The following is a 57,671-nucleotide window of genomic DNA, read 5'->3' as shown; positions in this document are numbered from 1 at the left end:
GAGGCACCTGCGCCGCTTTCGCGTGCTGAATAGCTTCAATGGTCTGTGGCATCACGCCGTCATCTGCAGCAACAACCAGTACAACGATATCCGTTGCCTGAGCACCACGAGCACGCATAGAGGTAAACGCTGCGTGGCCCGGGGTATCCAGGAAGGTGATCATGCCGTTGTCGGTTTCTACGTGGTACGCACCGATGTGCTGGGTAATACCACCCGCTTCACCGGAGGCCACTTTCGTCGAACGAATGTAGTCGAGCAGAGAGGTTTTACCGTGGTCAACGTGACCCATGATGGTCACTACAGGCGCGCGCGGTTCTGCCGCTGCACCGGTGTCACGGTCGCTCATTACTGCTTCTTCCAGCTCGTTTTCACGACGCAGGATAACTTTGTGGCCCATCTCTTCGGCTACCAGTTGCGCAGTTTCCTGGTCGATAACCTGGTTGATGGTGGCCATTGCGCCCAGTTTCATCATCGCTTTGATGACCTGAGAACCTTTAACCGCCATTTTGTTGGCCAGATCGCCAACGGTGATGGTTTCACCAATCACTACGTCACGGTTAACAGCCTGAGCTGGCTTCTGGAAGCCCTGCTGCAGTGCGGAACCTTTACGCTTGCCGCCTTTACCACCGCGGATCGCTGCACGTGCTTCTTCACGGTCAGCTTTAGATTCAGCGTGCTTGTTGCCTTTTTTGGCTGGGCGAGCAGCTTTGGTGCTGCGAGTACGGCCACGACCACCTTCAACTTCACGGTCGTTATCGTCTTCTGCCTGGCGCGCATGCTGAGAAGTGGTGACGTGATAATCGCTGGTGTCTTCAGACGCTTCAGCAGGGTTCACACCGTTCTTCTCGTTTTCTTCAGCCATACGGCGCGCTTCTTCAGCTACACGGCGAGCTTCTTCTTCAAGCTTGCGGCGGGCTTCTTCTTCCGCTTTACGCTTCAGCTCGGCAGCTTCATTTTCACGGCGGGCTTTTTCAGCCTGGGCGGTTTTTGTCATTTCGTCGGTCTGTTGATTGCTCACTTTGTCTTTTTCCGCAGCTTCACGCTTCACTTTATCACTTGCGTCGCGTTTCGCTTTTTCTGCGGCCTCACGTTCAGCTTTTAATTCTGCTTCACGCTTGGCAGTCGCTTCTGCCTCACGCTGAGCTTGTTCTTCCGCTTCACGCTGTGCCTGCTCTTCCGCAGCAAGGCGTTCTGCCTCTTGCGGATCACGTTTTACAAAGGTGCGTGTCTTGCGGACTTCAATTTGTACCGATTTGCTTTTACCACCGGTACCAGGGATATTCAACGTGCTACGCGTTTTGCGCTGCAGCGTCAGCTTGTCAGGCGTCGAACCGTGTTCACGGTTCAGGTGCGCTAACAAGGTTTGTTTTTCTTGCGCGTTCACCGAGTCATCAGCGGACTTCGGGATCCCTGCATCAGCAAATTGCTGTACCAGGCGGTCCACGGAGGTCTGAATCTCAGCAGCCAGCGATTTTACAGTTACATCAGTCATGCTGTTCCTTCCTGCTACAGTTTATTACGCTTCGTCGCCGAACCAGCAAATATTACGTGCGGCCATGATGAGTTCGCCGGCTTTCTCGTCGGTTAAACCTTCGATATCGGCCAGGTCATCAACGCCTTGCTCAGCGAGATCTTCCAGCGTACAAACACCACGGGCAGCCAGCTTGAACGCAATCGCACGATCAAGACCTTCCAGATTCAGCAGGTCATCAGCCGGCTTCTTATCGCCAAGGCTTTCTTCCTGAGCCAGTGCCAGGGTGGTCAGTGCGTTTTTAGCGCGTTCACGCAGGGCTTCAACGGTGGCTTCATCAAGACCGTCGATTTCCAGCAGCTCTTTCATTGGCACATAGGCCAGTTCTTCAAGGGTAGAGAAACCTTCTTCAACCAGAACAGTGGCGAAATCTTCGTCAATATCCAGGTATTTCGTGAAGGTATCGATCGCCGCATGGGCTTCAGCCTGATGCTTAGCCTGCAGGTCATCAACGGTCATTACGTTGAGTTCCCAGCCGCTCAGCTGTGACGCCAGGCGTACGTTCTGACCGTTACGGCCGATTGCCTGCGCCAGGTTGCCCGCTTCAACAGCGATATCCATGGTGTGTTTGTCTTCGTCAACAACGATAGACGCCACATCCGCCGGAGCCATTGCGTTAATCACGAATTGCGCCGGGTTGTCGTCCCACAGGACGATATCGATACGCTCGCCGCCCAGTTCGGTAGAAACCGCCTGAACACGCGCACCGCGCATACCTACGCAAGCACCGACCGGGTCGATACGCTTGTCGTTGGTTTTCACCGCGATTTTCGCGCGTGAACCCGGATCGCGGGCAGCCGCTTTAATCTCGATAACTTCTTCGCCGATTTCCGGTACTTCGATACGGAACAGTTCAATCAGCATCTCTGGCTTGGAACGGGTCACAAACAGCTGTGCACCACGCGCTTCAGGGCGTACGGCATACAGAACGCCACGAATACGGTCACCCGGGCGGAAGTTTTCACGCGGCAGCATGTCTTCACGCAGGATAACGGCTTCAGCGTTACCTGGCAGCCCTTCAGATTTGATTTCCAGAGAGATGTTGTCGCGGTTTACTTTCTTCACCACGCCGGTAATGATCTCACCTTCCTGATCGCGGAACTGATCAACAACCAGCGCACGCTCAGCTTCACGGACTTTCTGGACGATAACCTGTTTTGCGGTTTGCGTGGTGATACGGTCGAAGGTGACAGATTCAATCTGATCTTCAACATAGTCACCCACGTTCAGGCTTTCGTCTTCAAAACGCGCCGCTTCCAGGGTGATCTCTTTCGTCGGCTGGGTCACCTCTTCAACGATTACCCAACGACGGAATGTATCGAAGTCACCGCTTTTACGATCGATTTCTACGCGAACATCGATCTCTTGTTCGTATTTTTTCTTGGTTGCTGTAGCCAGTGCACTTTCCAGCGCTTCGAAAATCTTCTCACGCGGCAGTGATTTCTCGTTGGAGACGGCTTCAACAACAGCCAAAATTTCTTTGTTCATCGCGGGCTTTTCACCTCAATCCAGACTGTTAAAAGTGGGGAACCAGGTTCGCCTTCTGGATATTACTCAGCGCGAACACTTCATCTTTGCCTTCGACTGTAACCGTGATCATTTCACCATCAACGGCTTTGATAATTCCCTGCCATTTACGGCGGTTCTGTACGGCCATACGCAGAACGAGAGCCACTTCTTCACCGGTAAAGCGCACATAGTGCTCGGCCGTGAACATCGGGCGATCGAGGCCGGGTGAGGAAACTTCCAGGTTGTACGCAACGGTAATCGGGTCTTCAACATCAAGAACCGCACTCACCTGGTGGCTAACATCAGCACAATCATCAACATTGATGCCATCTTCACTATCAATATAGATGCGCAGCGTCGATGTACGGCCGCGAACGAATTCGATGCCGACCAGTTCGTAGCCCAGTGCTTCGACCGGTGCAGTAATCATCTCTGTTAATTTTTGCTCTAATGTGGACAAGCCCACCCCCAAGACATAAAAAAAGGGCGTAAAGCCCAGTTATTCTGTAGTCAGATAACAAAAAACCCCGATAAATCGGGGCTTTAGATAACTGAACCCTATAGCCGCAACTGCGGCCTGGAGCACTCTCCGAAAGAATTTTTTCAAATCCAGCTACGAAGGCTCTAAGTCTTCACAGTATATTTGAAAAAGAACTTTATGGGAAAGTGGTTGCGGGGGCCGGATTTGAACCGACGACCTTCGGGTTATGAGCCCGACGAGCTACCAGGCTGCTCCACCCCGCGCCTGAAACGTGGCAAATTCTACGCGTTTTGGAGAGAATTTGCAAATAATGCTGGGATTTGGTACCGAAGACGGGACGTAAAATCGGCGTTTAGTATATTGATAGTGAACCCCACCTGTCAAGCCAGTTTCCGCCAGGTCAAACAAAGGGAAAATTTTACAAAAAACGCACGAGTCTCTTCCGGTCATCGACAAAAGATGATTAAATGAATACTCACTTATTTTGCATAAACATGCATCGAGAGCGAAAGCGGTCTCTTAATCAGTCAATCAAGCAGGGTTTTATTTTATGACGACGATTCTCAAGCATCTTCCGGTAGGACAACGTATTGGCATCGCTTTTTCAGGCGGCCTGGATACCAGCGCTGCACTGCTGTGGATGCGCCAGAAGGGAGCGGTTCCGTATGCATATACTGCGAACCTGGGTCAGCCGGATGAGGACGATTATGATGCAATCCCTCGTCGCGCTAAAGAGTATGGCGCAGAGAACGCGCGCCTGATTGACTGCCGTAAGCAACTGGTCGCTGAAGGTATTGCTGCTATTCAGTGTGGTGCTTTCCATAATACCACCGGCGGCCTGACCTATTTCAATACCACCCCGCTGGGCCGTGCAGTGACCGGTACCATGCTGGTTGCCGCCATGAAAGAAGATGGCGTAAACATCTGGGGTGATGGCAGTACGTATAAAGGAAACGATATCGAACGTTTCTATCGTTATGGCCTGCTGACCAACGCCGAGCTGCAGATTTATAAACCGTGGCTCGATACCGACTTTATCGACGAGCTGGGCGGCCGTCATGAAATGTCCGAGTTTATGATCGCCTGTGGCTTCGACTATAAGATGTCCGTTGAGAAAGCCTACTCTACCGATTCCAATATGCTGGGTGCGACGCACGAAGCGAAGGACCTGGAATTCCTGAACTCCAGCGTGAAGATCGTTAACCCGATCATGGGTGTGAAGTTCTGGGACGAAAACGTCAAAATCCAGGCGGAAGAAGTTACCGTGCGTTTCGAGCGCGGCCATCCGGTTGCCCTGAACGGCAAGACCTTCTCTGACGATGTGGAACTGATGCTGGAGGCTAACCGTATCGGTGGCCGTCACGGTCTGGGCATGAGCGATCAAATTGAAAACCGTATCATCGAAGCAAAAAGCCGTGGCATCTATGAAGCCCCTGGGATGGCGCTGCTGCACATCGCTTATGAACGTCTCCTGACCGGTATTCACAACGAAGACACCATCGAGCAGTATCACTCTCATGGTCGTCAGCTCGGTAAACTGCTGTACCAGGGCCGTTGGTTCGACCCACAGGCCCTGATGCTGCGTGATGCACTGCAACGTTGGGTGGCAAGCGCGATCACCGGCGAAGTGACGCTGGAGCTGCGTCGCGGGAATGACTACTCGATTCTGAACACCGTGTCCGACAACCTGACTTATAAAGCAGAGCGTCTGACCATGGAGAAAGGTGAATCCGTGTTCTCTCCGGACGATCGTATTGGCCAGCTGACCATGCGTAACCTGGACATCACCGATACCCGTGAGAAGCTGTTCAACTACGTTGAGAATGGCCTGCTCTCCGCAAGCGCCGGTAATGGCCTGCCGCAGGTTGAAAACCTGGAGCACAGCGTTAAGAAGTAATGCTTACGCAGAAATGCAAAAGGCGCCCACTGGGCGCCTTTTTTACGACCGCTACAGAACCGGTCCCGCTGGCACGAACGTACCCGCCGACGAAAACGCCCCTTCTACAGACGAAATCTACAGACGAAAAAAAAGACGTCTTTCGACGTCTTTCTTCTGGAATATTGGTACCGAGGATGGGACTCGAACCCACAAGCCCGTTAGGGCACTACCACCTCAAGGTAGCGTGTCTACCAATTCCACCACCTCGGTACTGAATACTTAGTGCGGGATATCGCTGGTCGGCTTAGCCGGTGCAGCTGGCTGAGTCTGCTCAGTTTTCGCTGGCGCGCTCAGATTTTCCCACTCGCTTCCTTTGCTGGTCTTGTTGCTGTTGATATTGCCAAGCGCCAGACTGATGATGAAGAACAGCGTAGCCAGAATCGCCGTTGTGCGGGTCATGAAGTTCGCAGAACCACTTGAACCGAACAGCGTACCGGAAGCGCCTGCTCCGAAGGAGGCTCCCATATCAGCGCCTTTACCTTGCTGCAGCATGATCAGCGCTACGAGAGCGATGGCTACAATAAGGAAAATAACTAAAAGAGCTTCGTACATAATCAACCTGTTCCTTGCGGATTTGCCGCATACCAATGCTTCGACCAATTAGCAGGATTTTTGTTTCCCACTGAAGCGGGTGTGAATACTAACCAAAGCGAATGTGCTTCGCAAGGGCAATTTTGACGCATTGTATCAACTGCGGAAAAAAACAGCAAAAAGCCATCAATTGCTCAAAACAAAGGCGGCAAGCGCCGCCTTTTTAATCACTTAACGTGAAAAACTATGCAGCTTTTACGGCATCCGCAATACGGTGTGCAAATTCATTCACCTGCGCCTCGTCTTCGCCTTCCACCATTACGCGGATCAGCGGTTCGGTTCCAGACTTACGCAGCAGCACACGCCCACGGTTGCCCAGGGCTGCTTCAACGTCAGCCATCACCGCTTTCACATTTTCATTTTCCAGCGGATCGCCTTTACCGGCGGTGAAACGCACATTCACCAGGATCTGCGGGAACATTTTCATGCCGCTGCAGAGATCGTGCAGGCTCATATGGTTGCGCGCCATGGCGGCAACAACCTGCAGCGCAGCGACGATACCGTCTCCGGTGGTGGTTTTATCCAGCAGGATCACGTGGCCTGAGTTTTCAGCCCCGATGCGCCAGCCTTTTTCCTGCAGTTTTTCCAGCACATAGCGGTCGCCCACTTTTGCACGGACAAACGGAATACCCAGCTGTTTCAGCGCCAGCTCCAGACCCATGTTGCTCATCAGCGTGCCTACTGCACCACCGCGCAGCTGGCCCTGACGCAGACCTTCACGCGCAATGATATAGAGGATCTGGTCGCCGTCGACCTTATTACCTTCGTGATCGACCATGATCACGCGATCGCCGTCGCCATCCAGTGCGATGCCCAGATCGGCTTTTTCCGCCAGAACGCGCGCCTGCAGAGCACGAACGTCAGTCGCCCCCACCTGTTCGTTAATATTCAGGCCATCAGGCTCACAGCCGATGGTAATCACGTTCGCACCCAGTTCGCGGAAAACATTCGGCGCAATGTGATAGGTCGCACCGTTGGCGCAGTCCACCACAATTTTAAGATGGGCCAGGCTCAGTTCGTTCGGGAAAGTACCTTTGCAGAATTCGATGTAACGACCCGCGGCATCGACAATGCGGTTCGCTTTGCCCAGCTCGGCGGAGTCGACACAGGTGATCTCTTTTTCCATCTCCGCTTCGATCGCCTCTTCCACTTCATCCGGCAGCTTAGTGCCGTCGATGGAGAAGAATTTAATGCCGTTGTCATAAAACGGGTTATGCGAGGCCGAAATCACAATCCCTGCTTCAGCACGGAAAGTACGCGTCAGATATGCCACAGCAGGCGTTGGCATTGGGCCAGTGAAGGAAGCGGAAAGCCCCGCGGCAGCCAGACCGGCCTCCAGCGCTGACTCCAGCATATACCCGGAGATACGGGTATCTTTACCAATGATGATTTTACGAGAGCCATGACGTGCAAGGACTTTACCCGCCGCCCAGCCCAGTTTCAGTACAAAATCAGGGGTGATTGGCGCATCACCCACGCGCCCACGAATACCATCGGTACCAAAATATTTACGATTACTCATAGCGTTTGTTTTCCTTCGCTGCCAGTGTAGCTTCCACTACACGCATGGCTTCTACTGTTTCTTTAACGTCATGGACACGAATAATGTGCGCGCCCTGCATCGCCGCAATTACAGCGCAGGCCAGGCTTCCGCTCAGACGTTCGCTCGGCCCTACATTCAGTAACTGACCAATCATCGACTTTCTCGACATACCAACCAGCAATGGCAGGTCGAAATGATGGAATTCCGATAAGCGCGCAAGCAGCTCATAATTGTGAGAGAGATTTTTACCGAAACCGAACCCCGGGTCGAGCAGCAATTTCTCTTTTGCGATACCCGCACGTTCACAACGTGCAATATGCTCAATAAAGAAGCGATTTACGTCGGCATAAACATCGTCATACTTTGGCGCTTCCTGCATGGTTTTCGGCTGTCCTTGCATGTGCATCAGGCAAACCGGTAGCCCGGTCTCCGCGGCCGCCTCCAGTGCGCCAGGCTCCGTCAGTGAGCGAATATCATTGATGATGTGAGCACCCACTCTCGCGACTTCACGGATCACTTCAGGTTTAGACGTATCGACGGAGATCCACACCTCGAACCGCTGTGCGATAGCTTCAACCACAGGCACCACGCGCGCCAGTTCTTCTTCAACCGAAACGTCTGCCGCCCCAGGGCGCGTCGATTCCCCGCCTACGTCAATGATGGTGGCGCCCGCGTTAATCATCAAATTTGCGTGTTTCACAGCCTCGATAAGCGTGTTATGCGTGCCGCCGTCAGAGAAGGAGTCAGGCGTGACATTCAGGATACCCATCACATGCGGATGTGAGAGATCGAGATGCGAGTCCTGGGCGAATAGTTTCATGGTCAAATCCCTGGTATCAATATGGTTTTACAGAAAAGAAAAACCCCGGAGCAAGCTCCAGGGTTTGAGGTGCAAACATAGACTTCAATAGCAGTGACTTACTTGTCGCCCAACTGTTCTGACATGGTGTTGCCCGGGTTCGGCGTACGCGGTTCATCGACCGGACGCGGCGCACGCGGTGTGCCATTGTTGTCAGAATTGTTGGAAGCGCCTGGGTCTTCCCAACCCGCTGGCGGACGCACTTCGCGGCGAGCCATCAAGTCGTCAATCTGCGGAGCATCGATGGTCTCATATTTCATGAGCGCATCTTTCATCGAATGCAGAATGTCCAGGTTATCGTTCAGGATCTGACGGGCGCGATTGTAGTTACGCTCGATCAGCAGCTTCACTTCCTGGTCAATGATACGTGCGGTTTCATCGGACATGTGTTTCGCTTTCGCCACGGAGCGGCCCAGGAACACTTCGCCTTCTTCTTCCGCATACAGCAGGGGACCCAGCTTCTCGGAGAAGCCCCATTGGGTCACCATGTTACGCGCCAGGTTGGTCGCGACTTTAATGTCGTTGGACGCACCGGTCGAAACATGTTCCGCACCGTAAATAATCTCTTCTGCCAGACGACCGCCGTAAAGGGTTGAAATCTGACTTTCCAGCTTCTGACGACTGGCGCTGATGGCATCGCCTTCCGGCAGGAAGAACGTCACACCCAGCGCACGACCGCGCGGAATAATCGTCACTTTATGCACCGGATCGTGTTCCGGCACCAGGCGACCGATAATCGCGTGACCGGCTTCGTGGTAAGCCGTGGACTCTTTCTGCGCTTCCGTCATCACCATGGAGCGACGTTCCGCACCCATCATGATTTTGTCTTTCGCTTTCTCGAACTCCACCATCGACACAACGCGTTTGTTACCGCGAGCAGCAAACAGTGCAGCTTCGTTGACCAGGTTTGCCAGGTCAGCACCGGAGAAGCCCGGCGTACCACGCGCGATGATTGCCGCGTCGACATCAGGTGCCAGCGGTACGCGGCGCATGTGAACTTTCAGAATCTGTTCACGACCACGTACATCCGGCAGACCAACCACAACCTGACGGTCGAAACGGCCTGGACGCAGCAGCGCAGGGTCAAGAACGTCCGGACGGTTAGTCGCCGCGATAACGATAATACCTTCGTTACCTTCGAAGCCATCCATCTCAACCAGCATCTGGTTCAGCGTCTGTTCACGTTCATCGTGACCACCGCCCAGGCCTGCGCCACGCTGGCGGCCTACGGCGTCGATTTCATCGATGAAGATAATGCACGGTGCTGCCTTCTTGGCCTGCTCGAACATGTCACGCACACGAGATGCACCAACACCCACGAACATTTCAACGAAGTCAGAACCTGAAATAGTAAAGAACGGCACCTTCGCTTCACCCGCGATGGCTTTCGCCAGCAGGGTTTTACCGGTACCCGGAGGCCCCACCATCAGAACGCCTTTCGGGATCTTACCGCCCAGTTTCTGGAAACGGCTCGGCTCGCGCAGGTATTCAACCAGTTCGCCCACTTCTTCTTTTGCTTCGTCGCAACCTGCAACGTCGGCAAATGTGGTCTTGATCTGATCTTCCGTTAGCATACGCGCCTTGCTCTTACCGAACGACATGGCACCTTTGCCACCGCCGCCCTGCATCTGACGCATAAAGAAGATCCAGACGCCAATAAGAAGCAGCATCGGGAACCAGGAGATGAAGATAGAAGCCAGCAGGCTTGGTTCTTCTGGCGGCTCGCCTACCACCTTGACGTTTTTGGTCAGAAGGTTATCAAGCAGCTTAGGATCGTTCACCGGGATGTAAGTCGTGTAACGGTTACTATCTTTCTTGGTAACGTTGATCTCACGTCCGTTGATACGCGCTTCGCGAACCTGGTCCTGATTGACCTCCTGCAGGAAGGTAGAATAATCCACCTTGCGGCCATTCGACTCGCTGGGCCCAAAGCTCTGGAATACTGACATCAGCACAACGGCAATGACCAGCCAGAGTATTAGGTTTTTCGCCATGTCACTCAAGGGATTAACCTCATATTACAACTGTGTTAAAAACAGCGTCAGGATACTCTATATCCCGTGTCATTCAAACTTTCGTCTGAAAGACGCGGGTTATCATTTTCGCCCGGTCGCTACAATATACACTTCTCGGGAACGGGCCCGGGAAGAGTCCGGCTTACGAACTTTAACCTTCGCAAACAGGGAGCGAATTTCCTTAAGATACTCCTCGAAACCTTCGCCCTGAAACACCTTCACAACAAAACTACCACCAGGCGCTAGTACATCACGACACATTTCTAACGCTAGCTCCACCAAATACATGGCGCGGGGGATATCCACCGCCGGTGTTCCACACATATTTGGTGCCATATCTGACATGACAACCTGGACCTTACTATCACCTACACGCTCAAGTAGCGCTTTCAGCACTAATTCATCACGAAAGTCGCCCTGAAGGAAGTCGACACCGACGATGGGATCCATTGGTAAAAGGTCGCATGCGATGATTCGGCCCGTTCCGCCGATCTGCGTAACCGCATACTGGGACCACCCGCCAGGTGCTGCACCGAGATCGACAACCGTCATTCCCGGCTTAAAAAGTTTGTCACTTTGCTGTATTTCATCAAGTTTAAACCAGGCACGGGAACGCAACCCCTTTTTCTGTGCCTGTTGAACATATTTATCGCTAAAGTGTTCCTGAAGCCAGCGGCTGGAGCTGGCAGAACGCTTTTTACCTGTCATTTAACATTTCCGTCCTGGTTCATCGTTACTTGCCTGTGACGTAAATTTCTACGCAGCTATTTGGCGATATAAGGGAGATGGCGGTAGAATGAACCGTTTTCAATCCCAACGTAAGCAAAAATATACGATGAATCTGAGTACTAAACAAAAACAGCACCTTAAAGGTCTGGCACATCCGCTCAAGCCTGTAGTCATGCTTGGCAACAATGGTTTGACCGAAGGGGTGCTTGCCGAGATTGAACAAGCGCTGGAACACCACGAGCTGATCAAGGTGAAAATCGCCTCTGAAGACCGAGACACTAAAAACCTGATCGTGGAAGCCATCGTGCGTGAAACGGGTGCCTGTAATGTACAGGTCATCGGTAAAACGCTGGTGCTCTATCGCCCATCTAAAGAGCGTAAAATCTCGCTGCCACGCTAAGGATATCCTGAATCGAACACATTTTCTGTGTAAAACGAGGGATTTCTGTCAGCAGGTGAGCAAAATGCCACGCTCCTTGAGTTGATAAAAGGCCGCTATGCGGCCTTTTTCTTTTCTTTACAATGTATCAACATCTTAGTCGAGATGCGAATTACAGGTATTCAACCTTAATAATTTCGTATTCCACTTCGCCACCCGGGGTGCGGATAGTGACAACATCATCCTGCTCTTTGCCAATCAGGCCGCGAGCAATCGGGGAGTTCACCGAAATCAGATTCTGTTTAAAGTCCGCTTCATCATCACCCACGATGCGATAAGTCTGCTCTTCGTCATTGTCCAGGTTCAGCACGGTAACGGTTGAACCAAAAATGACGCGGCCATTGTTAGGCATTTTGGTGATATCGATAACCTGCGCATTGGACAGTTTTGCTTCGATATCTTTAATACGCCCTTCACAGAAGCCCTGCTGCTCACGCGCCGCGTGGTATTCAGCATTCTCTTTCAGGTCGCCATGCTCACGCGCATCCGCGATAGCGGCGATGATTTCAGGGCGACGAACGGATTTCAGAAAATCCAGCTCTTCGCGCAGTTTTTCGGCACCACGTAAGGTCATCGGAATAGCTTGCATTTGTTATACCTCTTAAACATTCCTGTTGGGAGCAGTGTTCCCTGCCCCGGCCCCCATGAGCGGGCCAGAAGCAAAAAGAAAACCGACCCGGGAGCGAAGCCCCAGGTCAGCAACAATTTTCAATTTGATACGCATTTTACCGCGAAGTTCACTATGGGTCATCGTTTACTTTGCAGTGCTATGCACCGTAGTATGACGGTTTGTTTTCGGGTTGTTAGCGCGAGATTATGCGATTTTCCAGATTTATCATCGGATTGACTACCAGTATAGCGTTCAGCGTTCAGGCCGCGAATGTTGATGAGTACATTAATCAGCTACCCGCAGGTGCCAACCTTGCCTTGATGGTGCAGAAGGTCGGGGCGCAGTCGCCAGAGATTGACTATCACAGTCAACAGATGGCGCTGCCTGCCAGTACCCAGAAGGTGATCACCGCACTCGCCGCCCTGCTTCAGCTTGGGCCTGACTTCCGTTTTACCACCACGCTCGAGACCAAAGGCAACATCGAGGGTGGCGAACTGAAAGGCGATCTTATCGCTCGTTTCGGGGGAGATCCTACGTTTAAACGCCAGGATATCCGCAACATGGTCACGTCGCTGAAAAAATCTGGCGTGCAGAAGATTGATGGCAATGTGTTAATCGACACCTCTATTTTTGCCAGCCACGATAAAGCACCAGGATGGCCGTGGAACGACATGACGCAGTGCTTTAGCGCTCCGCCAGCCGCCGCGATTGTGGATCGTAACTGCTTCTCCATTTCACTTTACAGCGCGCCAAAACCGGATGACTTAGCGTTTATTCGCGTGGCGTCTTACTACCCGGTGACGATGTTCAGCCAGGTTCGTACCCTCGCAAAAGGCTCCCCGGATGCGCAGTATTGCGAGCTGGACGTGGTGCCAGGCGATCTTAACCGCTTCACGCTGACCGGGTGCCTGACACAGCGCGCCGACCCGCTGCCGCTGGCCTTTGCGATACAGGATGGCGCAAGCTATGCGGGTGCCATTCTCAAGGATGAACTGAAGCAGGCGGGAATAACCTATTCCGGTACCCTGCTGCGCCAGACGCAGGTTAATCAACCCGGTACGGTCATCGCCAGCAAACAATCTGCGCCGCTGCACGATTTGCTACGGATTATGCTGAAAAAGTCTGACAACATGATTGCTGACACGGTGTTCCGCATGATTGGTCACGCGCGTTTCGGCGTGCCAGGAACCTGGCGTGCGGGTTCCGACGCCGTACGTCAGATCCTGCGCCAACAGGCGGGGATCGATCTTGGCAACACCATTGCCGTCGATGGCTCCGGGTTATCGCGGCATAATTTGATCTCCCCGGCAACGATGATGCAAGTACTTCAGTACATTGCACAACATGACACTGAGCTAAACTTTATTTCGATGCTGCCACTTGCCGGGCATGACGGTTCGCTTCAGTACCGTGCCGGCCTTCATGCGGCCGGGGTGGACGGAAAAGTTTCAGCCAAGACAGGTTCACTGCAGGGGGTTTATAACCTTGCAGGCTTCATCACTACCGCCAGCGGGCAACGCATGGCATTCGTGCAGTATCTTTCCGGCTATGCCGTCGAACCGACCGACCAGCGTAATCGTCGTATTCCACTGGTTCGCTTCGAAAGCAGGCTTTATAAGGACATCTACCAGAATAACTAGCGATGAAACTACTCATAGTTGAAGACGATCTGTTATTGCAGGAAGGGCTGGCTCTGGCGCTGGCCAATGAAGGATATGCCCTCGACTGCGCCGCCACGGCGGCTGAGGCGGATGCCCTGATCCAGAGCGGCGAATACAGTCTGGTGATCCTCGATTTAGGCTTACCGGATAAAGACGGCGCTACGCAGCTAAGCCAGTGGCGCCGCCGGGGTATCGCCAATCCGGTATTGATCCTGACGGCACGGGATGCCATTGAAGATCGTATCAACGGCCTCGATTCTGGCGCTGATGATTACCTGGTGAAACCGTTTGCCCTTGCGGAGCTTCAGGCGCGGGTACGGGCGTTGATTCGTCGTTATCAGGGACACAGCGATAACTTACTGACCGACGGCGATATTACGCTGAATCTGCAAACCCAGCAGGTGCTGTGCCAGTCCCTACCGGTTGAAGTAACCCCTAAAGAGTTCGCGCTGCTGACGCGCCTGATTATGCGCAGCGGACAAACGGTACACCGCGAAACCCTGCAGCAGGATATTTACTCCTGGCAGGACGATCCGGGCTCAAATACCCTCGAAGTGCATATTCACAATCTGCGTCGCAAACTGGGTAAAGACCGGATTAAAACTGTCCGTGGCGTAGGCTATCGTCTGGAGAGCCAGAAATGAACAGCATGCGTCGGCGATTAATGGTTCTGCTGGCGGTCATTCTGTTATTTTTCCAGCTGATAAGCGTGATCTGGCTCTGGCATGAAAGCCGTGAACAGATTGGTTTTCTGGTCAACGAAACGCTCTCGGCGAAATCGCGCAATAATCATGTCGAGAAAGAGATCCGTGAAGCGATTGCCTCGCTGCTGGTCCCCTCTCTGGTGATGGTCGGTTTTACGCTGTGCTTCTCATTCTGGGCGGTCACCTGGATAACCCGGCCGCTGAATCAACTGCGCGTCAGCCTGGCGAACCGCTCGGCGGATAACTTAACCCCGCTCCCTGTCTATTCCGACATGGAAGAAATTGGTGCCGTCACAACCTCGCTCAACCAGCTCCTCGCCCGTTTGGATCACACCATTCAACAGGAACGTCTCTTCACCGCGGACGCCGCTCACGAGCTGCGAACGCCGCTTGCGGGGATCAGACTGCATCTGGAACTGATGGCACAGTCCGGCTCTCCACAGGCCACGACGTTAATTACCCGTATCGATCAGCTGATGCACACGGTTGAGCAACTGCTGATGTTGTCCCGTGCCGGACAGGCGATGGCGAGCGGTCACTATGAAACCGTCAACTGGACAGACGATATCATCATGCCGCTCGGTCTTGGACATGAAGCCAAAGAGCACACGGTGATATGGCCGGACAAAAGTCCGCTCACAGTGCAGGGTGATGCGGTACTTCTGCGTTTGATGCTGCGCAATCTGCTTGAGAACGCCGGGCGCTACAGTCCGTCAGGCACAACGATTCGCGTGACTCTGGCCGACGTTGACGGGGGGACACAGGTCAGCGTTATCGATCAGGGGCCGGGGATAGATGAAGCGCACCGCCAGTCGATTACTGAACCGTTCCGTCGTCTTGACCAGCGCTACGGTGGCAGCGGCCTGGGGCTGAGCATTGTGCAACGTATCGTGCAGCTCCACCACGGCAAGCTGACGCTGGAGAATGGTGCTGAGGGCGGCTTAATCGCCAGCTGCTGGTTGCCGTCCAGCCTGCAATAAAAAAGCCCCCTTCCGGGGGCTTTAAACTGCGATTAGTGCTTGTAGATGAACTCGACACCTTCTTCGTCGTCTTCATCCCAGTCGTCGTCCCAGTCTTCTTCCTCTTCCACTTCCAGCTCTTCGAGCTGTTGGCGGTGGTAGTCATCCCACATGAATTCGACTTTTTCTGGCTGTTTCGCTTCTTCAGCCTGAACAACCGGGTTCTCGATGATAAAGGTCATCACATCCCAGCACAGATCTTTCACGCCAACCTGGCTTGCCGCGGAGATCAGGTAGTATTTATCTTCCCAGCCCATCGCTTCAGCAATGGCTTTCGCTTTCGCTTCCGCTTCGGCTTTATCCATCAGATCGATCTTGTTAAAGACCAGCCAGCGCGGCTTGTTCGCCAGTTTTTCGCTGTATTTTTCCAGCTCGCCGATAATGATGCGGGCATTTTCTACCGGATCGGAACCGTCGATTGGATCGATATCGATGAGATGCAGCAGTACGCGGCAGCGCTCAAGGTGTTTCAGGAAGCGGATACCCAGACCGGCACCTTCTGCAGCACCTTCAATCAGACCCGGGATATCAGCAACCACAAAGCTCTTCTCGTTATCCATACGGACAACGCCCAGGCTTGGTACCAGCGTGGTAAACGGATAATCCGCCACTTTTGGCTTGGCTGCAGAGACCGCGCGAATAAACGTCGATTTACCGGCGTTTGGCATACCCAGCATCCCGACATCGGCCAGAAGCATCAGCTCCAGCTGCAGATCGCGCTTGTCGCCCGGCGTACCCATCGTTTTCTGACGCGGGGTACGGTTTACGGACGATTTGAAACGGCTGTTACCCAGACCGTGCCAGCCGCCTTTCGCCACCATCAGACGCTGACCGTGTTTGGTCATATCGCCCATGGTTTCGCCCGTCCCCTGGTCAATCACACGCGTACCGACCGGAACCTTAATGGTCACGTCTTTACCGCGTTTGCCCGTACAGTCACGGCTTTGACCGTTCTGACCACGCTCAGCGCGGAAGGATTTTTCGAAACGGTAGTCGATCAGCGTGTTGAGGTTCTCATCCGCCTCCAGCCACACGTCACCGCCGTCCCCACCGTCACCGCCGTCAGGACCGCCACGTGGAATATATTTCTCACGGCGGAAGCTCACGCAACCATTGCCGCCATCACCTGCCACGACCAGGATTGTCGCTTCATCAACAAACTTCATTTTACTCTCCGTAACTCATTCGCCTGAGCGGGGGACTACTACGACCGCTTCATTTTTGCGCCAACGCCCCCAAAGACGATGACCAATGGCGGAATACATCGCGCCCGCAACCACGACAAACGCACCGAGATAACCCAACATGTTGAGCATCGGTCTGACGAAGACATCGGGCCAGGCCATTGATAACAAATCTGAAAATAACAGCGTAAACAGCGGGGTAAGCGTAATGAGTGCGCTCACCTGTGCTGCCTGCCAGCGCGCCATCGCTTCGGCCAGCGCGCCATAACCGACCAGCGTGTTCAGCCCACAAAAAATGAGGCACGCCAGTTGCCAGTCGCTAAGCTGGGTGATCACACCCGGTTTTGCTAACGGCAATAATGCTATTGTACACAAAGTGTACAGCAAAAAGAGGATCTGCTGTGAGGCCAAACGACGCAATAACACCTTTTGCGCGACGCCATAGCTCACCCAAACCGTTGCTGCTCCCACTCCGAAGATCACACCCCAGGTGTAATCCGTCAGTCGGGTAAAGATCTCTATCAGACTGGTGTTGAAGAACATCACCAGACCACAGAGCAACATGCTCGCCCCGATAATTTGCGTGCCACGCATCTTCTCCTTGAGGATAAAGACGCTGGCGACCATCATGCCGACCGGTGAAAGCTGACCAATCACCTGCGACGCCGTGGGGCTAAGATACTGCAGGGAAGAACTGAACAGTATGAAGTTACCGAACAGGCCACCCGTCGCGATAGCCAGCAACACCAGCCAGCGCGGTTTACGGAAGATACGCAACGGCGGAAGCTTACCTTTGATCGCGAGGATGGCCCCAAGGCCGATACTTGCCATCAGAAAGCGATAAAACACCACCGTTGGCGGCTCCATCACTTCCAGTACCTGCTTCATTGCAATTGGCAGCGCACCCCAGCACATTGCGGTCGTGAGCGCCAAAAGAATACCAATGCCGGCCTGCTGCTTCATGCCCGTTTTCCCTACAGAAAAAATTACCGGGTTTCCAATGTAAAAAGCCCCGCAACAGGTTGCGGGGCTTTAATCCGTTACCGGACCGAGAAAACCTTACTCAGCAACGATGCTGATGTATTTACGGTTGTTCGGGCCTTTAACTTCAAATTTCACTTTACCGTCTGCTTTAGCAAACAGAGTGTGGTCACGACCGCAACCTACGTTGTTGCCAGCGTGGAATTTGGTGCCACGTTGACGAACAATGATGCTACCCGCCAGAACGGATTCGCCACCGAAACGCTTAACGCCCAGGCGTTTAGCTTCTGAATCGCGACCGTTACGTGTGGAGCCGCCAGCCTTTTTATGTGCCATTTAAATCTCTCCTCAGGTCTTAGGCGCTGATGCCAGTAATTTTCACATCAGTGAACCACTGACGGTGGCCCTGCTGCTTACGGTAGTGTTTACGACGACGAAACTTAACGATTTTAACTTTCTCGCCACGACCGTGAGCAACAACTTCAGCTTTGATAACGCCGCCATCAACGAAAGGAACGCCGATTTTGACTTCTTCACCGTTTGCGATCATCAGAACTTCTGCGAACTCAACAGATTCGCCAGTTGCGATGTCCAGCTTTTCCAGGCGAACGGTCTGACCTTCGCTTACTCGGTGTTGTTTACCACCACTTTGGAAAACCGCGTACATATAAACTCCGCTTCCGCGCACATCCTCGTATGAATCAGAGTGCGCTATAAATATTCACAATAGGGCGCGAATATTACGCAAAACGCGAGCCTTTGACAAGTGCTACCATCAATACATGAAGAAAAAAAACACAACGCGTAAGGTAACGTTTATCTGAGCCGTTTTTTCAGTACAATCAGCACTACTATTGATAAACCTAACCCTTCGTTACCCCATTGAAGATGGGATAAACAGGATAAAAAGCCCGGCTTTTGCGATGAATTTAGAAAAAATCAACGAGTTAACCGCGCAAGATATGGCGGGTGTGAATGCAGCAATCCTGGAGCAACTCAATTCTGACGTTCAGCTGATCAATCAGTTGGGCTATTACATCGTCAGCGGCGGCGGTAAACGCATTCGCCCAATGATTGCCATCCTGGCTGCCCGAGCCGTCGGCTATCAGGGAAATGCTCACGTCACGATCGCGGCACTGATCGAATTTATTCACACTGCGACGCTTCTTCATGATGATGTTGTGGATGAATCAGACATGCGCCGGGGTAAAGCCACCGCCAACGCCGCCTTTGGCAATGCTGCCAGCGTCCTGGTGGGGGATTTTATCTATACCCGTGCCTTCCAGATGATGACCAGCCTGGGTTCGCTGAAAGTGCTGGAGGTCATGTCTGAAGCCGTTAACGTGATTGCTGAGGGCGAAGTGCTTCAGCTGATGAACGTCAACGACCCTGACATCACCGAAGAAAACTACATGCGCGTGATTTACAGCAAAACTGCGCGCCTGTTTGAAGCGGCTGCACAGTGTTCCGGCATTCTGGCTGGCTGTAGCGAAGCCCAGGAAAAAGGGCTGCAGGACTATGGCCGTTATCTGGGTACCGCATTCCAGCTGATTGATGATTTGCTGGATTACAGTGCAGACGGCGAAACGCTCGGCAAAAACGTGGGTGATGACCTGAACGAAGGCAAACCGACGCTGCCGCTACTCCACGCGATGCGCAACGGGTCAGCCGACCAGGCGAAAATGATCCGTGAAGCGATCGAGCAGGGAAATGGTCGTCATCTTCTGGAACCCGTGCTGGAAACAATGGCCATTTGCGGATCGCTGGACTGGACGCGTCAGCGTGCCGAAGAAGAGGCGGATAAAGCCATCGCCGCACTTCAGGTCATCCCGGACAGCCCATGGCGCGATGCGCTTATTGGTCTTGCCCATATCGCCGTTCAGCGCGACCGTTAATCCTGCTCTCCCCTCCCCGCGGCCCTCGCGGGGAGATTCCAGTACACACCTGTATATTCCTCTTTCACGTAAACGCACCGGTTTACAGACCGCATGAATAAAGCCATGCCTTATTCTGAATATCCCTACCAGTAACGCGAACTTTTTAGAACAAGAAATTGAAATGGGTATAGTAAGGCCAGTCGTTTCAGACGAAATGGCGTAAGTGAATCCGAACTTAAGGACAGCGTTATGGACACGAAATTTATCGACTGGCACACAGCAGATATCATTGCGGCACTGCGCAAAAAAGGCACATCACTGGCTGCGGAATCTCGCCGCCATGGCCTGAGTTCTTCAACCCTGGCAAATGCCCTGACGCGCCCCTGGCCGAAGGGAGAATTGATCATTGCGACGGCGCTGGATACGCATCCGTGGGTGATCTGGCCTTCGCGTTACCACGATCCCATTACCCATGAATTTATCGACAGATCGCGCATGATCCGCCAGAGGAAAGTGAAGAAAGACCCGCAGGAATAGCGGTTTTTTTGACAGGAACAGCAACCCCCCGGTCATTTCTGGCAGGGGGCTGCCGGAACGATTACTCGCCCTTCACACGCTCGATATTCGCACCCAGCGCGCGCAGTTTATCTTCGATACGTTCATAGCCACGATCGATGTGATAAATACGATCAACGACCGTCGTCCCTTCCGCAATACAACCCGCCAGCACCAGGCTTGCAGATGCACGCAGATCGGTTGCCATCACCTGAGCACCAGACAGTTTCTCAACGCCGTGGCAAATCACGGTATTACTCTCGATCTCAGCATGTGCGCCCATACGGATCAGTTCCGGTACATGCATAAAGCGGTTTTCAAAGATGGTCTCGGTAATGAACCCCGTCCCTTCCGCCACCAGGTTTAACAGGGTGAACTGCGCCTGCATATCAGTCGGGAAAGCAGGATGCGGAGCTGTACGCACGTTTACCGCTTTTGGACGGTTACCGTGCATGTCCAGGCTGATCCAGTCTTCACCGATTTCGATATCAGCGCCTGCGTCACGCAGTTTCGCCAGCACCGCATCCAGGGTATCTGGCTGCGCGTTGCGGCAGGTAATTTTCCCGCCTGAAATCGCGGCAGCAACCAGGAACGTCCCGGTTTCGATACGGTCTGGCAGGACGCGATACACACCGCCGCCCAGACGCTCAACGCCTTCGATGGTGATACGGTCGGTGCCCTGGCCAGTAATCTTCGCACCCAGCGCTACGAGGAAGTTCGCGGTATCCACAATCTCCGGTTCACGCGCGGCGTTTTCGATGATGGTAGTACCTTCTGCCAGCGTTGCCGCAGACATGATGGTGACGGTGGCACCAACGCTCACTTTGTCCATGACAATGTGCGCGCCTTTCAGGCGGCCATTCACAGACGCTTTAACATAACCTTCTTCGAGTTTGATCTCGGCGCCCAGTTTCTCCAGGCCAAAGATGTGCAGGTCAACCGGACGTGCGCCGATTGCGCAGCCACCCGGCAGGGAAACCTGACCCTGACCAAAACGTGCCACCAGCGGGCCAAGCGCCCAGATGGATGCACGCATGGTTTTCACCAGATCGTAAGGTGCAGAGAAGTTGTTTACGTTGCTGGCGTCGATCCAGACGGAACCGTTACGCTCAACTTTGGTGCCCAGCTGGCTGAGCAACTTCATGGTGGTGTCGATATCTTTCAGCTTCGGTACGTTCTGAATTTCTACCGGCTCTTCCGCGAGCAGCGCAGCAAAGAGGATGGGCAGCGCGGCATTTTTTGCGCCAGAAATTGTGACTTCGCCCTGGAGACGCGTTGGCCCCTGTACACGAAATTTATCCATTGTGTGCTCTCTTATAAATTCAACCGTGCTGCGGGCGTGTCGCCCACAACTCAAAAACCGTTTAGTTTGCGATCGCGTGCCCACTCTTGAGGGGTGAACGCTTTAATCGACAGGGCGTGGATGCGGTTATCCGCAATGTATTCCATCAGCGGCGCGTATACAGCCTGCTGTTTCTTCACACGGCTCATACCGTCGAACATCTCACCCACAGCAATAACCTGGAAGTGACTGCCATCGCCAGTGACGTGGGCTTCCTGAAGGGAGAGTGCATTCATCAGCACTGTCTGGATTTCATGATTTTCCATGGGTTCTTAATCATCTGATAGTGAAAACAAGCCCAACATCTTAGAGCAAAGTGGCGTCGTCTTAAACAAGCAAAAAGCCCCGACGTTGAATCTGTCAGGGCTTTCAGAAGTAACGCACTGAAAATATTAACGAGGCAGTACGTCCTGAGGGAGATTATAGAGCTGGGCCAGGGTGACCACATTATCGCTCGCCGCGTGCAGCGTAACGCTTGTCCCCTGCTTTTTCCCCACGGCAACAAGATGGGCCAGCAGCGCGACGCCTGCCGTGTCCACCCGTGAAATGCCGCTCAGATCGATAACCGTCACGCCCTGCATCGCTTCAAAACGTTTGTCCCAGAGCGGGTTCAGCAGATCCTGGTCGAGTTCACCCGTCAGCTTCAACGTCTCACCCTCACGCGACCAGCTCAGTTGATCCGACATTACTTCTTCTCGTCCAGAGAGATTTTCTGACGCGAGATAGACTGCAGCTGTGCGGTCAGGCCATCAATGCCTTTGGTGCGCAGCAGGTCACTCCACTCGTTCTGTTTAGTGGTGATCATGCTCACCCCTTCGGCAATCATGTCATAGGCCTGCCAGTGACCGGTCTGGCTGTTTTTACGCCACTGGAAGTCCAGGCGTACTGGCGGACGGCCATTAGGATCGATAATCGTGACGCGGATAGGAATGATAGTCGCGTCGCCCAGCGGCTGCTCTGGCGCAATCTGATAGGTCTGACCGTGATACATCGCCAGTGCCTGACCGTAAGCCTGTTTCAGGTATTCACGGAACGCGGCGAAATAGGCATCGCGCTGCGCCGGGGTCGCGTCTTTGTAATAACGGCCCAGAACCAGCGCACCCGCATATTTGATCTGCACGTACGGCAGCAGCTCTTGATCAACCACGTCGCGCAGATAATCAGGATTGGAACGAATTTTCGGCTGTTCGTTTTTAAGCCGGTCGAAGGTCTTCTTCGCAGCCTCATCCATCAGTTTGTACGGGTTACTCTGATCCGCAGCATGCGCCGCGGTGAGAGGGGCAATGACCAGCATGGCAACCATTAACAGTCGTTTAAACATGAATGACTTCTCCTGAAATTAATTCGTCGTGCCTGGTGTCGGTGCGACACTGGCAGGATCTTCGCTCTGCGCAGGGGCAGCGTCGGACTTCTTATCATCTCCTTTACTGTTATAAAGGAACTGACCAATCATATCCTCCAGTACCATCGCGGACTTCGTATCCTGGATTACGCTACCGTCTTTAAGGATAGTCGTTCCCAGCTCCGGGTCTTCAAAACCGACGTTAAGCGCCAGATATTGCTCACCCAGGAGGCCGGACGTGCGGATAGAAAGCGAGCTGGTGTCCGGGATATGGTTGTAACGCTCTTCAATATCCATCGACACGCGCGGCAGATAGGTTTTCTCATCAAGCGTAATGTCAGAGACACGCCCGATGACCACCCCGCCTATACGTACCGGCGAGCGCGCCTTCAGCCCGCCGATGTTATCAAACGTCGCATAAATGCGATAAGTCGGCTCGGTGCGCACAGACGTGATATCCGCCGCTCTCAGGCAGATAAACAGCGCGGCCAGCAACGCCAGTAACAGGAACACGCCGACCCAAATTTCATTTTTTCTCGTTTGCATGAACTCAATTCCCAAACATCAGTGCGGTGAGCACAAAATCCAGACCCAGTACGGCCAGCGACGAATGTACGACAGTACGTGTAGTTGCACGGCTGATGCCCGCCGAGGTCGGGATCGCATCATAGCCATTGAACAAGGCGATCCAGGTGACCGTAATGGCAAATACCACGCTTTTAATCAGACAGTTCACCAGATCCATTCGCAGATCGATGGCGTCCTGCATGGCCGACCAGAAGAAGCCCGCATCGATGCCCTTCCAGTGAACGCCAACCAGCGAGCCGCCCCAGATACCCACGGCGACAAAGAGGATCGTCAGGAGCGGTAAGGAAATCACCCCCGCCCAGAAGCGTGGCGAGATCACGCGACGCAGCGGGTCGACCGCCATCATCTCCATGCTGGAAAGCTGCTCGGTCGCACGCATCAGGCCAATTTCAGCGGTCAATGCTGACCCTGCACGCCCGGCGAACAACAGCGCCGCCACCACCGGCCCCAGTTCACGCAGCAGCGACAGCGCCACCAGCATGCCGAGGCTGGTTTCGGCGCTGTAGGTCGTCAGAACGAGGTAGCCCTGCAGCCCCAGCACCATGCCGATAAACAGACCGGAGACAATGATGATGAGCATCGACAGCACGCCGACATTATAGAGCTGCCGCACCAGTAGCGGTGCATGCTTACGAAATTCCGGCTTGCCGACCAGCGCGTTGAACAACATCAATCCGGCACGCCCGAACGTCCTGATGGTTTTTATGCCACGGTGTCCAAGAGCGGCCAATGCATTTAACAGCATCAGTGGCTTAACTCCCTATTCCCAGTAAATCGTCACGATAGTCGCCCGCTGGATAGCGGAACGGCACAGGCCCATCCGCAATGCCGTCGAGGAACTGCCGTACACGCGGATCGCAGTTTTCCTGCAACGCCTGAGCGCTGCCATGCGCGACGATCCTTTTGTCTGCCACAATGTAGGCATAGTCGGCGATGCTCAGCACTTCCGGTACATCGTGAGAAACCACTATACAGGTTACGCCGAGCGCGCTGTTCAGTTCAGAGATGAGCTTCACCAGCACGCCCATCGTGATAGGGTCCTGCCCGACGAACGGTTCGTCGAACATGATTAAATCGGGTTCTAAGGCGATGGCGCGTGCCAGCGCGGCGCGGCGTGCCATACCGCCGGACAGCTCTGAGGGCATCAGTTTTGCAGCCCCTCGCAGCCCCACGGCCTCAAGCTTCATCATCACCGTACTTTTCAGCAGCTCTGGCGGCAGACTGGTGTGTTCGCGCAGCGGATAGGCCACGTTATCAAAGACGTTCATGTCCGTGAACAACGCTCCCGACTGGAAAAGCATACTCATGCGTTTACGAACAGTATACAGGCGCGATCGTGACATCTCCGGGATGTTTTCGCCGTCAAAGAGGATTTCACCGCTATCAGGTGGGATCTGGCCACCAATAAGGCGCAGCAGGGTCGTTTTACCGATCCCGGACGGCCCCATGATGGCAGTGATCTTGCCACGCGGTACGGTCAACGAAATATCATCGAATATCAATCTGTTGGCGCGAGAAAAACTCACACCCCGGACATCAACTAAATTCGCCATAGTGTGGCTCATTTATGGTTCCTTTCTTACCCTGCTCACGTTAAGCATGCAGACTGAATCAGCCCTAAACTCAGCATTTTTACAGAATATTAGCCGTTGAGGTTAGCGAAAGCTGGCATTTGTTTTACTTTTCCGGCGCATAAAGTCAAAATTAGGAATTCGTTACGCCTCAGACTGTATGCAGTCCTGCCATTCCATTCCTGCGCGATGGACCGACGAGTATACCTGAAGAAAGGACTTTTGATGCTTTTAGCAACAGCACTGTTAATAATTGGTTTACTTTTGGTGGTCTACAGTGCTGACCGTTTGGTATTTGCTGCATCTATCCTGTGCCGCCTGACTGGCGTACCGCCTGTCGTCATCGGGATGACCGTGGTCAGTGTCGGCACCTCGCTTCCTGAAATCATCGTCTCTGTCACGGCATCACTGCACGGTCAGTTAGACCTTGCCGTCGGCACCGCGATTGGTTCCAACATCGTCAATATCTTACTGATCCTTGGCCTGGCGGCCCTGCTCCATCCATTTCGCGTGCATTCTGATGTTCTGCGCCGTGAATTGCCGCTAATGTTAATCGTAAGCCTGCTGGCAGGGTGCGTATTTTATGATGGCGTACTGAGCTACGGTGACGGCATTTTCTTGCTGGCGCTGGCCGTTATCTGGCTGCTGTATAGTGTTAAAATCGCCCGTCTGGCAGAAAAACAGGGCCAGGACAGCCTGACGCGAGAGCAGGTCGCCGAGCTCCCGCGTGAAGGCACGCTGCCTGTGGCGCTGCTGTGGCTCGGCGTCGCGCTGATCATCATGCCGATGGCCACGCGCATGGTCGTCGATAACGCCACGGTGCTGGCGAACTATTTCGCCATGAGTGAGCTCACCATTGGCCTGACGGTCATTGCCATTGGCACCAGTCTGCCAGAACTGGCCACCGCTATCGCAGGGGCACGTAAAGGTGAAGATGACATTGCCATAGGCAATATTATCGGTTCAAACATTTTTAATATCGCCATCGTGATGGGCCTGCCGGCCCTGATAACGCCCGGGCCTTTTAACCCCCTGGCATTCTCACGCGATTACGGGGTGATGTTGCTGGTCAGCGTCATTTTTGCCCTGCTCTGCTGGCGGCGGCAACGACAGATCGGCAAAGGCGCAGGGGCGCTGCTGACGGGTGGATTTATCGTATGGATGGCGATGCTGTACTGGCTTTCGCCTCTTCTCTCTGGGTAAACGGAAACGCATTATGTCGCAAATAGAATTGCAGCCGGGTTTTGACTTTCAGAAAGCAGGCAAAGAGGTTCTGGAGATTGAACGTGAAGGTCTGGCGCAGTTAGATCAGTACATTAATCAGGATTTTAGTCTGGCATGTGAGAAGATGTTCTACTGTGCCGGTAAAGTCGTGGTGATGGGCATGGGCAAGTCCGGTCACATTGGGCGCAAAATGGCGGCAACGTTTGCCAGCACCGGAACCTCTTCCTTCTTTGTACACCCGGGGGAAGCCGCGCACGGCGATCTGGGCATGGTAACGCCGCAGGATATCGTCATCGCGCTATCGAACTCCGGTGAGTCTAATGAGATCCTGGCGCTGATCCCCGTGCTGAAGCGGCTGCGGGTTCCGCTTATTTGCATGACCAGCCGCCCGGAAAGTAGCATGGCGCGCGCGGCGGATATTCACCTGTGCGTGAAAGTGCCTAAAGAAGCCTGCCCGCTGGGTCTTGCTCCAACGTCCAGCACGACCGCTGCGCTGGTCATGGGCGATGCGCTTGCCGTTGCGTTGCTGGAAGCCCGCGGTTTTACCCCGGAAGATTTCGCGCTTTCCCACCCAGGTGGCGCGCTCGGGCGTAAGCTTCTGCTTCGGGTTAACGATATTATGCACACTGGCGATGAGATCCCTCACGTCAGTAAAGAGGCCTCCCTGCGCGATGCGCTGCTGGAGATCACCCGCAAGAATCTGGGTATGACGGTTGTGTGCGACGACCTGATGAAGATCCAGGGGATCTTCACCGATGGCGACCTGCGACGCGTGTTCGACATGGGTGTTGATGTTCGCACGCTGGGCATCGCTGATGTGATGACGTCCGGCGGTATCCGTGTTCGTCCGGGCACGCTGGCGGTGGATGTGCTGAACCTGATGCAGTCCCGTCATATCACCTCAGTGATGGTTGCCGATGGCGACCAGTTGCTGGGTGTGGTACATATGCATGATCTGCTGCGCGCAGGCGTAGTGTAATGAAGGATAAGACAATGAGTAATGCGGGTGCATCCCTTGCAACCTGTTATGGTCCGGTCAGTACCCATATGATGGCAAAGGCGGAAAACATTCGCCTGCTCATCCTGGATGTGGATGGGGTACTCTCTGATGGCCTGATTTACATGGGCAATAATGGTGAAGAGCTGAAAGCGTTTAACGTTCGCGATGGCTACGGTATTCGTTGTGCGCTCACATCAGGCATCGACGTTGCCATCATCACCGGTCGGAAAGCTAAACTGGTAGAAGACCGTTGTGAAACGTTAGGCATTACCCATCTGTATCAGGGTCAGTCCGATAAGATGGCGGCGTTCAACGATTTACTGGGTAAACTGGCTGTCGCGCCGGAAAACGTGGCCTATGTCGGGGACGATCTGATTGACTGGCCGGTGATGGCTGAAGTCGGTCTGAGTATCGCCGTGGCCGATGCGCATCCGCTGCTGATCCCGCGTGCTGACTATGTCACCCATATTAACGGTGGCCGTGGTGCCGTACGTGAAGTCTGCGATCTGCTTTTGCTGGCGCAGGGCAAGCTTGATGAGGCCAAAGGGCAATCGATATGAGTAAAACCAGACGTTGGGTTATCATTCTGCTTTCGCTTGTCGCACTGGTATTGATTGGCGTGAACCTTGCCGATCGCGACGATACGCAGACGGAAGTGGTCAATACGAGCGAGCCAACCTATAAAAGCGATCACAGTGACACCGTGGTCTACAGCCCGGAAGGTGCGCTGAACTATCGCCTGATTGCCCAGCATGTTGAATATTTTTCAGATGACGGTATTTCGTGGTTTACCCAGCCTGTCATGACCACGTTTGATAAAGACAAAGTGCCGACGTGGTCGATTAAATCTGACCGGGCAAAACTGACGAATGACCGTATGCTTTATCTGTATGGCCACGTTGAAGTCAACGCCCTGACCGCTGACTCACAACTGCGCAAAATCACGACGGATAATGCACAGATCAACCTCGTGACCCAGGACGTGACGTCGCAGGATCTGGTCACACTGTATGGCACAACATTTAATTCCAGCGGTTTAAGAATGCGCGGGAACTTACGCAGCAAAAACGCCGAGCTGATTGAAAAGGTTAGAACCTCCTATGAAATTCAAAACAAACAAACTCAGCCTTAAAGTAATTATCGCCAGTGCGATGCTGGCGACCAGTCTTCCCGCGCTTGCTGTAACGGGTGATACTGACCAGCCTATCCATATCGAGTCCGACACGCAGTCGCTTGATATGCAAGGCAATGTCGTTACCTTTACCGGTAACGTCGTCATGACCCAGGGCACCATCAAAATCAACGCCGACAAAGTGGTCGTTACCCGTCCCGGTGGCGAGCAAGGCAAAGAGATCATTGATGGCTATGGCAACCCGGCAACCTTCTACCAGATGCAGGATAACGGCAAACCCGTGAAAGGTCGCGCCACGCATATGCACTATGAGCTGGCGAAGGACCTGGTCATCCTGACCGGTAACGCTTATCTGGAACAGCTGGACAGCAACATCACCGGCGACCAGATCACCTATCTGGTGAAAGAGCAAAAAATGCAGGCCTCCAGCGAGAAAGGCAAACGCGTAACCACCGTGCTGGTTCCGTCGCAGCTGCAGGACAAAGGTAAGGGTCAGGCCCCGGCACAGAAGAAGAGTAACTAATTCGTTATGGCAACATTAACTGCAAAAAATCTCGCGAAGGCCTATAAGGGCCGCCGTGTCGTAGAAGATGTCAGTCTGACCGTCAACTCCGGCGAAATTGTAGGCCTGCTTGGCCCTAACGGTGCGGGCAAGACCACAACCTTCTACATGGTCGTTGGCATTGTGTCGCGCGATGCGGGCAACATCGTCATTGATGATGAAGATATCAGTCTTCTGCCGCTGCATGCGCGTGCGCGTCGCGGTATCGGCTATCTGCCGCAGGAAGCCTCCATTTTCCGCCGCCTGAGCGTCTTTGATAACCTGATGGCCGTCCTGCAAATTCGTGACGATCTGACCAGCGAACAGCGTCAGGACCGGGCTAACGAGCTGATGGAAGAGTTCCATATCGAACATCTGCGCGACAGCCTCGGTCAGGCGCTGTCCGGCGGTGAACGCCGTCGCGTTGAGATTGCGCGTGCGCTGGCTGCAAACCCGAAATTTATCCTTCTGGATGAACCGTTTGCAGGCGTTGACCCCATCTCCGTTATCGACATTAAACGTATCATTGAGCATCTGCGCGACAGCGGGCTTGGCGTACTGATCACTGACCATAACGTCCGTGAAACGCTGGCCGTGTGCGAACGCGCATACATCGTGAGCCAGGGCAATCTGATCGCCCACGGTACGCCGCAGCAGATCCTCGAAGATGATCATGTTAAGCGTGTCTACCTTGGGGAAGACTTCAGACTCTGATAGGGTAGAGGTAATGTAACGCCGAACCGGAGAAAAATGCTCTGAACATGAAGCAAGGTTTGCAATTACGGCTCAGCCAACAACTGGCGATGACGCCGCAGCTACAGCAGGCGATTCGCCTGTTGCAACTGTCCACCTTAGAACTCCAGCAGGAGCTCCAGCAAGCGCTGGATAGCAATCCGTTGCTGGAGCAAGCCGATCTTCATGAAGAGGTAGATACCCAGCAGTCGCAGGATACTGAAGCACTCGACACCGCCGATGCGCTCGAACAAAAAGAGATGCCGGACGAGCTTCCGCTGGATGCCAGCTGGGATGAAATCTACACCGCCGGAACCCCTTCCGGTACGCGTGCAGACTACCAGGACGATGAGCTACCGGTTTATCAGGGTGAAACTACCCAGTCACTGCAGGATTACCTGATGTGGCAGGTGGAACTTACCCCCTTCTCCGATACCGACCGCGCGATCGCGACATCCATTGTCGATGCCGTGGATGACACCGGTTATCTGACCGTCACGCTGGACGAAATTCTGGAAAGCATGGGTGACGAAGAGATTGAACTCGAGGAGATAGAAGCCGTTCTGAAGCGCATTCAGCGTTTCGATCCGGTTGGGGTGGCCGCAAAAGATCTGCGCGACTGCCTGCTTATCCAACTTTCTCAGTTCAGCAAAGAGACGCCATGGCTTGATGAAGCCCGCTTGATCATCAGCGACCATCTGGATCTTCTGGCCAACCACGATTTCCGCAGCCTGATGCGCGTCACGCGCCTGAAAGAAGAGGTGCTGAAAGAGGCGGTCAATCTGATTCAGTCCCTCGATCCGCGCCCCGGTCAGTCCATTCAGACCAGCGAACCCGAGTACGTCATCCCGGATGTGCTGGTCAGAAAACACAATGACCGCTGGGTCGTTGAACTGAACTCAGACAGCATTCCTCGCCTGCAAATCAACCAGCAGTATGCCTCCATGTGCACCAGCGTGCGTAACGACTCCGATAATCAATACATTCGTAGCAATTTGCAGGAAGCGCGATGGTTGATCAAAAGTCTGGAGAGCCGAAATGATACGCTGCTCCGCGTAAGCCGCTGTATTGTCGAACAGCAGCAGGCGTTCTTTGAGCAGGGCGAAGAGTATATGAAACCGATGGTGCTGGCGGATATCGCCCAGGCCGTCGAGATGCATGAATCAACCATTTCCCGCGTGACCACGCAGAAGTATCTGCACAGTCCACGCGGTATTTTTGAGCTTAAGTATTTCTTCTCCAGCCATGTGAATACCGAGGGCGGCGGTGAAGCGTCGTCAACGGCCATTCGCGCCCTGGTGAAGAAGTTGATCGCCGCGGAGAACCCCGCGAAGCCACTGAGCGACAGTAAGTTAACCACCATACTGTCCGACCAGGGTATTATGGTGGCACGCCGAACTGTTGCGAAGTATCGAGAGTCTTTATCCATTCCGCCGTCTAACCAGCGTAAACAGCTGGTCTGACACAACCGATAAGGAAGACACTATGCAGCTCAATATCACAGGACATAACGTCGAGATTACTGAGGCTTTACGTGATTTTGTGAATGCTAAATTCGCGAAACTCGAGCAGTATTTCGAAAGGATCAACCAGGTCTATGTTGTATTGAAAGTGGAGAAAGTGACTCATATCTCGGATGCGACCCTGCATGTCAACGGGGGTGAGCTCCATGCCAGTGCGGAAGGGCAAGACATGTACGCTGCTATCGACGGCTTGATTGATAAGCTTGCACGACAGCTCAATAAACATAAAGACAAACTGAAACAACACTAATTGTCCGGGCAGTTAACGGGTGCAGGAAGGCCTGTTGTGAAACACAACAGGCCGTTTGTACAGTTAGCGCTTAGGTGAAATTATGATGAACAACGATTCCGCTCTTCAACTGAGCAATGTCCTTAACCAGGAATGTACGCGCAGTGCTGTTCACTGCCAGAGCAAAAAACGTGCGCTGGAGATCATCAGTGAACTGGCCGCAAAACAGCTGGGCCTGCCGCCGCAGGTCGTGTTCGAAGCGATCCTGACCCGTGAAAAAATGGGCAGTACCGGCATCGGCAACGGCATCGCGATCCCGCACGGCAAACTGGAAGAGGACACCCTGCGTGCCGTCGGTGTGTTTGTGCAGCTGGAGACGCCTATCGCCTTCGATGCCATCGATAATCAGCCCGTCGATCTCCTCTTCGCGCTGCTGGTGCCTGCCGACCAGACGAAAACCCATTTGCATACGCTTTCGCTGGTCGCAAAACGCCTGGCCGATAAAACCATTTGCCGTCGACTGCGCGCAGCCCAAAGTGATGAAGAGCTATATCAAATTATCACTGAAGCAGAAGGCAATCAGGATGATGCATAACCAGGAGATGGCCTTCACATCTGTTGTCCTGAGGAGAAACGGAACATGGTGCTGATGATTGTCAGTGGCCGTTCAGGGTCCGGGAAATCCGTGGCCCTGCGCGCGCTGGAAGACATGGGGTTTTACTGCGTAGATAACCTGCCGGTCGTGCTGTTGCCCGACCTGGCACGCACGCTTGCGGAGAGGCAAATCTCTGCCGCCGTCAGTATCGACGTTCGTAACATGCCTGAATCGCCAGAAATCTTTGAACAGGCAATGAGCAACTTGCCTGATTCATTCTCGCCTCAGCTGCTGTTCCTCGATGCAGACCGCAATACTCTGATCCGTCGCTACAGCGATACCCGTCGTTTGCACCCGCTTTCCAGCAAGAACCTCTCGCTGGAAAGTGCTATCGACGAAGAGAGCGATCTGCTGGAACCGCTGCGTTCCCGTGCTGACCTGATTGTCGATACGTCCGAAATGTCCGTGCATGAGCTGGCGGAAATGCTGCGTACCCGTTTACTGGGCAAACGCGAGCGTGAACTGACGATGGTGTTCGAGTCATTCGGCTTTAAGCACGGTATTCCTATTGATGCGGATTATGTTTTCGACGTGCGCTTCCTGCCGAACCCGCACTGGGATCCGAAGCTGCGTCCAATGACCGGTCTCGATAAGCCCGTCGCGGCCTTCCTCGACAGACACACAGAAGTTCACAATTTTATCTACCAGACGCGAAGCTACCTTGAGCTATGGTTACCTATGCTGGAGACAAACAATCGTAGCTACCTGACCGTGGCGATTGGCTGTACCGGCGGTAAACATCGTTCGGTCTATATCGCCGAACAGCTGGCCGACTATTTCCGTTCACGCGGAAAGAACGTTCAGTCCCGTCATCGCACGCTGGAAAAACGTAAAACATGACCGTAAAACAAACCGTTGAGATCACCAATAAGCTGGGCATGCATGCACGTCCGGCGATGAAACTGTTTGAGCTGATGCAGGGTTTCGATGCAGAAGTTCTGCTGCGTAACGATGAAGGTACCGAGGCGGAAGCGAACAGCGTGATTGCGCTGCTGATGCTGGACTCCGCCAAAGGCCGCCAGATTGAAGTAGAAGCTACCGGTCCACAGGAAGAGGAAGCGCTGGCGGCGGTGATTGCGCTGTTTAACGCCGGGTTTGACGAAGACTAACACCTCTTTCATGGCGGGTAGCGCTACGCTTACCCGCCTTACATCAATTTATTTCTCGCCATAAACCCTTCCCCTCCCAGCTGCCGCATCTGGCGCATGATCCACGCCTGTCGGTTTCGCACATAGCCTGAGGGTGCATCGGCCTTAAAGCGAATTGGGTTAGGCAAGACCGCGGCCAACAGCGCAGCTTCAGAGAGGCTCAGCCGACTGGCAGGTTTATTGAAATATCGCTGCGACGCGGCTTCGACACCAAACACGCCATCACCAAACTCGGCAATGTTCAGATAGACCGTCAGAATACGTTTCTTGCTCCAGACCGTTTCCATCCCCAGGGTCAATCCGGCTTCCAGTCCTTTTCGCACCCAGCTGCGGCCATCCCACAAAAACAGGTTTTTGGCCGTCTGTTGTGACAACGTCGATGCGCCGCGCACGCGGTTTTCATGGCGTTCATTATGGGCGAGCGCTTTCTCGATTGCCGCCACGTCAAACCCCCAGTGCTCCGGGAATTTCTGATCCTCCGCCGCTATCACCGCCAGCCCCATCCACGGGGAGATTTCATCTGTGCTCACCCAGTCAGAGTGGGCAACATAGCTGAAGTCACCGGTGAACCACGCGCTCAGCTGACGCTCAACCATCACGGCAGAAAACGGAACCGGCAGAATGCTGAATAATGCCAGTCCGCCGCCCCAGAACACCGCCAGCACCAACACGGCACGCCAAAGAATACGTTTTACCCAGGCGCCTGCGGCGAATTGACGCCTCATTCAGTCAGCACCAGCACTCTGGCCACCAGCTTTTCAATGCCTGAAGCGGCTTCCGCGATAGTCTGCGCCAGCATATACGCAGGTGTGGTGACGATTTTATTGTCTTCATCCACCACAATGTCATCCACCGGACAAGGGATGTGCTCGCCTCCCATCTCCTCGATGATTTCCGCTGTATCAATATCGGTCCCGATGGTCAGGCGCAGCGGGAAATCAAAAATTGTCGGAAGCATGGCCGGAGCGATACAGATAAAGCCCTGCGGTTTACCCGCCGCATGCATGGCCTGTGATAACGCTTTTAAATGCGGATCAACCTGACACCCGGCGCCTTGCGTGGCAAACGTGCTGAGGTTTTTAGCCGCCCCAAACCCGCCCGGCACAATTAACGCATCAAGCTCTGCCGCGTCCGCCTGAATCAGAGGATGAATTTCGCCACGCGCAATACGCGCGGCTTCAATCAGGACGTTACGGGTTTCCGCCATCGGCTCCCCGGTCAGATGATTAATGACATCAGCCTGATTTTTGTCTGGCGCGAAGCAAATGACTTCAGCCCCCTCTCTTGCCAGGGCCAGCAATGTGATGACGGCTTCGTGTATCTCAGAACCATCGTAAACGCCACATCCGCTCAGTACGACACCAATCTTTTTCATCATGACGATCCTTCTCTGCAACTCGCTGAAGCACATAATTAATTTTGATTAAAACGCTATGCTTCACACATTTCACTGATTCCTGTAACAAACCATTTAAGATTTGCTATCTTATTTGCGTGCGGCCTAAATTTTCAGGCGGCGTCCATACGAAAACAACACAAAAAAACAGGCGCAGCCACAATTTCCCTGGTGTTGGCGCAGTATTCGCGCACCCCGGTTAAGCCGGGGTCATTTTTTTCTGGCGTCCACCCAGGCTTTAAGCACCGCCACATCGTTCTGCCACTCTTGTTTCATCTCTTCAACCCAATCACCTACGTTATCTTCCCAGGCAGGTAAATCAGGTGACTGAATCTGTTGTCCCAGCTGCTGCAGGTGACGTAAGCCGACCGAGCCGGCCGCGCCTTTGATTTTATGCCCTTCTTCCACAATGCCTTTCTGATCCCGCGCTGTCAGATTTGATTCCAGCACGCTCAGATAGCCCGGCATCATTTTTTCAAATACCGCCAGACCGTCGGTAATCAGTTTTGGACCAACCAGATCGATGTACTGCTCCAGCATCGCGGTATCGAGTATCGTTTGGGCTTTCGCGCTATCCACAGACGTCATGGTGTTCTCCTCTTCATCATGGGTATCCCAGAACTTCTTGATCATGGCGGTCAGGGCAGGCACCGCCAGCGGCTTGCTAAGTACATCATCCATACCGGCATCGAGGTACTCTTTTTTATCTTTCAGCACGTTCGCCGTCAACGCCACCAGCGGCGGCAGTTCGTCGGCAGCGTACTGGCTCGTCAGTTCACGGGAAATATCCAGCCCGGTCATGTCCGGCAACTGAATATCCAGCAGAACGAGATCATATTCACCCGGCTTAAACATCTCCAGCGCGGCTTTACCGGTCATCGCCACATCCACGCTGTTGCCCAGTTTTTCCAGGACAGAGCGTGCGACAATTACGTTAAGCTCAATATCTTCCACCAGCAGGACATGCAGCGCGGGCAGCGGCATATCGTCGTTTTCGAAGGTATCTTCCACCTCTTCCGCCACCGCCGGCGCGTGCACCGTCAGCGTGAAGGTTGAGCCTTTGCCCGGATGGCTGGCGACGGTAATATCACCGCCCATGCTCTTCGCAAGGCGTTTAGACACCGCCAGACCAATTCCCGTGCCGGTAGCGGGCTTGCCACCGTTGCTGTCCTTCACCTGATAGTACATCGCAAATATTTTGTCCTGCTCTTCCTGCGGAATACCAATGCCGGAGTCTTCCACCTCAAAGTGCAGCATGTCGCCCTGGTCATAGCGAATACGTACCGAGACCTGCCCCTTCTGGGTAAATTTGACCGCATTGCTGATAAGGTTCCACAGGATCTGGCGCAGACGCGTGCCGTCGGTAACCACCTTGTGCGGCAGCGGCAGCGTGGGATCCATGACAAAGCTCAGCCCCTTCTGCTGCGCCTGCAAACCCGACAGGTTTTCCAGATCGGCAAGGAAACCGGTGAAATCAACCGGCTGGTTATCAAGCTGCACTTTGCGGCGTTCCATCTTATCCATATCGATAATATCGTTGAAGATATTCCCCAGCGTGACCGCTGAGACATGGATGGTTTTAAGGTATTTTTCCTGTTCTGCGGTGAGATCGGTGTCCAGCAGAATGCGGCTCAGGCCGACAATTCCGTTAAGTGGCGTACGCAGTTCATGGCTGATGGTGGAGATGAAGGTGGTTTTATCGCGGCTGGCACGTTCAAGGGCATCCTGATAGCGCTTACGCTCGGTGATATCGCGGCCAAACCCCATCAGACCGTGGCGTTTCCCCACGCGGTCGTAGTACGGCACCTTACGGATCTCAAAGCAGGCTTTGCGCCCGTCCGGGTAATCCAGCCACTGTTCATAGGTCAGCGAAACGTTATGACGGAACACTTTTTCGTCCGTCTCCATCACTTTGGCGGCCGCCTCTTCGGAGTATACGTCCTGCGGCTTCAGGTGAATCAGCTGCTTCTCGCTCTTCCCGGTCAGCAATTCCATCGCCCGGTTACAGCCGGAAAACTCTTTATCTTCATTACGGTAGAAAACCAGATCCGGCGATGCATCAAGGAACGAGCGCAGGAAAGAGGATTGCTGCTCAAGCTGGATCTGCGTCACCTCGCGCTCTTTCATTTCGATTTTCAGCTGCTCCAGCGTCGCCTGGCGCTCAGCCTCCGCCTTCTCACGATCCGAAATCTCCTGGTTCAGTTGGGCGATATTATCCTTTAGCTGAACGTTGAGCTTCAGATCGCGATCGCGCATCTCTTCCAGTTTATCGACCAGTTTTGACAGGCGCTGACGGGACTCCTCCAGTTGTTCAACCACCACGGAGAGGAAATAGACCGCCCAGGGTGTAATCAGCAAGCCAAAGAAGATGGAGCGGATCACGTCGATACTCTCGACCTGACCGTGCAGAACCATGGTTACGGCCATCTGCACGACAATGGCCAGAACGACCAGCGCCAGTGCCAGCAGCATGGAGAAACGCACCAGCCCAAGCTTCATCATCAGATCGACGTAGTACTGGGCCAGCATTCGAATTTGCTTCATAGAGGATCCCTTCACGACTTTATCGCTCAATAATACTCAAATTCGCGACGGGGCGTTGAAGGTTGTGAGAAAAAGTGCGGGGTGAAACAGGAGATTAGCCTCGCTTCCGGTTCTCCGGAAGCGAGAAGAGGTCTGTCAGGAGCGTTTCAGCATCAGCCAGAGGCTGATCAGGAAGAAGCTGGCACTCGGCAGCAGCGCGCCGATAACAGGCGGAATACCATAAACCAGCGTCAGCGGGCCGAAGATCTGATCGAGAACGTAGAACACAAAGCCGAAGCTGATCCCGGTCACCACGCGCACGCCCATCGGCACGCTACGCAACGGGCCAAAGATAAACGACAGTGCCATCAGCATCATCACCGCCACGGACAACGGCTGGAAGATTTTGCTCCACATGTTGAGCTGATAACGTCCGGCATCCTGTCCGCTCGACTTCAGGTATTTCACGTAGTTGTGCAAACCACTGATGGAGAGAGCGTCAGGATCCAGCGCCACCACGCCGAGTTTGTCCGGCGTGAGTTTGGTTTTCCACATGCCCGACACCGTCTGAGAGCCGGAGATCTGTTTTGGATCGGTCAGGTCTGACTCATCCACCTGCGACAACCGCCACTGCTTATGCTCGGCGTCAAACTTGGCCGAAGAGGCGTGACGCACGGAGAGCAAACGACGATCGTTATTGAAGGTGTAAATACTCACGCCCCCCAGTTCGTCATCGCCCTTCACACGTTCGATATAGACGAAGCTGTCACCATCTTTTGCCCACAACCCTTGCTGCGTTGAGAGCAATGAGCCACCGTACATCGCCTGCGCACGATAGTTACGCGCCATCTGCTCACCCTGCGGTGCCACCCACTCGCCAATTGCCATGGTCAACAGCACCAGCGGGATCGCGGTTTTCATCACCGACAGCGCAACCTGCATACGGGTGAAGCCCGAAGCCTGCATAACAACCAGTTCACTGCGCTGTGCCAGCATCCCTAAGCCCAACAGCGCACCCAACAGGGCTGCCATCGGGAAGAAGATCTGCACATCTTTTGGCACGCTGAGCAGGGTATACATGCCCGCACCCAGCGCGTCATAGCTCCCCTGCCCGGCTTTTTTCAACTGATCGACAAATTTGATAATGCCGGAGAGCGACACCAGCATGAACAACGTCATCATGATGGTGGAAAAAATAGTTTTACCGATATAGCGGTCAAGAACGCCAAACGCCTGCATTAGAGGGCTCCTTTACGCGAGAAGCGGGCACGAATGCGGCGCACAGGCACCGTATCCCACAGATTGAGTCCCACCGCCAGCAGCAGATACAGACCATTGACCACCCAGGTCCAGACGAACGGGTCAATTTTACCCTTACCACCGTTAGACTTAATCGAGGTCTGCAACAGGAAGAATACCAGGTACAGCAGCATGGCTGGCAACATTGACAGCACGCGTCCCTGACGTGGGTTAACCACGCTCAGCGGAACGACCATCAGAGCCATCATAAATACGGCGAATACTAGCGTGATACGCCAGTGCAGTTCGGCACGCGCACGGTTGTTGTCCGTATTGAACAGGGTACGCATATCCATTTGCTCGGTATCACTTGGATCGAGCGCCACGGTCTGGTGACCAATAATAGCCTGGTAGTTCTGGAAATCGGTGATGCGGAAATCGCGCAGCATCGCAGTGCCTTCGAAGCGCGTGCCTTTATTCAGCGTCACTACCTGAGAGCCATCTTTACGCTGTGACAGTTGACCCGAATCGGCCACCACGACGGAAGGACGGGCATTCCCTTTGGTGCGGAGCTGAGCAAGGAACACATCGTTAAAGCGGCTACCATCCACGCTTTCAATAAAGAGAACAGAATTCCCGTCCGTCGCCTGCTGGAACTGGCCCTGCGCCAGTGCGGCCATACCCGGGTTTGCTTTGGCTTCTGCCAGCACTTCATCCTGGTGACGGGAAGACGTTGGGCCCGCCCACATCACATTCACCGCCGCAACGATACCTGTGAAAAGCGCCAGAACCATAGCGGCTTTCACCAGTACGGCTTTACTCAAGCCGCAGGCGTGCATCACGGTGATTTCACTCTCGGTATAAAGCTTGCCGAGCGTCATGAGCAGACCGAGGAAAAGACTTAGCGGCAGGATAAGCTGCGCCATTTCCGGGATCCCTAAACCAAGCAGGGAAAGCACCAGATTCGTAGGAATTTCGCCGTCAACGGCCGCACCGAGGATCCTGACCAGCTTCTGACAGAAAAAAATCAGCAGCAGGATGAAGAGGATCGCCAGCTGGCTTTTGAGCGTCTCCCGCACCAGATATCTTATGATTATCACTTTAAATACGCCCGTAAAAACCCGTCTCTTTGCTGGAAAATCGCTTGTTTCATGGCTTAAACGTCATTTATTCTCTTGAGTCGTCGAAATCATCGCTAAGATTAAAACATCCGGCGGATTCACGCTTCAGGACTTTTTCTGACGTGTCGAAACCGTAGTAACGTAAGATTAACACGAAGTCACCACAACAGCGGACATGAGTTACGAAAGGTTTCAATTCTATCTGTAGCAGCCGCTGTTGTCTTTAAGATTCAGGAGCGTAGTGCATGGAGTTCAGTGTAAAAAGCGGTAGCCCGGAGAAACAGCGGAGTGCCTGCATCGTTGTGGGCGTCTTTGAACCACGCCGACTCTCCCCGATCGCCGAGCAACTCGATAAGATCAGTGATGGCTACATCAGCGCCCTGCTGCGCCGTGGCGAACTGGAAGGCAAACCTGGGCAGACGCTGTTACTGCACCATGTTCCAAACGTACTGTCTGAACGTATTCTGCTGATTGGCTGCGGTAAAGAGCGCGAGCTGGATGAACGTCAGTATAAGCAGGTTATTCAGAAAACGATTAATACGCTGAATGATACCGGCTCAATGGAAGCCGTTTGCTTCCTGACCGAGCTGCACGTCAAAGGCCGTAACACCTACTGGAAAGTGCGTCAGGCGGTCGAAACGGCAAAAGAGAGCCTGTACAGCTTCGACCAGCTGAAAACCAACAAAAGCGAGCCACGTCGTCCGCTGCGTAAGATGGTCTTTAACGTACCGACCCGTCGCGAGCTGACCAGCGGTGAACGCGCTATCCAGCACGGTCTGGCGATTGCTGCCGGGATTAAAGCCGCAAAAGATCTGGGCAATATGCCGCCTAACATCTGTAACGCAGCCTATCTGGCCTCTCAGGCACGTCAGTTGGCTGACGCCTACAGTAAGAATGTCATCACCCGCGTCATCGGCGAACAGCAGATGAAAGAGCTGGGAATGCACTCCTATCTGGCAGTCGGCAACGGCTCCCAGAATGAGTCGCTGATGTCGGTTATCGAGTACAAAGGTAACCCGTCTGAAGATGCGCGTCCGATTGTGCTGGTTGGTAAGGGTCTGACCTTCGATTCCGGCGGTATCTCCATCAAGCCTGCCGAAGGCATGGACGAGATGAAGTACGACATGTGTGGTGCAGCAGCAGTGTATGGCGTGATGCGTATGGTGGCAGAACTTCAGCTACCGATAAACGTCATTGGCGTGCTGGCGGGCTGTGAAAACATGCCTGGCGGTCGTGCGTACCGTCCGGGTGACGTTCTGACGACCATGTCCGGCCAGACCGTTGAAGTGCTGAACACCGACGCCGAAGGCCGTCTGGTGCTGTGCGACGTGCTGACCTACGTTGAGCGCTTCGAGCCTGAAGCGGTCATTGACGTGGCCACGCTGACCGGTGCCTGTGTGATTGCGCTGGGCCATCACATCACCGGGCTGATGTCGAACCACAATCCTCTGGCGCACGAGCTGATTGGCGCGTCCGAACAGGCCGGTGACCGCGCATGGCGTCTGCCGCTGGGTGACGAGTACCAGGAACAGCTGGAGTCTAATTTCGCCGATATGGCGAACATCGGCGGTCGTCCTGGCGGGGCAATTACTGCGGGCTGCTTCCTGGCGCGCTTTACCCGTAAGTACAACTGGGCGCATCTGGATATCGCAGGTACCGCCTGGCGTTCCGGTAAGGCCAAAGGCGCAACCGGTCGTCCGGTCGCGTTACTGTCGCAGTTCCTGCTCAATCGTGCGGGTTTTAACGGCGAAGAGTAATTGCCGTCAGATGCCCGGTAGCGCTACGCTTACCGGGCCTACGGAAAGATGCCGTTTGTAGGCCGGGTCAGCCCGGCCTTGCATTTAAATCCACAACAAGAAGCCCCATATATGAAGAATGCAACGTTCTACCTTCTGGACAACGACACCCATCAGGACGGCCTCAGCGCAGTTGAACAGCTGGTGTGTGAAATTGCCGCAGAACGTTGGCGCGCAGGTAAACGCGTTCTGATTGCCTGCGAAGATGAGCAGCAGGCCATCCGCCTTGACGAAGCACTCTGGGCACGCCCGCCGGAGAGTTTTGTTCCGCATAATCTGTCTGGCGAAGGCCCTCGTGGCGGCGCACCGGTAGAGATTGCCTGGCCGCAAAAGCGCAACAGCAGCGCGCGCGATATTCTGATTAGCCTGCGGATAGATTTTGCAGATTTTGCCACCGCTTTCACAGAAGTGGTAGACTTTGTCCCTTACGAAGAATCTTTGAAACAACTGGCGCGCGAACGCTATAAAGCGTACCGCCTGGCTGGTTTTAACCTGAATACGGCAACCTGGAAATAATGGAAAAGACATATAACCCACGCGATATCGAACAGCCGCTTTACGAGCACTGGGAACAGCAGGGCTATTTCAAGCCTAACGGCGATGAAAGCAAAGAGTCCTTCTGCATCATGATCCCACCGCCGAACGTCACCGGCAGTTTGCATATGGGTCATGCCTTCCAGCAGACCATCATGGATACCATGATCCGCTACCAGCGCATGCAGGGCAAAAACACCCTGTGGCAGGCGGGGACTGACCACGCGGGTATCGCGACCCAGATGGTGGTTGAGCGTAAAATTGCCGCTGAAGAAGGTAAAACCCGCCACGACTACGGTCGCGACGCGTTCATCGATAAAATCTGGCAGTGGAAAGCAGAGTCCGGCGGTACCATCACCCGTCAGATGCGCCGTCTTGGCAACTCCGTGGACTGGGAGCGCGAGCGCTTCACCATGGACGAAGGCCTTTCCAACGCCGTTAAAGAAGTGTTTGTCCGTCTGTACAAAGAAGACCTGATTTACCGTGGCAAGCGCCTGGTAAACTGGGACCCTAAACTGCGCACCGCTATCTCCGACCTGGAAGTGGAAAACCGTGAGTCTAAAGGCTCCATGTGGCATATCCGCTATCCGCTGGCCGACGGCGCTAAAACGGCAGACGGTAAAGATTACCTGGTGGTAGCGACCACCCGTCCGGAAACCCTGCTGGGCGATACCGGCGTGGCCGTTAACCCGGAAGATCCGCGTTATAAAGATCTGATTGGCAAATTCGTGGTGCTGCCGCTGGTTAACCGCCGCATTCCCGTTGTGGGCGATGAACACGCCGACATGGAAAAAGGCACCGGCTGTGTGAAAATCACCCCGGCACACGACTTCAACGACTACGAAGTGGGTCGTCGTCACGCCCTGCCAATGATCAACATTCTGACGTTCGACGGTGATATCCGTGAAAGCGCGGAAGTGTATGACACCAAAGGTAACGAATCCGACGTTTACTCCAGCGACATTCCGGCTGAATTCCAGAAAATGGAACGTTTTGCCGCGCGTAAAGCGATTGTCGCTGCAGTGGATGCACTCGGCCTGCTGGAAGAGATCAAACCTCACGATCTGACCGTGCCGTACGGTGACCGTGGTGGTGTTGTTATCGAGCCAATGCTGACCGACCAGTGGTACGTGCGCGCCGACGTGCTGGCGAAACCGGCTGTTGAAGCGGTCGAGAACGGCGACATCCAGTTCGTGCCGAAGCAGTATGAAAACATGTACTTCTCCTGGATGCGTGATATTCAGGACTGGTGTATCTCCCGTCAGCTGTGGTGGGGCCACCGTATCCCGGCCTGGTACGACAGTGAAGGCAACGTCTATGTTGGCCGCAGCGAAGATGAAGTTCGTCAGGAAAACAACCTGAGTGCCGATGTCGCCCTGCGTCAGGACGAAGACGTACTGGACACCTGGTTCTCCTCCGCACTGTGGACCTTCTCCACGCTGGGCTGGCCGGAGAACACCGACGCGCTGCGTCAGTTCCACCCAACCAGCGTGATGGTGTCCGGCTTCGACATCATCTTCTTCTGGATCGCCCGCATGATCATGATGACCATGCACTTCATCAAAGATGAAAACGGCAAGCCACAGGTTCCGTTCCATACCGTCTACATGACCGGTCTGATTCGTGACGACGAAGGCCAGAAGATGTCCAAGTCCAAGGGTAACGTTATCGACCCACTGGACATGGTTGACGGTATCTCCCTCGAAGAGCTGCTGGAAAAACGTACCGGCAACATGATGCAACCGCAGCTGGCAGAGAAGATCCGCAAGCGTACTGAGAAACAGTTCCCGAATGGGATCGAACCACACGGTACTGATGCCCTGCGTTTCACTCTGGCGGCACTGGCTTCAACCGGTCGTGACATCAACTGGGACATGAAGCGCCTGGAAGGTTACCGTAACTTCTGTAACAAGCTGTGGAACGCCAGCCGCTTCGTGCTGATGAACACCGAAGATCAGGATTGCGGCTTTAACGGCGGCGAGATGACCCTGTCTCTGGCCGATCGCTGGATCCTGGCAGAGTTCAACCAGACGGTAAAAGCCTTCCGCGAAGCGCTGGACAGCTACCGCTTCGATATCGCGGCGGGCATTCTGTATGAATTCACCTGGAACCAGTTCTGTGACTGGTACCTGGAGCTGGCAAAACCGGTAATGAACGGCGGTTCTGAAGCGGAACTGCGCGGTACGCGCAACACGCTGATTACCGTTCTGGAAGGTCTGCTGCGTCTGGCGCACCCGATTATTCCATTCATCACCGAAACCATCTGGCAGCGTGTGAAAGTGATTGCCGGCATCAACGCCGACACCATCATGCTGCAGCCGTTCCCGGAATTCGATGCAGCGAAGGTCGATGAAGCGGCGTCAGCCGATACCGAATGGCTGAAACAGGCGATCGTGGCGGTACGTAATATCCGTGCCGAAATGAACATCGCCCCGGGTAAACCTCTGGAGCTGCTGCTGCGCGGTTGCAGTGAGGCTGCTGTTCGCCGTGTCACCGAGAACAACACCTTCCTGAAAACCATGGCGCGTCTGGAAAGCATCACCGTGCTGCCTGCGGATGACAAAGGTCCGGTATCCGTGACCAAAATCATCGACGGCGCCGAGCTGCTGATCCCGATGGCAGGTCTTATCGACAAAGACGCTGAGCTGGCTCGTCTGGCAAAAGAAGTGGCTAAGGTCGATGTGGAAATTGGCAAAATCGAAAGCAAACTGGCGAACGAAGGCTTTGTTGCCCGCGCGCCGGAAGCGGTTATCGCGAAAGAACGTGAGCGTCTGGTTGCCTTCGCCGATGCTAAGACCAAACTGATCGAGCAGCAGGCGGTTATTGCAGCCCTGTAATGCTTTTACCCCTTACGCTTCAGGGCGTAAGGGGTATCCTTCCTGAAAACTCCTCGCTTGCGCTCCCTTTACTGCGGTGCTATTAACAGCAGTTGTGTGTCAATTTTTGTAATGAGTAAGACTATGAGCGTGATTACCCCCGTCGCGACGACGATGCGTCGGATCACTGAGCAGGACAACCCGGCTATTGCCGCCGTTATCCGAACGGTTTCCGCAGAGTATGGCCTGACCGCCGACAAAGGTTATACCGTTGCCGACCCGAATCTGGATGAGCTGTTTCAGCTGTATAGCCAGCCGGGCTACGCCTATTGGGTTATTGAGCAGAACGGTCAGGTGGTGGGCGGCGGTGGCGTGGCGCCTTTAAGCTGCAGCGAGCCGGATATCTGCGAACTGCAAAAAATGTATTTCCTGCCGTCGGTACGCGGGCAAGGGCTGGCGAAAAAGCTGGCGCTTATCGCCCTTGAACATGCGCGTACTCAGGGTTTTAAACGCTGTTACCTGGAAACAACCGCCTTCCTCAAAGAGGCCATTGGCCTGTATGAACATCTGGGCTTTACGCATATTGATGCGCCGCTGGGCTGTACCGGCCACGTCGATTGCGAAGTCAGGATGCTGAAAACTCTGTAAAGGGCATTCCTGCCCTCTTCTGTTAAGCGACTGTAAACTGAATGCTCTACACTCTCAGTTCACACCATAACGGGGGAAACACGATGTCGAAGATAAAAAGCTACGCCGCACCGCAGGCGGGTGCAGAACTTGAGCTGTACGAATACGATGCGGGCGACCTAAAAGCAGAAGACGTCGAAGTGCAGGTTGATTACTGCGGGATCTGCCACTCCGATCTCTCCATGATCGACAATGAATGGGGCTTCTCACAGTATCCACTGATTGCTGGCCACGAAGTCATTGGCCGCGTTGTGGCGCTCGGTAGCGCCGCACAGGACAAAGGGCTGAAGATCGGCCAGCGCGTGGGGATTGGCTGGACGGCGCGCAGCTGTGGTCACTGCGATGCCTGTATCAGCGGTAACCAAATCAACTGCCTCGAAGGCGCAGTCCCTACCATTCTGAACAAAGGCGGTTTCGCCGATAAACTGCGTGCCGACTGGCAATGGGTTATTCCCCTGCCGGACAGCATTGATATCGAATCTGCCGGTCCGCTGCTGTGCGGCGGTATCACCGTATTCAAACCGCTGCTGATGCATCATGTCACCGCCACCAGCCGTGTGGGTGTCATCGGGATTGGTGGTCTGGGCCATATCGCAATCAAACTGCTGCACGCGATGGGCTGTGAAGTCACGGCGTTTAGCTCGAACCCGGCCAAAGAGAAAGAAGTGCTGGCGATGGGGGCGGATAAGGTAGTCAACAGCCGCGATCCGCAAGCGCTTAAATCGCTGGCAGGTCAGTTTGATCTGATCATCAATACTGTTAACGTCGATCTCGACTGGCAACCGTACTTTGAAGCGCTGGCCCACGGCGGTAACTTCCACACCGTCGGTGCAGTGATGAAACCGCTGCCGGTGCCTGCGTTTACGCTGATCGGGGGGGATCGCAGCGTCTCCGGTTCCGCAACCGGTACGCCGTTCGAATTGCGCAAACTGATGAAGTTTGCCGGACGCACTAAAGTGGCGCCCACCACCGAACTGTATCCGATGTCTAAAATCAACGAAGCTATCCAGCATGTGCGTGACGGTAAAGCCCGTTATCGCGTGGTGTTGAAAGCGGATTTTTGATGTGAACGCGCGGGGTGCGTGCGGCCTGATTGCACGCATCTCTACCCTCTCCCGTCGGGAGAGGGTGTAATACTCAAAACGCTACCGTTTTGCTGCGGTCATTGCCTTGAACACCTCTGCCACCGCCACGGCCCCCGGGTCGGTCACCCCCTCCAGGTTCTCTTTGTTGACATACGACGAACGTCCGGCACCCGCTTTCACCATATTCGCTGTCGCCTCAGCGCCCGCGTTCGCAGCCTGCGCAGCAGCCTGAAGGTCGCCTTTCTGCAATGCCTCCAGCGCCGGTTGCAGGGCATCGATCAAGGTGCGATCGCCAAGATCTGCCCCACCATACTGCTTCATCTGCGCCAGCCCGCTTAAGAGCGCTTCCGGCAACGGCTGACCGTCATGCAACGTCTGCCCGGCAGCGGTAAAGAAGATCGACATCAGCACACCGCTTGAGCCCCCCATAACCGTTGCCAGCCGCTCGCCAACCAGCAGCAACAGCGTCGACACATCATTTAGCGGAAGCTGTTTCTTCTCCAGACGCTGCGCAATATCCCGCGCCCCTTGCGCAAAGGTAGAGCCCGTATCGCCATCACCCACTTTGGCATCCAGCGCATTGAGGCGGTTTTCCAGCTGGATCAGCGTCTGCGTGACCGTGGAGACGATCTCTGCGACCCGTGGATTGTCCGAGGCGGTATATTCCACGCGGTCATGGATCGCGCTATGTTCCTGCACGCGCAGCGGCGCAAACGCCACCGGCTTCTGCCAGCCCAACGTCTCCACCTCTTCATGGAGAGCTTTTTCGAACAGATCGTTAAGCTTCAGCAACGTCAGCGAAAAGCCTTTCATATCCAGGGCACTCACCAGCGGTGCCGGACCAATCAGATAAGCGATATTCTCTTTCAGCGCCGAGTGGGCCAGCTCTTTGGTGAGCAACGCCATCTCCAGCGCCGACACGCCGCCGAGGTTATTGATAAGCACCGCAAAACGCCCGTTACCGGCCTGCGCTTTGAGCGGCTCGACCAGCGTGTCGATAATGGCTTTGCTGTTTTGCGTATCGACAACCGAGGCACCAGGCTCGCCGTGGATCCCGAGCCCCAGCTCCACGTGCCCCTGCTTGATCCGCCCCTCTTCATCATCACTGCCCGGCAGGTTACAGGTTTGCATTGCCACGCCCAGGCTCCAGAGATTATCGCAAGCCTGCTGCGCGATATCGCGCACCTCGGTCAGTGATTTGCCATGCTCTGCCGCATAGCCCGCGATTTTATGAACCAGTGCCGTACCGGCGATACCGCGCGGCTGCTTGTTATCCGGCAGGGCAATATCATCGGCGACAATGACCATCTCGACCTTCAGGCCATAGCGCTTGGCTTTTTCTGCCGCCAGGCCGAAATTAAGCCGGTCGCCGGTGTAATTTTTCACGATCAGCAGACAACCCCGATCGCCCGTTACCGCCACAATGGCGTTCAGCACCGCATCAACGCTCGGCGAAGCAAAAAGATCCCCGCACACCGCTGCCGTGAGCATCCCTTTGCCGACAAACCCGGCGTGTGCAGGTTCGTGACCAGAGCCACCGCCTGAAATGACCGCCACCCGGCTTTTATCCCAGTCGCTGCGCGCCACCACCCGAATGGCCGGGTCGATATCAAGTTTGACGAGATTAGCGTGTGGTGCCGAAATCAGTATGCCTTCGATGGCGTCGTTGACCAGCTGTTTGCGATCGTTAAAGAAGAATCTGGACATAGTTTTCCAAAATTTTGTGAACCGTATGCAAAAGCATAGTCCGCGCTGGATAATGCGCCGCAAAGTCAGCAATTTACTCAGCCATTTTGCCGTCAGGTTGCCTATACTCGACCGAGGACTAAGAGAGGAAGCGCATTATGAGTACACCATTGTTAATTGCCCGCACGCTGGACAAAGAGCTGTTTTTACTGCCCGCGATGGCCAACCGCCACGGTCTCATCACCGGGGCCACCGGGACGGGGAAAACCGTGACCCTGCAGAAGCTGGCAGAGTCGCTTTCAGAGATTGGCGTACCGGTCTTTATGGCCGATGTAAAAGGCGATTTAACCGGTGTGGCTCAGGAAGGCACTCCGTCCGAAAAACTGCTCGACCGACTCAAAAATATCGGCATCACGGACTGGACACCGCACAACAATCCGGTCGTGTTATGGGATATCTTTGGTGAGAAAGGTCACCCGGTACGTGCAACCGTCTCCGATCTCGGTCCGCTGCTGCTGGCTCGTCTGCTCAACCTCAACGATGTGCAGTCCGGTGTGCTGAACATCATCTTCCGTATTGCCGACGACCAGGGTCTGCTGCTGCTTGATTTCAAAGATCTGCGGGCCATTACCCAGTACATCGGTGATAACGCCAAATCGTTCCAGAACCAGTACGGTAATATCAGCAGCGCCTCAGTCGGGGCCATCCAGCGCGGGTTACTGACCCTGGAGCAACAGGGTGCCGAACATTTCTTTGGCGAACCGATGCTGGATATCAAGGACTGGATGCGCACCGACAGCAACGGGAAAGGCATCATCAATATTCTGAGCTCAGAGAAGCTTTACCAGATGCCGAAGCTCTACGCCGCCAGCCTGCTGTGGATGCTCTCTGAACTGTACGAGCAGTTACCTGAAGCCGGCGATCTCGACAAACCCAAGCTGGTCTTCTTCTTCGACGAGGCGCACCTGCTGTTTAACGATGCGCCTCAGGTTCTTCTGGATAAGATTGAACAGGTGATCCGCCTGATCCGCTCTAAAGGCGTCGGCGTCTGGTTTGTTTCGCAAAACCCGTCCGATATTCCTGACAACGTACTGGGACAGCTTGGCAACCGCGTACAGCATGCCCTGCGCGCCTTTACGCCGAAAGATCAGAAGGCCGTCAAAGCCGCCGCACAAACCATGCGAGCGAACCCGGCATTTGATACCGAAGCGGCCATCCAGGCGTTGGGCACCGGTGAAGCGCTTATCTCTTTCCTGGATGCAAAAGGCAGCCCGTCCGTTGTGGAGCGCGCAATGGTGATTGCCCCTTGCTCCCGGATGGGACCCGTGACGGACGATGAACGCAACGGCCTGATTAACCGCTCCCCGCTGTATGGTAAGTATGAGGACGACGTGGATCGCGAGTCGGCATTCGAGATGCTGCAAAAAGGGGTACAGGCCACCACCGAATCCCAGGACGCGCCTGCCGCCAAAGGCCAGTCTGTTGCCGTGGACGACGGCATCCTGGGCGGGCTTAAGGATATCCTGTTTGGTACAACCGGACCACGCGGCGGCAAACGCGATGGCGTCGTGCAGACCATGGCGAAAAGTGCAGCGCGTCAGGTCACGAATCAGATTGTACGCGGCATGCTGGGGAGCCTGTTAGGCGGTCGTCGCCGGTAAGCGGGGAACCCAGGGGCGACCAAGCGCCGACCCCTGTACGCCGTGCTCTTGCAGATAACGGTCGATTTCCACCATCCCCGTCCAGCGGTTCTCACACCAGAGCGGTGCAAGAAGCGTTGGACGGCGGGCGCTGGCGGAGATGCGGTGGTAGACAATCTCCGGCGGGGTGTGCCGAATCATCTCCCCCGCCGTCATCGTATACGCGTCAAGCTCAATACCGGTTAAGCGCCCGGCTTCCCAGGCTTTGGCCATGATACTGCCCTTTACGATGTGCAGTGGATGCAGCTTAATTCCGTCTACACCGGTCTCGACCACCTTTTCCAGCGTCTCAAGACCGTGCTGCTGCCCTTCGCCTGGCAGGCCGACAATCAGGTGCGAGCACACCTTTAGCCCACGCTCACGCGCGAGACGTGTGGTGCGCTGGTAACAGGCGAAATCATGTCCACGGTTGATGCGGTGCAGAGTTTTGTCGTGCGCACTTTGCAGGCCCAGCTCCAGCCAGATCTCATACCCCTGCTCCTTGTACTCGCTGAGCAGGTCCAGTACCGCTTCCGGCACGCAGTCCGGGCGGGTGCCCACACACAGCCCTACGATACTGGCCTGACTTACCGCCTGCTGATACATGGAGCGCAAGACCTGTACTTCCGCCCATGTGCTGGTGTAGGCCTGGAAATAGGCCAGATACTGTTTCGCACGGTTGACCAGACTCGCCTGATGGGACAGCTGTTCGACGATGGAACGATGCTGCTGCGCTTCGTCAGCAAAAGACGCCACATTACAGAAAGTACAGCCCCCGCGCCCGATCGTCCCGTCACGGTTCGGGCAGCTAAAACCGCCATGCAGCGTCAGCTTGTGAACCTTTTGCCCATAACGCTGCAAAAGATCCCCACCAAACATGTTGACTAATTTCTGTAACTGCATAATCTGATAGACCGTCCCAAAGAAAGGGGACAAGCCTGCCATTTTTAGCCTCTGTCGGCGATGACCTGGATCAATCGCCCTGGACGGCCTTTACCTCTATGAATAAATACTCAGGATTACTGCAATTTCATTCACGCCAGTTGTGATTACTTTTCCTTATGTTCTGATTGTTTTTTTCACTTATAGCGTCAGCACTGAAAAACAGTGACTTTATGCGGGTTTGCATTTCATCGTAGAGAATTATTCTGCTAAAAAACGGCTATTCAGCACGCTACATCGATAATACCGCTTTCATATAGTGAGTCAGATCACACTCCGCTGCGTCTCTCCACAGCTTACAAACGTTGTAAATAGAGTTGAATTTCTTTTATATACAAATAGTTAATTACGCTTTAGCACATTTTTGTATAAATAAGATTGCCATTTGACCTGTGTACCAATTCCCGATAAGTTGGAAATCCGCTGGAAGCTTTCTGGATGAGCAGCCTGCTCATCATATTTATGCAGTAATTGAGATTCCCTCTGAAGCAAGTCCTCAAACTTGTTTACCTGCGCGAAAGGATGAAAAAGAGGGCGAATGCGAGGTACGCGTATGAAACGCAAACCCCGTCGCCATGCTCTTTCTGTGCCTGTGCGCCACGGTTCAGTGGGAAGCCCGACGAGCCTGGGGAGGTTCACTGATATGTTGTACGATAAATCCCTTGAGAAGGATAACTGTGGTTTCGGCCTGATCGCCCACATAGAAGGCGAACCTAGCCACAAGGTAGTGCGTACTGCTATTCACGCACTGGCCCGCATGCAGCACCGTGGTGCCATCCTTGCTGATGGTAAAACCGGCGACGGTTGCGGTCTGCTGCTGCAAAAACCGGATCGTTTCTTCCGTATCGTTGCGGAAGAGCGCGGCTGGCGTTTAGCCAAAAACTACGCTGTCGGTATGCTGTTCCTGAATCAGGATCCTGAAAAAGCTGCCGCCTCACGCCGCATCGTCGAAGAAGAACTTCAACGTGAAACCCTGTCTATTGTTGGCTGGCGCGATGTGCCAACCAACGAAGGGGTACTCGGCGAAATCGCCCTCTCCTCGCTGCCTCGAATTGAACAGATTTTTGTTAATGCCCCTGCGGGCTGGCGTCCGCGTGATATGGAACGCCGTCTGTTTATCGCCCGTCGTCGCATTGAAAAACGTCTCCAGGACGACAAAGAGTTCTACGTCTGTAGCCTCTCTAACCTGGTGAACATCTATAAAGGTCTGTGTATGCCGGCTGACCTGCCGCGCTTCTACCTGGACCTGGCGGACCTGCGTCTGGAATCGGCCATCTGCCTCTTCCACCAGCGCTTCTCCACCAACACCGTCCCTCGCTGGCCGCTGGCGCAGCCGTTCCGCTACCTGGCGCACAACGGCGAGATCAATACCATTACGGGTAACCGCCAGTGGGCGCGTGCTCGTACCTATAAGTTCCAGACGCCACTGATCCCTGACCTGCATGATGCCGCGCCGTTCGTTAACGAAACCGGCTCTGACTCCAGCTCCATGGATAACATGCTGGAGCTGCTGCTGGCAGGCGGTATGGATATCGTGCGCGCCATGCGTCTGCTCGTGCCACCGGCATGGCAGAACAACCCGGATATGGATCCAGAGCTGCGCGCGTTCTTCGACTTTAACTCCATGCACATGGAGCCGTGGGATGGCCCGGCGGGCATCGTTATGTCCGACGGTCGCTTTGCTGCCTGTAACCTGGACCGTAACGGTCTGCGTCCGGCACGCTACGTCATCACCAAAGATAAGCTCATCACCTGCGCCTCTGAAGTCGGTATCTGGGATTACCAGCCTGACGAAGTGGTTGAGAAAGGCCGCGTTGGCCCGGGCGAGCTGATGGTTATCGACACCCGCGGTGGGCGCATTCTGCACTCTGCTGAAACCGATAACGATCTGAAGAGCCGCCATCCGTACAAAGAGTGGATGGAGAAAAACGTTCGTCGCCTGGTGCCATTCGAAGATCTGCCGGATGAAGAAGTGGGCAGTCGTGAGCTGGACGATGATACGCTCGCCAGCTTCCAGAAACAGTTTAACTACAGCGCCGAAGAGCTGGATTCCGTGATCCGCGTACTCGGTGAAAATGGCCAGGAAGCGGTCGGCTCCATGGGTGACGATACCCCGTTTGCCGTGCTCTCCAGCCAGCCACGCATCATTTATGACTACTTCCGTCAGCAGTTTGCGCAGGTGACCAACCCGCCAATCGATCCGCTGCGTGAAGCACACGTGATGTCACTGGCCACCAGCATCGGTCGCGAGATGAACGTCTTCTGCGAAGCTGAAGGCCAGGCGCACCGCCTGACCTTTAAATCGCCGATCCTGCTGTACTCTGATTTCAAACAGCTCACCACCCTGAAAGAGGATCACTACCGCGCCGACACGCTCGATATCACTTTCGACGTGACCGAAGCGACCCTCGAAGAGACGGTGAATGCGCTGTGTGACAAAGCGGAACAGATGGTGCGTAACGGTACCGTTCTGCTGGTGCTCTCTGACCGCAATATTGCGAAAAACCGTCTGCCGGTACCGGCCCCAATGGCGGTAGGTGCTATCCAGACGCGTCTGGTCGATAAGAGCCTGCGCTGCGACGCCAACATCATTGTTGAAACCGCCAGCGCCCGCGATCCGCACCACTTTGCCGTGCTGTTAGGCTTTGGTGCGACGGCTATTTACCCGTACCTGGCCTACGAAACGCTGGCGCGTCTCGTGGATACCCGTGCTATCGACAAAGATTACCGCACGGTGATGCTGAACTACCGTAACGGCATCAACAAAGGCCTGTACAAAATCATGTCCAAAATGGGCATCTCGACCATCGCCTCCTACCGCTGCTCGAAGCTGTTTGAAGCGGTCGGTCTGCATGACGACGTGGCGACACTTTGCTTCCAGGGCGTTATCAGCCGTATCGGCGGTGCCGGATTCGCTGACTTCCAGCAGGATCTGATGAACCTGTCGAAACGCGCCTGGCTGGCACGTAAGCCGCTGGATCAAGGTGGTCTGCTGAAGTATGTCCACGGCGGTGAATATCACGCTTATAACCCGGACGTGGTGCGTACGCTGCAACAGGCCGTTCAGAGCGGCGAGTACAGCGATTACCAGCAGTATGCTGAACTGGTGAACAGCCGTCCGGCGGCGACGCTGCGCGACCTGCTGGCGCTGAACCCGGGTGATGAAGCCGTCAGCATTGACGACGTTGAGCCTGCCACTGAACTGTTTAAACGCTTTGACACCGCGGCAATGTCCATCGGTGCGCTCAGCCCGGAAGCTCACGAAGCGCTGGCTGAAGCAATGAACAGCATCGGCGGCAATTCAAACTCCGGTGAAGGTGGTGAAGACCCTGCCCGTTATGGCACCAACAAAGTCTCACGTATCAAGCAGGTTGCATCCGGTCGCTTTGGCGTCACGCCAGCATATCTGGTTAACGCCGACGTGATTCAGATTAAAGTCGCTCAGGGTGCAAAACCGGGCGAAGGCGGCCAGTTACCGGGTGATAAAGTCACGCCGTATATCGCCAAATTACGCTACTCCGTACCGGGTGTGACGCTGATTTCTCCGCCACCGCATCACGATATTTACTCTATCGAGGATCTGGCGCAGCTGATTTTCGACCTGAAACAGGTCAACCCGAAAGCGATGATCTCCGTGAAGCTGGTTTCCGAACCGGGCGTTGGCACCATCGCGACCGGTGTGGCAAAAGCCTATGCGGACCTGATCACCATCGCCGGTTATGACGGTGGTACCGGGGCAAGCCCACTCTCCTCCGTGAAATACGCGGGCTGTCCGTGGGAGCTTGGCCTGGTGGAAACCCAGCAGGCGCTGGTGGCTAACGGTCTGCGTCATAAGATCCGTCTGCAGGTGGATGGCGGCCTGAAAACCGGCCTCGACATTATCAAGGCGGCGATTCTGGGTGCGGAAAGCTTTGGTTTCGGCACGGGCCCTATGGTCGCGCTCGGCTGTAAATACCTGCGTATTTGCCACCTGAACAACTGTGCAACCGGTGTTGCAACTCAGGACGAGAAGCTGCGTAAGAACCATTACCACGGCCTGCCGTTCAAAGTGACGAACTACTTTGATTTCATCGCCCGCGAAACCCGTGAGCTGATGGCACAGCTGGGCGTGAAACGCCTGGTGGATCTGATTGGCCGTACCGACCTGCTCAAAGAGCTGGAAGGTTTCACAGCCAAACAGCAGAAGCTGGAGCTGTCTAAGTTGCTGGAAACTGCCGAGCCACATCCTGGCAAAGCGGTCTACTGCACCGAGAATAACCCGCCGTTCGACAATGGCGTGCTGAACGCGCAGCTGCTGCAGCAAGCGAAGCCGTACGTGGATGACAAGCAGAGCAAAACGTTCTGGTTTGATATTCGCAACACTGATCGTTCTGTCGGTGCATCGCTTTCCGGTTACATCGCGCAAACGCACGGTGACCAGGGCCTGGCGGCCGACCCGATTACCGCGCACTTCAGCGGTACCGCGGGTCAGAGCTTCGGCGTGTGGAACGCCGGCGGCGTTGAACTGTATCTGACCGGTGATGCCAACGACTATGTCGGTAAAGGCATGGCGGGTGGTCTGCTGGCGGTGCGTCCGCCGGTCGGTTCAGCCTTCCGTAGCTGCGATGCCAGCATCATCGGTAACACCTGTCTGTACGGCGCGACCGGTGGTCGTCTGTTTGCAGCGGGTCGTGCAGGTGAACGTTTCGCCGTACGTAACTCCGGTGCCATCACCGTGGTTGAAGGTATCGGTGATAACGGTTGTGAATACATGACGGGCGGGATTGTGTGCGTCTTGGGTAAAACCGGCGTGAACTTTGGCGCAGGCATGACGGGCGGTTTTGCTTACGTCCTGGATGAAGACGGTGAGTTCCGCAAACGCGTGAACCCTGAACTGGTGGAAGTGCTGGATGTTGAAACGCTGGCTATCCACGAAGAACACCTGCGCGGTCTGATTACCGAACACGTGCAGCATACCGGTTCTTCGCGCGGCGAAGAGATCCTGGCCAACTGGCCGGCGTTCTCTGCGAAATTCGCGCTGGTTAAACCGAAGTCCAGCGATGTTAAAGCCCTGTTGGGTCACCGTAGTCGTAGCGCAGCAGAGCTGCGTGTGCAGGCGCAGTAAGGAATTCAGATGAGCCAGAACGTATACCAGTTTATCGACCTGCAGCGTGTTGATCCGCCAAAGAAACCGCTGAAGATCCGTAAAATTGAATTTGTAGAAATCTATGAGCCGTTTTCAGAAGGCCAGGCCAAAGCACAGGCAGACCGCTGCCTGTCCTGCGGTAACCCTTACTGCGAATGGAAATGTCCGGTGCATAACTACATCCCGAACTGGCTGAAACTGGCCAACGAAGGACGTATTTTTGAAGCTGCCGAGCTGTCTCACCAGACAAACACCCTGCCGGAAGTGTGCGGCCGCGTGTGTCCTCAGGACCGTCTGTGTGAAGGTTCCTGTACGCTGAACGACGAATTTGGCGCGGTGACCATCGGTAATATCGAACGCTATATCAACGATAAAGCCTTCGAAATGGGCTGGCGTCCGGATATGACCGGCGTGAAGCAAACCGACAAGCGTGTGGCGATCATCGGTGCAGGCCCGGCGGGCCTGGCCTGTGCGGACGTTCTGACCCGTAACGGCGTGAAGGCGGTGGTCTTTGACCGCCATCCGGAAATCGGCGGTCTGCTGACCTTCGGTATTCCGGCCTTTAAGCTGGAAAAAGAGGTCATGACCCGCCGCCGTGAAATCTTCACCGGTATGGGCATTGAGTTCAAACTGAACGTGGAAGTGGGTCGCGACGTGCAGCTCGACGACCTGCTGAAGGATTACGACGCCGTCTTCCTGGGCGTGGGAACCTATCAGTCCATGCGCGGTGGTCTGGAAAACGAAGATGCGCCGGGCGTATTCGACGCACTGCCATTCCTGATTGCCAATACCAAACAGATCATGGGCTATGGCGAAACCGCCGATGAGCCGTATGTCAGCATGGAAGGCAAACGCGTGGTGGTGCTGGGCGGGGGTGATACCGCGATGGACTGCGTGCGTACCTCCATTCGCCAGAATGCGGCACACGTGATCTGCGCCTATCGTCGTGACGAAGAGAACATGCCGGGCTCTAAACGCGAAGTGAAAAACGCGCGTGAAGAGGGCGTGGAATTCCAGTTCAACATCCAGCCTCTGGGTATTGAAGTGAATGCCAACGGCAAAGTGAGCGGCGTGAAAATGGCGCGCACTGAGATGGGTGCGCCGGATGCGAAAGGTCGTCGTCGCGCAGAGATCGTGGCAGGCTCCGAGCATGTGATCCCGGCCGATGCCGTAGTAATGGCGTTCGGTTTCCGTCCTCACAGCATGGAGTGGCTGGCGAAGCACAGCGTAGAGCTGGACTCTCAGGGTCGTGTTATTGCGCCGGAAGGCAACGAAAACGCGTTCCAGACCAGCAACCCGAAAATCTTTGCTGGCGGTGATATCGTTCGCGGTTCCGACCTGGTCGTTACCGCGATTGCCGAAGGCCGTAAAGCCGCTGACGGTATTCTGAATTACCTGGAAGTGTAAAAAAATAAGCCGGATGGCAAATACCATCCGGCTTGTTTTATGCGGCTAACCACCGTTGATTCCCGCCCTGCAGCTCCGCTTTTCTGTGGTGCCGCGAAAAGAAGGGTTACTTCGTCAATAAGCTCCAGGTCAAATCACTTTCCAGCGTAGTTTGATCTGTCAGATGGCTGAACGCGCTTTCGTTGAGAACCGGCGAGAGCGTTACGTTGAAACTCATCTGCTGGCCGGAAGGGACCTGGTTATTCTCAAGTGCAATGACCGCCTCGTTATTACGCAGATAGAACGGTGTCGGTGTACCGTTTTCCGGCGTAAAATTCAGCTGATCGACCGTTTTACCCACGCTGTAACTTTTGCCATCGACGGTCATGTTGTCAATTTTGA

General features: G+C 54.5%; 54 protein-coding genes and 2 tRNA genes (2 of these 56 cut by a window edge). 26 read left to right on the top strand and 30 right to left on the bottom strand.

What is annotated here, in order from left to right; genetic code table 11:
* The 4 genes from infB to QRN24_RS16735 form a co-directional block, all read right to left on the bottom strand.
* Nucleotides 1-1,492, bottom strand: the 5' portion of a protein-coding gene (infB, locus tag QRN24_RS16750) for a translation initiation factor IF-2 (RefSeq protein WP_014171784.1). It extends 1,196 nt beyond the left edge of the window; 1,492 of the gene's 2,688 nt are visible here — the first part of the coding sequence; it begins with the start codon at nt 1,490-1,492; its stop codon lies beyond the left edge, outside the window.
* Nucleotides 1,493-1,516: 24 nt separating this feature from the next.
* Nucleotides 1,517-3,019 (bottom strand): transcription termination factor NusA, encoded by a 1,503-nt coding sequence (gene nusA, locus QRN24_RS16745; protein WP_014171785.1) that lies wholly within the window; start codon nt 3,017-3,019, stop codon nt 1,517-1,519.
* A gap of 28 nt (nt 3,020-3,047) precedes the next feature.
* On the bottom strand, nt 3,048-3,500 hold the full coding sequence (gene rimP, locus QRN24_RS16740) for a ribosome maturation factor RimP (protein ID WP_014833432.1): 453 nt from the start codon (nt 3,498-3,500) through the stop codon (nt 3,048-3,050).
* Between the two features lie 207 nt (nt 3,501-3,707).
* Nucleotides 3,708-3,784: transfer RNA gene (locus QRN24_RS16735), tRNA-Met, on the bottom strand.
* A 287-nt stretch (nt 3,785-4,071) separates the two neighbouring features.
* Here QRN24_RS16735 and argG point away from each other — a divergent pair.
* Entirely contained in the window at nt 4,072-5,418 is a 1,347-nt protein-coding gene (argG, locus tag QRN24_RS16730) for an argininosuccinate synthase (protein WP_020883538.1), read from the top strand.
* A gap of 165 nt (nt 5,419-5,583) precedes the next feature.
* Here argG and QRN24_RS16725 read toward each other — a convergent pair.
* The 6 genes from QRN24_RS16725 to rlmE form a co-directional block, all read right to left on the bottom strand.
* Nucleotides 5,584-5,670, bottom strand: a tRNA-Leu gene (locus tag QRN24_RS16725).
* A gap of 9 nt (nt 5,671-5,679) precedes the next feature.
* Entirely contained in the window at nt 5,680-6,012 is a 333-nt protein-coding gene (secG, locus tag QRN24_RS16720; RefSeq protein WP_020883537.1) for a preprotein translocase subunit SecG, read from the bottom strand.
* Nucleotides 6,013-6,235: 223 nt separating this feature from the next.
* The gene (gene glmM, locus QRN24_RS16715; protein WP_014171789.1) at nt 6,236-7,573 is read right to left on the bottom strand and encodes a phosphoglucosamine mutase; all 1,338 of its coding nucleotides are present in this window, start codon (nt 7,571-7,573) and stop codon (nt 6,236-6,238) included.
* On the bottom strand, nt 7,566-8,414 hold the full coding sequence (gene folP / locus QRN24_RS16710) for a dihydropteroate synthase (protein ID WP_020883535.1): 849 nt from the start codon (nt 8,412-8,414) through the stop codon (nt 7,566-7,568). Before folP ends, glmM begins: the two co-directional genes overlap by 8 nt.
* Before the next feature lie 98 nt (nt 8,415-8,512).
* Nucleotides 8,513-10,447 (bottom strand): ATP-dependent zinc metalloprotease FtsH, encoded by a 1,935-nt coding sequence (gene ftsH / locus QRN24_RS16705; RefSeq protein ID WP_025202925.1) that lies wholly within the window; start codon nt 10,445-10,447, stop codon nt 8,513-8,515.
* Between the two features lie 102 nt (nt 10,448-10,549).
* The gene (rlmE, locus tag QRN24_RS16700) at nt 10,550-11,176 is read right to left on the bottom strand and encodes a 23S rRNA (uridine(2552)-2'-O)-methyltransferase RlmE (protein WP_014171792.1); all 627 of its coding nucleotides are present in this window, start codon (nt 11,174-11,176) and stop codon (nt 10,550-10,552) included.
* Nucleotides 11,177-11,303: 127 nt separating this feature from the next.
* On the opposite strand from rlmE, the gene yhbY reads away from it, so the two are divergent.
* Nucleotides 11,304-11,597: a ribosome assembly RNA-binding protein YhbY gene (yhbY, locus tag QRN24_RS16695; RefSeq protein WP_003861814.1), complete on the top strand. Its 294-nt coding sequence runs from the start codon at nt 11,304-11,306 to the stop codon at nt 11,595-11,597.
* A 151-nt stretch (nt 11,598-11,748) separates the two neighbouring features.
* Here yhbY and greA read toward each other — a convergent pair whose 3' ends face one another.
* Entirely contained in the window at nt 11,749-12,225 is a 477-nt protein-coding gene (gene greA / locus QRN24_RS16690) for a transcription elongation factor GreA (RefSeq protein WP_014171793.1), read from the bottom strand.
* Between the two features lie 227 nt (nt 12,226-12,452).
* Between greA and dacB the strand changes: the two genes are divergently transcribed.
* From dacB to pmrB, 3 genes are read left to right on the top strand one after another with little or no spacing between them, the layout of a single operon-like run.
* Nucleotides 12,453-13,886, top strand: a complete 1,434-nt coding sequence (gene dacB, locus QRN24_RS16685; protein ID WP_284942887.1) for a serine-type D-Ala-D-Ala carboxypeptidase — start codon at nt 12,453-12,455, stop codon at nt 13,884-13,886.
* 2 nt (nt 13,887-13,888) lie between these two features.
* Nucleotides 13,889-14,551 (top strand): two-component system response regulator PmrA, encoded by a 663-nt coding sequence (gene pmrA / locus QRN24_RS16680; RefSeq protein WP_014171795.1) that lies wholly within the window; start codon nt 13,889-13,891, stop codon nt 14,549-14,551.
* Nucleotides 14,548-15,591 carry a two-component system sensor histidine kinase PmrB gene (gene pmrB, locus QRN24_RS16675; RefSeq protein WP_014171796.1) on the top strand — a complete coding sequence of 348 codons (1,044 nt, stop codon included), beginning with the start codon at nt 14,548-14,550 and terminating at the stop codon, nt 15,589-15,591. Before pmrA ends, pmrB begins: the two co-directional genes overlap by 4 nt.
* Nucleotides 15,592-15,623: 32 nt before the next feature.
* Here pmrB and cgtA read toward each other — a convergent pair whose 3' ends face one another.
* From cgtA to rplU, 4 genes are all read right to left on the bottom strand, one after another.
* Entirely contained in the window at nt 15,624-16,796 is a 1,173-nt protein-coding gene (gene cgtA / locus QRN24_RS16670; RefSeq protein ID WP_014171797.1) for an Obg family GTPase CgtA, read from the bottom strand.
* A 15-nt stretch (nt 16,797-16,811) separates the two neighbouring features.
* On the bottom strand, nt 16,812-17,777 hold the full coding sequence (locus tag QRN24_RS16665) for a DMT family transporter (RefSeq protein WP_014171799.1): 966 nt from the start codon (nt 17,775-17,777) through the stop codon (nt 16,812-16,814).
* 96 nt (nt 17,778-17,873) lie between these two features.
* The gene (gene rpmA / locus QRN24_RS16660; protein WP_004385076.1) at nt 17,874-18,131 is read right to left on the bottom strand and encodes a 50S ribosomal protein L27; all 258 of its coding nucleotides are present in this window, start codon (nt 18,129-18,131) and stop codon (nt 17,874-17,876) included.
* Nucleotides 18,132-18,150: 19 nt separating this feature from the next.
* Nucleotides 18,151-18,462: a 50S ribosomal protein L21 gene (rplU, locus tag QRN24_RS16655; protein ID WP_003025032.1), complete on the bottom strand. Its 312-nt coding sequence runs from the start codon at nt 18,460-18,462 to the stop codon at nt 18,151-18,153.
* 256 nt (nt 18,463-18,718) lie between these two features.
* Between rplU and ispB the strand changes: the two genes are divergently transcribed.
* Both ispB and sfsB read left to right on the top strand, forming a co-directional pair.
* On the top strand, nt 18,719-19,690 hold the full coding sequence (ispB, locus tag QRN24_RS16650; RefSeq protein ID WP_020883532.1) for an octaprenyl diphosphate synthase: 972 nt from the start codon (nt 18,719-18,721) through the stop codon (nt 19,688-19,690).
* Nucleotides 19,691-19,921: 231 nt separating this feature from the next.
* A complete protein-coding gene (gene sfsB, locus QRN24_RS16645) occupies nt 19,922-20,209 on the top strand; it encodes a DNA-binding transcriptional regulator SfsB (RefSeq protein ID WP_014171802.1) in 288 nt (95 codons plus the stop codon).
* Nucleotides 20,210-20,270: 61 nt separating this feature from the next.
* Here the strand turns inward: sfsB and murA are convergent, their stop codons facing one another.
* The 7 genes from murA to mlaF form a co-directional block, all read right to left on the bottom strand.
* Nucleotides 20,271-21,530 (bottom strand): UDP-N-acetylglucosamine 1-carboxyvinyltransferase, encoded by a 1,260-nt coding sequence (gene murA / locus QRN24_RS16640; protein ID WP_020883531.1) that lies wholly within the window; start codon nt 21,528-21,530, stop codon nt 20,271-20,273.
* 50 nt (nt 21,531-21,580) lie between these two features.
* Nucleotides 21,581-21,835: a BolA family iron metabolism protein IbaG gene (ibaG, locus tag QRN24_RS16635; protein WP_008501458.1), complete on the bottom strand. Its 255-nt coding sequence runs from the start codon at nt 21,833-21,835 to the stop codon at nt 21,581-21,583.
* Between the two features lie 126 nt (nt 21,836-21,961).
* Nucleotides 21,962-22,255 carry a lipid asymmetry maintenance protein MlaB gene (gene mlaB, locus QRN24_RS16630; RefSeq protein WP_014171806.1) on the bottom strand — a complete coding sequence of 98 codons (294 nt, stop codon included), beginning with the start codon at nt 22,253-22,255 and terminating at the stop codon, nt 21,962-21,964.
* The gene (gene mlaC, locus QRN24_RS16625) at nt 22,255-22,890 is read right to left on the bottom strand and encodes a phospholipid-binding protein MlaC (RefSeq protein WP_014171807.1); all 636 of its coding nucleotides are present in this window, start codon (nt 22,888-22,890) and stop codon (nt 22,255-22,257) included. Before mlaC ends, mlaB begins: the two co-directional genes overlap by 1 nt.
* Before the next feature lie 18 nt (nt 22,891-22,908).
* Nucleotides 22,909-23,457 carry an outer membrane lipid asymmetry maintenance protein MlaD gene (gene mlaD / locus QRN24_RS16620; protein ID WP_025202923.1) on the bottom strand — a complete coding sequence of 183 codons (549 nt, stop codon included), beginning with the start codon at nt 23,455-23,457 and terminating at the stop codon, nt 22,909-22,911.
* Nucleotides 23,458-23,461: 4 nt separating this feature from the next.
* Nucleotides 23,462-24,244: a lipid asymmetry maintenance ABC transporter permease subunit MlaE gene (gene mlaE, locus QRN24_RS16615; RefSeq protein ID WP_010436044.1), complete on the bottom strand. Its 783-nt coding sequence runs from the start codon at nt 24,242-24,244 to the stop codon at nt 23,462-23,464.
* Between the two features lie 7 nt (nt 24,245-24,251).
* Complete coding sequence (mlaF, locus tag QRN24_RS16610) at nt 24,252-25,064, bottom strand: phospholipid ABC transporter ATP-binding protein MlaF (RefSeq protein WP_068795052.1); 813 nt, start codon at nt 25,062-25,064, stop codon at nt 24,252-24,254.
* A 231-nt stretch (nt 25,065-25,295) separates the two neighbouring features.
* Here mlaF and QRN24_RS16605 point away from each other — a divergent pair, with 231 nt between their 5' ends.
* From QRN24_RS16605 to npr, 11 genes are all read left to right on the top strand, one after another.
* Nucleotides 25,296-26,273 carry a calcium/sodium antiporter gene (locus QRN24_RS16605; RefSeq protein WP_020883528.1) on the top strand — a complete coding sequence of 326 codons (978 nt, stop codon included), beginning with the start codon at nt 25,296-25,298 and terminating at the stop codon, nt 26,271-26,273.
* 13 nt (nt 26,274-26,286) lie between these two features.
* The gene (kdsD, locus tag QRN24_RS16600) at nt 26,287-27,273 is read left to right on the top strand and encodes an arabinose-5-phosphate isomerase KdsD (RefSeq protein ID WP_020883527.1); all 987 of its coding nucleotides are present in this window, start codon (nt 26,287-26,289) and stop codon (nt 27,271-27,273) included.
* Between the two features lie 14 nt (nt 27,274-27,287).
* Nucleotides 27,288-27,854 (top strand): 3-deoxy-manno-octulosonate-8-phosphatase KdsC, encoded by a 567-nt coding sequence (gene kdsC / locus QRN24_RS16595; RefSeq protein WP_014171813.1) that lies wholly within the window; start codon nt 27,288-27,290, stop codon nt 27,852-27,854.
* On the top strand, nt 27,851-28,426 hold the full coding sequence (gene lptC / locus QRN24_RS16590) for an LPS export ABC transporter periplasmic protein LptC (RefSeq protein WP_014171814.1): 576 nt from the start codon (nt 27,851-27,853) through the stop codon (nt 28,424-28,426). Before kdsC ends, lptC begins: the two co-directional genes overlap by 4 nt.
* Nucleotides 28,395-28,949: a lipopolysaccharide ABC transporter substrate-binding protein LptA gene (gene lptA / locus QRN24_RS16585; protein ID WP_020883526.1), complete on the top strand. Its 555-nt coding sequence runs from the start codon at nt 28,395-28,397 to the stop codon at nt 28,947-28,949. The genes lptC and lptA overlap by 32 nt, the downstream gene beginning before the upstream one ends.
* Nucleotides 28,950-28,955: 6 nt before the next feature.
* Nucleotides 28,956-29,681: an LPS export ABC transporter ATP-binding protein gene (gene lptB / locus QRN24_RS16580; RefSeq protein WP_014171816.1), complete on the top strand. Its 726-nt coding sequence runs from the start codon at nt 28,956-28,958 to the stop codon at nt 29,679-29,681.
* A gap of 47 nt (nt 29,682-29,728) precedes the next feature.
* Nucleotides 29,729-31,162 (top strand): RNA polymerase factor sigma-54, encoded by a 1,434-nt coding sequence (gene rpoN, locus QRN24_RS16575; RefSeq protein ID WP_014171817.1) that lies wholly within the window; start codon nt 29,729-29,731, stop codon nt 31,160-31,162.
* A 22-nt stretch (nt 31,163-31,184) separates the two neighbouring features.
* Nucleotides 31,185-31,472: a ribosome hibernation promoting factor gene (gene hpf / locus QRN24_RS16570; RefSeq protein WP_014171818.1), complete on the top strand. Its 288-nt coding sequence runs from the start codon at nt 31,185-31,187 to the stop codon at nt 31,470-31,472.
* Between the two features lie 82 nt (nt 31,473-31,554).
* Nucleotides 31,555-32,046: a PTS IIA-like nitrogen regulatory protein PtsN gene (gene ptsN / locus QRN24_RS16565; RefSeq protein ID WP_014171819.1), complete on the top strand. Its 492-nt coding sequence runs from the start codon at nt 31,555-31,557 to the stop codon at nt 32,044-32,046.
* A 45-nt stretch (nt 32,047-32,091) separates the two neighbouring features.
* On the top strand, nt 32,092-32,946 hold the full coding sequence (gene rapZ, locus QRN24_RS16560; protein ID WP_014171820.1) for an RNase adapter RapZ: 855 nt from the start codon (nt 32,092-32,094) through the stop codon (nt 32,944-32,946).
* Nucleotides 32,943-33,215, top strand: coding sequence for a PTS phosphocarrier protein NPr (gene npr / locus QRN24_RS16555; RefSeq protein ID WP_003861872.1), 273 nt, complete (start codon nt 32,943-32,945; stop codon nt 33,213-33,215). Before rapZ ends, npr begins: the two co-directional genes overlap by 4 nt.
* A gap of 38 nt (nt 33,216-33,253) precedes the next feature.
* On the opposite strand, the gene mtgA is transcribed toward npr, so the two are convergent.
* The 5 genes from mtgA to lptF all read right to left on the bottom strand — a co-directional run bounded on the left by mtgA (nt 33,254) and on the right by lptF (nt 39,512).
* Nucleotides 33,254-33,979 carry a monofunctional biosynthetic peptidoglycan transglycosylase gene (gene mtgA, locus QRN24_RS16550; protein WP_014171821.1) on the bottom strand — a complete coding sequence of 242 codons (726 nt, stop codon included), beginning with the start codon at nt 33,977-33,979 and terminating at the stop codon, nt 33,254-33,256.
* Nucleotides 33,976-34,629, bottom strand: coding sequence for an isoprenoid biosynthesis glyoxalase ElbB (gene elbB, locus QRN24_RS16545; RefSeq protein WP_032670144.1), 654 nt, complete (start codon nt 34,627-34,629; stop codon nt 33,976-33,978). Before elbB ends, mtgA begins: the two co-directional genes overlap by 4 nt.
* 231 nt (nt 34,630-34,860) lie before the next feature.
* Nucleotides 34,861-37,194: an aerobic respiration two-component sensor histidine kinase ArcB gene (gene arcB / locus QRN24_RS16540; RefSeq protein ID WP_032679053.1), complete on the bottom strand. Its 2,334-nt coding sequence runs from the start codon at nt 37,192-37,194 to the stop codon at nt 34,861-34,863.
* 135 nt (nt 37,195-37,329) lie between these two features.
* Nucleotides 37,330-38,412, bottom strand: a complete 1,083-nt coding sequence (gene lptG / locus QRN24_RS16535; protein WP_014171824.1) for an LPS export ABC transporter permease LptG — start codon at nt 38,410-38,412, stop codon at nt 37,330-37,332.
* Entirely contained in the window at nt 38,412-39,512 is a 1,101-nt protein-coding gene (gene lptF, locus QRN24_RS16530; protein WP_014171825.1) for an LPS export ABC transporter permease LptF, read from the bottom strand. The genes lptG and lptF overlap by 1 nt, the downstream gene beginning before the upstream one ends.
* 266 nt (nt 39,513-39,778) lie before the next feature.
* Here lptF and pepA point away from each other — a divergent pair, with 266 nt between their 5' ends.
* From pepA to ahr, 5 genes are all read left to right on the top strand, one after another.
* Nucleotides 39,779-41,290 carry a leucyl aminopeptidase gene (pepA, locus tag QRN24_RS16525; protein ID WP_014171826.1) on the top strand — a complete coding sequence of 504 codons (1,512 nt, stop codon included), beginning with the start codon at nt 39,779-39,781 and terminating at the stop codon, nt 41,288-41,290.
* A 111-nt stretch (nt 41,291-41,401) separates the two neighbouring features.
* Nucleotides 41,402-41,845 carry a DNA polymerase III subunit chi gene (gene holC / locus QRN24_RS16520; RefSeq protein ID WP_008502815.1) on the top strand — a complete coding sequence of 148 codons (444 nt, stop codon included), beginning with the start codon at nt 41,402-41,404 and terminating at the stop codon, nt 41,843-41,845.
* A complete protein-coding gene (locus QRN24_RS16515) occupies nt 41,845-44,700 on the top strand; it encodes a valine--tRNA ligase (protein ID WP_020883522.1) in 2,856 nt (951 codons plus the stop codon). Before holC ends, QRN24_RS16515 begins: the two co-directional genes overlap by 1 nt.
* Before the next feature lie 123 nt (nt 44,701-44,823).
* Nucleotides 44,824-45,327: a GNAT family N-acetyltransferase gene (locus tag QRN24_RS16510; RefSeq protein ID WP_020883521.1), complete on the top strand. Its 504-nt coding sequence runs from the start codon at nt 44,824-44,826 to the stop codon at nt 45,325-45,327.
* Nucleotides 45,328-45,410: 83 nt separating this feature from the next.
* Nucleotides 45,411-46,430: an NADPH-dependent aldehyde reductase Ahr gene (gene ahr / locus QRN24_RS16505; protein WP_032680192.1), complete on the top strand. Its 1,020-nt coding sequence runs from the start codon at nt 45,411-45,413 to the stop codon at nt 46,428-46,430.
* Between the two features lie 81 nt (nt 46,431-46,511).
* On the opposite strand, the gene QRN24_RS16500 is transcribed toward ahr, so the two are convergent.
* Nucleotides 46,512-48,158: a glycerone kinase gene (locus QRN24_RS16500; RefSeq protein WP_032680191.1), complete on the bottom strand. Its 1,647-nt coding sequence runs from the start codon at nt 48,156-48,158 to the stop codon at nt 46,512-46,514.
* A gap of 137 nt (nt 48,159-48,295) precedes the next feature.
* Between QRN24_RS16500 and QRN24_RS16495 the strand changes: the two genes are divergently transcribed.
* Nucleotides 48,296-49,798, top strand: a complete 1,503-nt coding sequence (locus QRN24_RS16495; protein ID WP_025202916.1) for a helicase HerA-like C-terminal domain-containing protein — start codon at nt 48,296-48,298, stop codon at nt 49,796-49,798.
* Here QRN24_RS16495 and mnmL read toward each other — a convergent pair.
* Nucleotides 49,778-50,719 carry a tRNA modification radical SAM protein MnmL/YtqA gene (gene mnmL / locus QRN24_RS16490; RefSeq protein WP_139252549.1) on the bottom strand — a complete coding sequence of 314 codons (942 nt, stop codon included), beginning with the start codon at nt 50,717-50,719 and terminating at the stop codon, nt 49,778-49,780. The genes QRN24_RS16495 and mnmL overlap by 21 nt on opposite strands.
* 682 nt (nt 50,720-51,401) lie before the next feature.
* On the opposite strand from mnmL, the gene gltB reads away from it, so the two are divergent.
* Both gltB and QRN24_RS16480 read left to right on the top strand, forming a co-directional pair.
* On the top strand, nt 51,402-55,862 hold the full coding sequence (gene gltB, locus QRN24_RS16485) for a glutamate synthase large subunit (RefSeq protein WP_032679060.1): 4,461 nt from the start codon (nt 51,402-51,404) through the stop codon (nt 55,860-55,862).
* 9 nt (nt 55,863-55,871) lie between these two features.
* Nucleotides 55,872-57,290, top strand: coding sequence for a glutamate synthase small subunit (locus QRN24_RS16480; RefSeq protein ID WP_014171835.1), 1,419 nt, complete (start codon nt 55,872-55,874; stop codon nt 57,288-57,290).
* Between the two features lie 106 nt (nt 57,291-57,396).
* Here QRN24_RS16480 and QRN24_RS16475 read toward each other — a convergent pair whose 3' ends face one another.
* On the bottom strand, nt 57,397-57,671 hold the end of the coding sequence (locus QRN24_RS16475; protein WP_284942886.1) for a DUF1120 domain-containing protein. The gene runs 286 nt beyond the window's last position; the window shows 275 of its 561 coding nt (coding positions 287-561); the start codon falls outside the window, past its right edge — the gene reads right to left on this strand; it ends in the stop codon at nt 57,397-57,399.

Origin of the sequence: Enterobacter sp. MEB024 (assembly GCF_030209635.1) — a bacterium.
Taxonomy (GTDB): domain Bacteria; phylum Pseudomonadota; class Gammaproteobacteria; order Enterobacterales; family Enterobacteriaceae; genus Enterobacter; species Enterobacter ludwigii.
Note: the sequence above shows the minus strand (reverse complement) of the source record. Positions and strands in the feature narration are given on the sequence as shown.

Bases quoted from the DNA above. Each gene is read 5' to 3' on its own strand.
- ispB (WP_020883532.1), top strand. From the start codon at position 18,719: ATGAATTTAGAAAAAATCAACGAGTTAACCGCGCAAGATATGGCGGGT.
- ibaG (WP_008501458.1), bottom strand. From the start codon at position 21,835: ATGGAAAATCATGAAATCCAGACAGTGCTGATGAATGCACTCTCCCTT.
- arcB (WP_032679053.1), bottom strand. From the start codon at position 37,194: ATGAAGCAAATTCGAATGCTGGCCCAGTACTACGTCGATCTGATGATG.
- QRN24_RS16605 (WP_020883528.1), top strand. From the start codon at position 25,296: ATGCTTTTAGCAACAGCACTGTTAATAATTGGTTTACTTTTGGTGGTC.
- gltB (WP_032679060.1), top strand. From the start codon at position 51,402: ATGTTGTACGATAAATCCCTTGAGAAGGATAACTGTGGTTTCGGCCTG.
- argG (WP_020883538.1), top strand. From the start codon at position 4,072: ATGACGACGATTCTCAAGCATCTTCCGGTAGGACAACGTATTGGCATC.
- hpf (WP_014171818.1), top strand. From the start codon at position 31,185: ATGCAGCTCAATATCACAGGACATAACGTCGAGATTACTGAGGCTTTA.
- QRN24_RS16500 (WP_032680191.1), bottom strand. From the start codon at position 48,158: ATGTCCAGATTCTTCTTTAACGATCGCAAACAGCTGGTCAACGACGCC.
- QRN24_RS16515 (WP_020883522.1), top strand. From the start codon at position 41,845: ATGGAAAAGACATATAACCCACGCGATATCGAACAGCCGCTTTACGAG.
- pmrA (WP_014171795.1), top strand. From the start codon at position 13,889: ATGAAACTACTCATAGTTGAAGACGATCTGTTATTGCAGGAAGGGCTG.
- nusA (WP_014171785.1), bottom strand. From the start codon at position 3,019: ATGAACAAAGAAATTTTGGCTGTTGTTGAAGCCGTCTCCAACGAGAAA.
- lptG (WP_014171824.1), bottom strand. From the start codon at position 38,412: ATGCAGGCGTTTGGCGTTCTTGACCGCTATATCGGTAAAACTATTTTT.
- QRN24_RS16510 (WP_020883521.1), top strand. From the start codon at position 44,824: ATGAGCGTGATTACCCCCGTCGCGACGACGATGCGTCGGATCACTGAG.
- rapZ (WP_014171820.1), top strand. From the start codon at position 32,092: ATGGTGCTGATGATTGTCAGTGGCCGTTCAGGGTCCGGGAAATCCGTG.
- npr (WP_003861872.1), top strand. From the start codon at position 32,943: ATGACCGTAAAACAAACCGTTGAGATCACCAATAAGCTGGGCATGCAT.
- rpoN (WP_014171817.1), top strand. From the start codon at position 29,729: ATGAAGCAAGGTTTGCAATTACGGCTCAGCCAACAACTGGCGATGACG.
- murA (WP_020883531.1), bottom strand. From the start codon at position 21,530: ATGGATAAATTTCGTGTACAGGGGCCAACGCGTCTCCAGGGCGAAGTC.
- QRN24_RS16480 (WP_014171835.1), top strand. From the start codon at position 55,872: ATGAGCCAGAACGTATACCAGTTTATCGACCTGCAGCGTGTTGATCCG.
- kdsC (WP_014171813.1), top strand. From the start codon at position 27,288: ATGAGTAATGCGGGTGCATCCCTTGCAACCTGTTATGGTCCGGTCAGT.
- QRN24_RS16495 (WP_025202916.1), top strand. From the start codon at position 48,296: ATGAGTACACCATTGTTAATTGCCCGCACGCTGGACAAAGAGCTGTTT.
- mnmL (WP_139252549.1), bottom strand. From the start codon at position 50,719: ATGCAGTTACAGAAATTAGTCAACATGTTTGGTGGGGATCTTTTGCAG.
- rlmE (WP_014171792.1), bottom strand. From the start codon at position 11,176: ATGACAGGTAAAAAGCGTTCTGCCAGCTCCAGCCGCTGGCTTCAGGAA.
- secG (WP_020883537.1), bottom strand. From the start codon at position 6,012: ATGTACGAAGCTCTTTTAGTTATTTTCCTTATTGTAGCCATCGCTCTC.
- holC (WP_008502815.1), top strand. From the start codon at position 41,402: ATGAAGAATGCAACGTTCTACCTTCTGGACAACGACACCCATCAGGAC.
- QRN24_RS16665 (WP_014171799.1), bottom strand. From the start codon at position 17,777: ATGAAGCAGCAGGCCGGCATTGGTATTCTTTTGGCGCTCACGACCGCA.
- mtgA (WP_014171821.1), bottom strand. From the start codon at position 33,979: ATGAGGCGTCAATTCGCCGCAGGCGCCTGGGTAAAACGTATTCTTTGG.
- yhbY (WP_003861814.1), top strand. From the start codon at position 11,304: ATGAATCTGAGTACTAAACAAAAACAGCACCTTAAAGGTCTGGCACAT.
- rpmA (WP_004385076.1), bottom strand. From the start codon at position 18,131: ATGGCACATAAAAAGGCTGGCGGCTCCACACGTAACGGTCGCGATTCA.
- pepA (WP_014171826.1), top strand. From the start codon at position 39,779: ATGGAGTTCAGTGTAAAAAGCGGTAGCCCGGAGAAACAGCGGAGTGCC.
- ptsN (WP_014171819.1), top strand. From the start codon at position 31,555: ATGATGAACAACGATTCCGCTCTTCAACTGAGCAATGTCCTTAACCAG.
- mlaF (WP_068795052.1), bottom strand. From the start codon at position 25,064: ATGAGCCACACTATGGCGAATTTAGTTGATGTCCGGGGTGTGAGTTTT.
- mlaC (WP_014171807.1), bottom strand. From the start codon at position 22,890: ATGTTTAAACGACTGTTAATGGTTGCCATGCTGGTCATTGCCCCTCTC.
- mlaB (WP_014171806.1), bottom strand. From the start codon at position 22,255: ATGTCGGATCAACTGAGCTGGTCGCGTGAGGGTGAGACGTTGAAGCTG.
- greA (WP_014171793.1), bottom strand. From the start codon at position 12,225: ATGCAAGCTATTCCGATGACCTTACGTGGTGCCGAAAAACTGCGCGAA.
- mlaD (WP_025202923.1), bottom strand. From the start codon at position 23,457: ATGCAAACGAGAAAAAATGAAATTTGGGTCGGCGTGTTCCTGTTACTG.
- lptA (WP_020883526.1), top strand. From the start codon at position 28,395: ATGAAATTCAAAACAAACAAACTCAGCCTTAAAGTAATTATCGCCAGT.
- dacB (WP_284942887.1), top strand. From the start codon at position 12,453: ATGCGATTTTCCAGATTTATCATCGGATTGACTACCAGTATAGCGTTC.
- ahr (WP_032680192.1), top strand. From the start codon at position 45,411: ATGTCGAAGATAAAAAGCTACGCCGCACCGCAGGCGGGTGCAGAACTT.
- lptC (WP_014171814.1), top strand. From the start codon at position 27,851: ATGAGTAAAACCAGACGTTGGGTTATCATTCTGCTTTCGCTTGTCGCA.
- mlaE (WP_010436044.1), bottom strand. From the start codon at position 24,244: ATGCTGTTAAATGCATTGGCCGCTCTTGGACACCGTGGCATAAAAACC.
- kdsD (WP_020883527.1), top strand. From the start codon at position 26,287: ATGTCGCAAATAGAATTGCAGCCGGGTTTTGACTTTCAGAAAGCAGGC.
- lptB (WP_014171816.1), top strand. From the start codon at position 28,956: ATGGCAACATTAACTGCAAAAAATCTCGCGAAGGCCTATAAGGGCCGC.
- rplU (WP_003025032.1), bottom strand. From the start codon at position 18,462: ATGTACGCGGTTTTCCAAAGTGGTGGTAAACAACACCGAGTAAGCGAA.
- glmM (WP_014171789.1), bottom strand. From the start codon at position 7,573: ATGAGTAATCGTAAATATTTTGGTACCGATGGTATTCGTGGGCGCGTG.
- elbB (WP_032670144.1), bottom strand. From the start codon at position 34,629: ATGAAAAAGATTGGTGTCGTACTGAGCGGATGTGGCGTTTACGATGGT.
- pmrB (WP_014171796.1), top strand. From the start codon at position 14,548: ATGAACAGCATGCGTCGGCGATTAATGGTTCTGCTGGCGGTCATTCTG.
- folP (WP_020883535.1), bottom strand. From the start codon at position 8,414: ATGAAACTATTCGCCCAGGACTCGCATCTCGATCTCTCACATCCGCAT.
- ftsH (WP_025202925.1), bottom strand. From the start codon at position 10,447: ATGGCGAAAAACCTAATACTCTGGCTGGTCATTGCCGTTGTGCTGATG.
- cgtA (WP_014171797.1), bottom strand. From the start codon at position 16,796: ATGAAGTTTGTTGATGAAGCGACAATCCTGGTCGTGGCAGGTGATGGC.
- sfsB (WP_014171802.1), top strand. From the start codon at position 19,922: ATGGACACGAAATTTATCGACTGGCACACAGCAGATATCATTGCGGCA.